The organism is Sphingomonas sp. (genome assembly GCF_042096255.1).
Lineage (GTDB): Bacteria > Pseudomonadota > Alphaproteobacteria > Sphingomonadales > Sphingomonadaceae > Sphingomonas.
This window is the reverse complement of the sequence record NZ_JBELLZ010000015.1, coordinates 1-52,888: the sequence shown is the minus strand read 5'-3', so window position 1 is coordinate 52,888 and position 52,888 is coordinate 1. Positions and strand designations below refer to the sequence as shown.

Sequence of the window (52,888 nt, the reverse complement as noted above, 5' to 3'; positions counted from 1 at the left end):
TTGCCGATCGCCGCCGCCGCCACCGCCTTGCGCGGGATCGGCCGCCCCTCGCTCATGCCGCGCCTGTCAGGTCGAACCGGCGGATGCCCTTCGTCGCCGCCTCGTCCAGCGCCTCGGGATAGCCCGCATCGGCGTAGCGCATCACTCCCAGCGCGGTATCGTTGGTCAGCGACAGTTCCAGCCGCTCGTCGGCCTCCGGCGATCCGTCGGCGATGATCGTCACCCCCGCGCTGGTCATGAATCCGGCATAGCCGCCCCCACCCGAATGGATGGCCACCAGATCGGCCTGGGAGCTTGCCATCGCCAGCGCGTCGAGCAGCGGCCAGTCGGCGATTGCGTCGGAGCCGTCGCGCATCCGCTCGGTCATGATCGTGGGATGCGCCATCGCCCCCGCGTCCAGGTGATCGCGGGTAAACGCCACCGGCCCGGTCAGCAGGCGGTCGCGCACCATCCGGTTCACCGCCAGCGCCAGCCGCGTGCGCTCGCCATGCCCCAGCCACGCGATCCGCGCGGGCAGGCCCTCCACCGGCACATGTTCGCGCGCCAGTGCGATCCAGCGCGCGATGATGGGATTGTCCGCGAAAGCCTCCAGCAGATAGGCGTCGATCCGCGCGATATCGTCGCGCTCACCGGTCAGCGCGATCCAGCGGAACGGGCCGATCCCCCGGCTGAACAACGGGCGCAGGTAGGCCTCGGTGAAGATCGGGATGTCGAAGGCATCGGCCACGCCGCCCGCCTGCGCCTGGCTGCGGATCAGGTTGCCATTGTCGAACACCACCGATCCAGCGCGCTGGAAATCCAGCATCGCCTGCACCTGCGCCGCGATGCTGCGCTGCCCGGCGGCGATCAGCCCGGTGGGGTCGCCCCGTTTCACCCGCGCGCTTTCCGGCGTCTCGCCGATCGGAATATAGCCATAGACCAGGTCGTGCGCGGAGGTCTGATCGGTCACCACATCCGGCACGATCCCGCGCGCACGGATCTGCGGATACACCTCGGCGGCATTGGCGCACAGGCCGATCGAGACCGCGCGCCGTTGCAACCGCGCCTCCTCCGCCATCTCCAGCGCCTCGTCCAGGTCGCGCGCGACCATATCGAGCAGTCCGACCTGCTGCCGTCGGGCTATCCGGCTTGCGTCCACCTCGACGCACAGGATCGTGGCGCCCGCCATCCGCCCCGCAAGCGGCTGCGCGCCGCCCATGCCGCCCAGCCCGGCGGTCAGCACCAGCCGGCCGGAGAGGTCGCCCTCGAAATGCCGCTCTGCGATCCGCATCAGGATCTCGTAGGTGCCCTGGATCACCCCCTGCGAGCCGATATACTGCCAGTCCCCCGCGGTCAGCCCGCCCCAGCAGATCAGCCCCGCCCGCTCCAGCGCGTAGAAGTGCTCCGCCGTCGCCCAGCGGCCCACCATGTTGCAATTGGCCATGATGACCACCGGCGCGCGCCCATGGGTGCGTAGCACACCAATCGGCTTGCCGGATTGGACGACAAGCGTCTCGTCATCTTCCAGCACCTTCAGCGCCGCGACGATCGCATCGTGCGAGGGCCAGTCGCGCGCCGCTTTGCCCAGCGCGGCATAGACCACCAACTGCTCGGACGCCTCGCCCACCGCCAGCACGTTCTCCAGCAGGCGCAGCAGCCCCTCCTGCCGCCAGCCCCTGCAGCGCAGGTCGTTGCCTGAGGGGACGGGGAAGGTGCGCGTCACGCCAGCGCCTCCGCCGCGATCGAGATGCCCAGCGCCTGCTCCACCACCGGATAGACACTGGGATCGCGCACCGAGGAACTGAGTGGTATGCGCGCCTTGGGGATATGGAACACCAGCACCTCCGCCCCCTCCTCGACATGACCGACGCTGACCGGCCGCCCCTCCGGATCCAGCGTGGTGATCACGTCCGGATAGGTGGCCAGGCGCACGTCCGCGCCGTCGTCCACCGCCATATATTCGTTCATCACGTGCAGCACCTTGCCGCCTGCGCCATCGTCCAGCCGGATGGTGCCGATGTCGAATGCCTGCGCGGTGTAGCGCACCTGCTTCTCCGCCACCCTGCCGCGCGCCAGGATGGTGCCGCCGGTGACCCCGCAGATCGCGTCCACCACGCCGCCCGGCGCCGCGCCCAGGATCGCCTCGCCCAGCGCCAGCGCCAGCGAGATGCCGCCCAGCGCTGCATGCTCGCGCACATATTCCGCGCGGATCGGGTTGCGGCAGCTGGCGATGAACCCGCCCGACTGGTCGGCTGCGGCGCGCAGAACGGGCGAGACGCGCGCGGTCGCACCGCGCGTCACCAGCTCGATGTACGCGCCAGAATCGCGATGCCCCCCCGCCGCGGTCTGGATCATCGGCTCGGAACTGCCCGCCAGCCCCAACGACCCCATGTCACCGGTAGGATGAGCGCGCACGTCGCCGACCGCGTCCACCACCGCCATCCCGAGCGTCACCGCCGGCAGCCAGCCGTTGAGCGTGCTGGACATGCCGTTCTGGCCCACGATCAGCCCCGCAAGCGGCATCCCCAGCGCCTCCTGCAGCAGCGCGACCGCGCGGACATAGTCTTCCCCGCGCATCTCCCACTGCGTGGTCCCCGCCGGCGCGCCAATCGCAGCGGCGGTGGCGATCCACGCGTCGTCGGAGAGTTCGTCGATGGAGATCAGTTCAGGCGAGCCGACCGCCATCGCGGCATTGCCGAGCATCCGGCCGTGATCGGCCCAGCCCCCGCCCCCGCAGGCGAACACCGATCCGCCGAGCACCGCGGCCTCGACATCGGCTGGGACCAGCCGGCGCCTCATTGGTAGAGGTTGATCCGCACCGGCTGGTCCAGCCGACCCCCATGCAGCGCCGCCATCTCGTCGAAGCGGCGGCGCACCTCCGCGCTCAACACCGCCTCCTCGGCATAATCGGTGTAGCGCATGTTCGCGATCGCCTGCCCGGCATAATCGTCGAAGCCCGCGAAGGCGCGCGGCTCGGCGAACACCCGCACCCGCTCGCTCGCGAACGCCGGGGTCGCATGGTCCGCCAACGCAGCGAGCGCGTCGGCACGCACCGCGGTTTCGTCGTGGTAGGGTGCCATCACATATTGAGCGGGGCCGTCGGCGATCGGCTCCACCACGCACAGCTGCCCGCCCGGCCTCAGCACCCGCCGCGCCTCGACGAGCGCCCTCGGCATCATCGCGCCGGGGACATGGTGGAGGGAAAACATGAACAATACGACATCTGCAATGCCATCCCCGACCGGCAAGGCATCGGCGCTGCCGACCTGGAGGCGATAGCTGCCCTCGCCGACGGCGATCTCGTCGGTGCCGGGTATGAACGGATCGAAGCCCAGCACGTGCGCGCCCCGCTCGGCCAGCGCCTGCGCCACCTGCCCCTCGCCGCAACCGATATCGATCACCTGCTTGCCGGAGACATCGCCGACGATCTCGAGCATCGCCTCGATCCGCGTCGCCCGGTCCAGTCCGCCATCCGCCGTCATCCGCCTGTCCCCATGGCTGCCCTTTGGGCTCAGCCTATGGAGGCGTGGCGCCCCCGCCAAGCATGCGGCGCTATCGCGGGGCGATCAGGGGCATCGGCAAAACCGCACGACGGGTCAGAGGATGCCAGGCAGGTCCAGCCCCTTCTCGCGCGCGCAGTCCAGCGCGATCGGGTAGCCGGCGTCGGCATGGCGCATCACGCCGGTGGCGGGATCGTTCCACAACACCCGCTCCAGCCGGCGCGCTGCCGCTTCGGTACCGTCGGCGACGATCACCATGCCTGAATGCTGCGAATAGCCCATGCCGACGCCGCCGCCGTGATGCAGCGAGACCCAGGTCGCGCCGCTGGCGGTGTTGAGCAGCGCGTTGAGCAACGGCCAGTCCGAGACCGCATCCGATTCGTCGCGCATCGCCTCGGTCTCGCGATTGGGGCTGGCGACCGATCCGCTGTCGAGATGGTCGCGCCCGATCACGATCGGCGCCTTCAGCTCCCCACGCGCGACCATCTCGTTGAAGGCCAGGCCCAGCCGGTGGCGATCACCCAGGCCCACCCAGCAGATCCGCGCCGGCAGGCTCTGGAAGCGGATCCGCTCGCGCGCCATGTCCAGCCAGCGGTGGAGGTGCGCATCGTCGGGCAGCAGTTCCTTCACCTTGGCATCGGTGCGGTAGATGTCCTCTGGATCGCCCGACAGCGCCGCCCAGCGGAACGGACCGATGCCGCGGCAGAACAGCGGGCGGATGTACGCGGGGACGAAGCCCGGGAAGGCGAAAGCATCGGCCACCCCCTCGTTCTTGGCGACTTGGCGAATGTTGTTGCCGTAATCGACCGTGGGCACCCCGGCCGCCTGGAAATCCAGCATCGCGCGGACGTGCACCGCCATCGATTCCTTGGCAGCGGCGGCGACCGCCTGCGGATCGCGCTCGCGCCGCTCCACCCATTCCGCCACGCTCCAGCCGGCGGGGAGATAGCCGTTGACCGGATCGTGCGCGGAGGTCTGGTCGGTCAGCAGGTCCGGCCGGATGCCGCGCGCGAACATCTCGGGCAGCAGTTCGGCAGCATTGCCCAGCAGACCGACGGATACCGGCGCGCTGGCACGCTCGATGATCGCCAGTGCCTCCTCGATCGTACTGGCCTGATGATCGAGGTATCCGGTGCGCAGCCGCATCTCGATCCGGCTCGGCTGGCATTCGATCGCCAGGCACGAGGCGCCGGCCATCACTGCCGCCAGCGGCTGCGCGCCGCCCATCCCGCCCAACCCCGCGGTCAGCAGCCAGCGCCCGGAAAGGTCGCCGCCGTAATGCTGGCGGCCCATCTCGACGAAGGTCTCGTAGGTGCCCTGCACGATCCCCTGCGTGCCGATGTAGATCCAGCTGCCCGCGGTCATCTGGCCGTACATCGCCAGCCCCTTGCGATCGAGCTCGGCGAAATGCTCCCACGTCGCCCATTGCGGCACCAGGTTCGAGTTGGCGATCAGTACGCGCGGCGCATCCGGATGCGTGCGGAACACGCCGACGGGCTTGCCGGACTGGACCAGCAGCGTCTCGTCCTCGCCCAGCCGGCGCAACGTCTCGACGATCCGGTCGTAGCTTTCCCAGTCGCGCGCCGCGCGGCCGATCCCGCCATAGACGACAAGCTCCTCGGGCCGCTCCGCAACATCGGGGTGCAGATTGTTCATCAGCATCCGCAGCGGCGCCTCGGTCAGCCAGCTCCGCGCCGAAAGCACCGTCCCGGTCGCCGGCCGAATATCGCGGCTGTTGTCGAGGCGTGTCATGCAGGCTCCTGAGATTGTTGGCGTTATCGCCCTTTGAACACTCGGGCGTGGAGGGGGTTGGCGCCGATCCGATAGACCAGCTCGGCCGGGCGCTCGACGTCCCAGATCGCGAGGTCGCAGCTCAGGCCCGGCGCGAGCATGCCCGCCTCGCGCGAAAGGCCGAGCGCGGTGCCGGCGTGGCGCGTCACACCCAGCAGGCATTCCTCCACCGTCATCCGGAACAGCGTCGCCGCCATGTTCATCGTCAGCAGCAGCGAGGTGAGTGGGGAGGTGCCGGGGTTGCAATCGGTGGCCAGCGCGATCGGCACGCCGGCCGCGCGCAGACCTGCGATCGGCGGCAGCTTCGTCTCACGCGTGAAGTAGTAGGCGCCGGGAAGCAGGGTCGCGATCGTTCCCGCGGCCGCCATGGCGGCGATGCCGTCCTCGTCGAGATATTCGAGATGATCGGCCGACAGCGCCCCCGCCTGGGCGGCCAGCCGCGCGCCGTGCAGGTTGGAGAGCTGTTCGGCATGCAGCTTCACTGGCAACCCCAGCCGTCGCGCCGCCGCGAAGACACGCGCAGTCTGGCCGGTCGTGAAGCCGATCCCCTCGCAGAAGGCATCCACCGCATCGATCAGGCCCGCAGCGGCAGCGGCCGGCAGCATCTCGTCGCAGACCAGATCGACATAGCCGTCCGCATCGCCGGCATATTCGGGCGGCAGGGCATGCGCGCCGAGGAAGGTGGTCGCGATCCGCACCGGCCGCGTGTCGCCCAGCGCCCGCGCGGCGCGCAGCATCCGCATCTCCGATTCGACGGAAAGACCGTAGCCGGACTTCACCTCCACCGTGGTCGCGCCCTCGGCGATTAGCGCATCGAGGCGGGGCAGCGCGCTGGAGATCAGCGCCGCCTCGCTCGCCGCGCGCGTGGCGGTAACGGTTGAGGCAATCCCGCCGCCGGCCCGGGCGATCTCCTCATAGGATGCACCCGCCAGCCGCAGCTCGAACTCGTGGGCGCGATCGCCGGCATGGACCAGATGGGTGTGGCAATCGATCAAGCCGGGCGTGATCCAGCGCCCGTCGCACGCGATCACCTCGGCTGCTTCGAACCGAGGTGCGTCGGCCGCGGGACCGGCATGGACGATCCGGCCGCCCGTCGCCGCGATCACGCCATCCTCGACCAAACCGAGCCCGTCGCCCGCCATGGTCGCAAGCCGCGCGTCCTTCCAGAGCCGATCGCATTGCATGCCGCAGCCTCCAGGTACCGAACATTGCACCGAAGCCCGCTTATGTATAGACATTATTGCGGGAGACCTGAGATGGCCGACGCACATGCCGCCTTCCACGCTCGTGAAGCCCTGCTGCCCGAAGGCTGGGCCAGCGACGTGCGGATCGAGGTCGCGGACGGCCGCATCGCCCGTATCGAGACCGGTTCCGACCCGAGGCGGGAAGACGAGCGCCTCGCTATCCTGTTGCCGGGCATGCCCAACCTGCACAGCCACGCGTTCCAGCGGGGCATGGCGGGGCTGGCCGAGACGCGCGGACGGAGCGACGACGATTTCTGGGGTTGGCGTGAGATAATGTACCGCTTTGTCGGGCGCCTCACCCCCGATCATCTCCATGCCATCGCCGCGCTGGCCTATATGGAGATGCTGGAGGCCGGCTTCACCCGTGTCGGCGAGTTCCATTACCTCCACCATGACCGCGACGGCAACGCCTTCGGCGATCCGGCCGAGATGAGCGCCGCGATCGTTGCAGCGGCGGCCGATACCGGCATCGCTCTCACCCATCTGCCGGTCTTCTATGCGCACGCCGGCTTCGGCGGCACCCCGCCGGGCGAGGGGCAACGTCGCTTCGTCCATGATCTGGACGGCTTCGCGAGGCTGCTCGATCGGCTGCCCGATGTGCTCGCCACCCTGCCCGATGCGGTACTCGGCATCGCCCCGCACAGCCTTCGCGCAGTGACGCCGGACGAACTCGCCGCCCTCGTGCCGATGGCCGAGGGCCCGATCCACATCCATATCGCCGAACAAATGCGCGAGGTGGCGGATTGCCTGGCATGGTCCGGCCGGCGCCCGGTCGAATGGCTGCTCGCGACCATGCCTGTCGACCGCCGCTGGTGCTTCGTCCACGCCACCCACATGACCGGCGCGGAGACCGCCGAAATGGCAGCGCGCGGCGTTGTCGCCGGCCTGTGCCCGATCACCGAGGCGAACCTGGGGGACGGCCTGTTCCCCGCGATCGATTTCCTCGTGGCGGGAGGATGCTGGGGGATCGGCTCGGATTCGAATGTCCTGATCAACATGGCGGAGGAACTGCGCCTGTTCGAATATGGCCAGCGCCTGATGACCCGATCGCGCACAATGCTGGCTCCGCCAGGCGCCTCGTGTGGCGCATCCCTGTACCGCGGTGCGCTTGTCGGTGGCGCGCAGGCTTTGGGCGCGCCGGCCGGGCTCGCGATCGACGCCCCCGCGGATTTTGTGACGCTCGATCGCGATCACCCCGCACTCGCCGCGCGCTCGGGCGACGCGCTGCTCGACGGTCTCGTCTTCGCGGCGCGGCAGGGTGCGATCGACAGCATATGGCGCCGGGGCCGACGCGTCGTCGCGGACGGCCGGCACTTCGATCGCGCCTGCATCGTCAACCGTTATCGCCGGACGCTGGCCGAGATCGTCGAATGAAGCCCGCCCCGCTCCACGATCGCATCCGCCGTGACGTCGAGGCACGGATCATGTCCGGCGCATGGGAGGCCGGCCGCCGCCTGCCCACCGAACAGGCGCTGATGGCCGAATATGCCTGCTCGCGCATGACGGTGAACAAGGCGCTTTCCGCGCTGGTCGGCTTTGGCATGATCGAGCGGCGGCGACGCGCGGGCAGCTTCGTTGCGGCGCCAACGGTACATCGCGCGGTGGTTGAGATTCCTGATGTCGCCGCTGAGATCGAGTCGCGCGGGAATTCACACGGGCTAGACCTGCTCCGCCATGTCGAGCGCGAAGCAACTGCGGACGATTGCAGACGCCTTTTGATTGCCGGCGGGCCAGTGCTGGACCTCGCCTGCCTGCACCGCGCGGGCCTGCGGCCGTTTGCGCTGGAACGACGGCTGATCAACTTGACCCTCGTTCCGGCGGCGCGCACCGTGAACTTCGCGCGGGAAAGCCCCGGCCGCTGGCTGCTGGAACACGTGCCTTGGACGGACGCGACGCACCGCATCTCGGCGACGATCGCGGGGCCAGACGCCGCCCTGCTCGGCGTGGCCGCGGAGGCGCCGTGCCTGACGATCGAACGCTGGACGTGGCGCACGCGCGAACGGCTGACCTACGTTCGCCAAACTTATTCGGGGGATCACGCGCTTTTGTCGGTCGGTTGACGGGCATGGCCGGTCCTGTCGAACGACTGTCGAACGACTGCGACCATTTGCTAGCCGATGTTTAGTCCCTGCATCTGGTGGATCGGGTTGATGATGAACCGGTCTGGCTCTGACGCCCAGACTCTGGCGATGTATTCGTAGGGTGTGAGGCCGCTGAGCGTCTTGAGCCGGCGGGCGACGTTATAGGCGGCCATGAAGTCGGCGAGGTGCGGCCGAAGCTGGTCGTGGCTCTCTTAGTGGAAGCGTTTGACCGTGGCTTCCTTGATGGTGCGGTTCATCCGCTCGACCTGGCCGTTGGTCCACGGATGTTTCGGTTTGCTGAGCCGGTGCTCGATGTCGTTCGCCTCACAGATCATGTCGAAGCGCATCTGGCGCGATCAGGCGATGTTGCGGTTGCGAGGCTGCTCGGCAAATTGGATGCCGTAGCACGTTGGGAAGCGCTGGCTCGCCCGCTATGGCCGGTCAGCCGGTATCTAAAGTGAGGTTGTCGAGACAACACTTTGGAGGCCGACCGACCATGACCAAGCTCACCTCTACGCCCGCCGGCGCCGTGCTGGTAGCCATCGAAATGTCCAAGAACCGGCAGGAGGTCCGCATCGAGCGACCGGAAGGCGGCCGGCGCCGGCGGATGACCGTCATGGCGACCAGACAGGACTATGAGGGCTTTGCCGAGCAACTCGCTGGGATCGGGCGCCCCATTATCGTCGGGTTCGAGGCGACGGGTAATTACCATCGCACGCTGGCGCACCGATTGCTGACGGCGGGGATCTATGCCTTCGCCCGTGGCACAACGCCCGCCAATGTGCGTAGTCTAGTCGGCGGGAAAATGAATGAGCCGCTCATCGAGCGGAACTGGCCCGCCATCCTGCGCGTCATAGCAACGATCGCGGCAGGTATCGTCGCCCCCAGCCAGATTCTGCGCAAGTTGGCCTGTTATCCTCGCCAGACGGAGTTCGCCCTACCCCTTCGGGAAGTTGGCCGGGTTGAACGAACCTTGTCCTTAATCGACTGGATTCTCGACGCGGGTTGCAACGCCAGGTCCAGAACGGTCTCAATGAAGGTGAAGCCCACCATGCCCTGAAGCGCGTCATCAGCTTCCATCAGCGTGGTGAAATCCGGGGCCGATCAGGCGAAGGCCAGCATTATCGCATGGCCGGCATGAACTAGCTGGCCGCCATCATCATCTTCTGGAACACGATGAAGCTCGGATATGTCGTCAGCAGCCTGGCCGCTGACGGCGCTGTCGTCCCGCCCGATCTCCTCGCCCATGTCTCGCCGCTGGGATGGAAGCAGACTAACCTGACCGGCGAATGTCGTTGGCCAAAATCCTTAACCGAGAATTTCGCCCCCTCCCGCAAACGCCCCCTTTCTATCCGCTGCGGAATGTGGCTTTTCTAATCAGCGGGAACACGATGTCTGAGAGAGAGCCCCCTATCGATCGTCTGCGCGCGATCATGGCACGGCTGCGCGGTCCGGACGGCTGTGAATGGGATCGAGCACAGAGCTTCGCCTCCATCGCACCCTACACGATTGAGGAAGCCTATGAAGTCGCCGACGCTTGCGCGCGTGGCGACATAGCCGACCTCAAGGACGAACTCGGCGACCTGCTGCTCCAGGTGATCTTCCACAGCCGTATGGCCGAGGAAGCCGGTGCCTTCGCCTTTGACGATGTTGCCACCGCGATCGCCGACAAGATGGAGCGCCGCCACCCCCACATCTTCGGCGACACCATGGAGGGTGGCCATCACTTGTGGGAGCAGATCAAGGCCGAGGAGCGCGCCGCCAAAGCGGATGCGAGCGCCCTCGCCGGGGTCGCGCTCGGCCTGCCCGCGCTGCTGCGCGCCGAGAAGCTCCAGAAGCGCGCAGCCCGCGTCGGCTTCGACTGGCCCGATGCAAGCGGCCCACGGGCCAAGATCGACGAGGAGTTGCGGGAAGTTGAGGATGCTTCCTCAGACATGCTTGAGGAAGAGATCGGCGACCTGCTGTTCTCGGTGGTGAACTGGGCGCGGCACAAAGGCGTCGATTCCGAGGCGGCGCTGCGGGTGGCCAACGACAAGTTCGAGCGACGCTTTCGTGCCATGGAGGCGGCCGATCCGCGCTTCGCCAACCTGTCGCTGGACGAGAAGGAGGCTCTCTGGCGCGCAGCCAAGGCGCATGCCGTGGCCGAGTCCGGATGATCACCACGCTCGCCGTATCGGGCTATCGCTCGCTGCGCGACATCGCCCTCTCGCTTGGCCGGCTCACCATTATCTCGGGCGCCAACGGCAGCGGCAAGTCGAGCCTCTACCGCTCGCTTCGACTGCTAGCGGAGGCGGCACAGGGACGCATGATCGCGTCGCTAGCAGCCGAAGGCGGGCTTGCCTCGACTTTATGGGCCGGGCCGGAAGCGCTCAGCGCACGGATGCGATCCGGAGCAGTGCCGATCCAGGGCACGCAGCGCACGGGCCCGGTCGCGCTGCGGCTCGGCTTCGCCAGCGATGACTACGGCTATGCGGTCGATCTCGGCCTGCCGATTCCGTCCGGCTCCCGCTTCGCCCATGATCCGGAGTTCAAGGTGGAGGCTGCCTGGATCGGTGATCGACCGACCCGCGGATCGCTGATCGCGGAGCGTCGCGGCCCTTTGGTCCGGCTGCGCCGCCGGGAAGACGGCGCGTGGCAGGAATTGCTGCGCACGCTCGCCGGAACCGATAGCATGATGACGCATGCGGCCGGCTCAGCCGACGGTTTCGAGCTCGCCCAGTTGCGTGACCGCATCCGCGGCTGGCGCTTCTACGATGACCTGCGCGCAGATCGAGCGGCGCCCGCCCGGCGACCGCAGGTGGGCACCTTCACCCCTTCCCTCGCCGACGACGGCAGCGACCTTGCCGCAGCGGTGCAGACGATCGTGGAGATCGGCGACGCCGAAGCGCTGGACGAAACGATTGCCGACGCCTTCCCGGGCGCAGGCCTGAGCGTGGCCGACCCGTTCGAGTTGCGGATGCACCAGCATGGCCTGCTGCGCCCGCTGCGTGCCGCCGAACTCTCCGAAGGAACGCTACGCTATATCCTGCTTGCCGCTGCGCTGCTGACTCCCCGTCCGCCCGAGCTGATGGTGCTCAATGAGCCCGAAGCGGGGCTGCACGTCGATCTGATCGCGCCGCTCGGGCGCCTGTTGTGCCGAGCCGTGCGAGACGCACAGATCGTGGTGATCTCGCACTCGGAGGGCCTGATCGATGCACTGGAGGGCCAAGAGGAAGCACGCCACATCCGATTGACCAAGGACCACGGCGAAACGTGTGTCCCACCGGAAAGCCGAACGGATTGGACGTGGCCCAAACGCTGAGCGCCGCTACCTCGGCAGGGCGCCCAGCACCCCGCCCATCGGCATACCCTTCGCACCGGTCGCCATGTCCCCGCGGGCGAGCGCATCGGCGGCGTCCTTCAGGCCGCCCAGCGCCGCGGTGTAGAGCGTGGCGCCGAGGCTGATCCGCGCCACGCCCGCCTCAGCCAGTGCGTCCAGCGGCAGCGCCGGGCTGGCGAGCACGTTGACCGGGCGCGGCGCCACCGCGGCAACCACCGCACAAACGGAGTCAATGTCGCGCAGCCCGGGCGCGTAGAGCACGTCGGCACCTGCCTCGGCAAAAGCGACCAGCCGCGCGATCGCCTCGTCGACCCCGCCGCGACCGTGGAGCAGCAGATCGGTGCGCCCGGTGAGCAGGATACGATCCTGCGCCGCCTTGGCTGCGGCGCGCACCCGGGTGACCGCATGGTCCAACCCGTGGATCGGATCGGCCGCATCCGCGGTCGTGTCCTCGATGCCGAGCCCCGCCAGCCCGCCCGCGATCGCCGCCTCGACGGTGGCGACACAATCCTCGGGGGTCGCGCCGAACCCGTCTTCCAGGTCTCCGTTCACCGGCAAGCCTGACGCCGTGCCGATCAGCGCGCCGTTCGCGATCGCCTCCGCACGGGTGACAGCGCGAACGCCATCCTGTCGACCGAGCGCCCAGGCGATCGCCGCGGAGGATGTGCCCAACGCTTCGAACCCGGCTTGCTTCAGCACGATCGCGGACGCCGCATCCCAGGCGTTGGGCATGATGAACGGGCGGCGTTCCTCGTGCAGCGTGCGGAAACGTCGATATGCCTCGGCCTGGTTCATGTCAGCCTCCGTCCCGAAACCTCGATAGGAGGGTTCACCATCGCGGGGCCGGAGTCCAGTCAGTCGCGCGTCGCGAAGCGTTCGTAGTCCTTCGGTGCCATCCGTACCTCGTACACCGCGCGTGCGCCCTCGATCGCATGGTCCAGCACCTCGCCATGCTGGTGCAGCCAGGCCGCGCCGGCGCCATTGCCCGCGTCCAGCGTGATCGTGTAGCGCTGATGTCCCTCGGTCAGCCGGCCGGCGACGGTGGCAATCAGATTGTCCACCCCTTCTCCACTCAGCGCCGACAGCGCCATGACGTCCTCGCGCCGTGCCGCCTCGGCGAGCAGATCGTCGCGTACCTCGCCGCTTAACAGGTCGAGCTTGTTCCACGCCTCGATCACCGGCGTCCCCTCGCCCACGCCGATGTCGGCGAGGACCTGCTCGACATCGGCCTTCTGCGCGGCGCTGTCGGGATGTGCGACATCGCGGACGTGGATCAGCAGGTCGGCGGAGACCACCTCCTCCAGCGTCGCCTTGAACGCGGCGACCAGCTGTGTCGGCAATTCGGAGACGAAGCCCACCGTGTCGGAGAGAATTGCCTTGTCAATTCCTGGAAGGCTGATCTGGCGCAACGTCGGGTCGAGCGTGGCGAACAGCAGGTCCTCGGCCATCACCGTCGCGCCGGTCAGCCGGTTGAACAGCGTCGACTTGCCCGCATTGGTGTAGCCGACCAGCGCGATCACCGGCCATGGTGCGCGCTGGCGGCGTTCGCGGTGGAGGCCGCGGGTACGCGTGACCTGATCGAGTTCGCGCCTGAGCCGCGCCATGCGGTCGCGGATCAGCCGGCGGTCGGCCTCGATCTGGGTTTCGCCTGGGCCGCCGAGAAAGCCGAAGCCGCCGCGCTGGCGTTCCAAGTGGGTCCAGGAGCGAACCAGCCGGCCGGCCTGATAGTCGAGGTGGGCGAGCTCGACCTGTAGCCGCCCTTCGGCGGTGGCGGCGCGCTCGCCGAAGATCTCCAGAATCAGCCCGGTGCGGTCGATCACCTTGGCTTCCAGCGCAGTCTCCAGATTGCGCTGCTGGATCGGGGTGAGCGCCGCGTCGAACACGAACAGCCCCGCCTCGTCCATCCGGCCGAGCGTGGCGAGTTCCTCGACCTGACCCGATCCGATCAGCGTCGCGGCGCGCGGAGCGCGGACGCGGACGGCGCGGCGGCCGACCACCTCGACGCCGATCGCGGCCGCCAGCCCGGCGGTCTCCTCCAGCCGCGCATCGGGATCGCGCGAGGAGCCGCCGAGATCGGGATAGACCACGATCGCGCGGGCACCCCGGGCGAACTCCTCCTTATCGCGGTCGAAGCCCCCGCTCGCGCCGGAGATGCTCAATCTTCGTCCGTTCCCGCCTGTTCGGCGGCAAGGTCGAGCGGCCGCGCCGGCTGCACCGTGGACACCGCGTGCTTGTACACCAGCTGGCTGGCGCCGTCGCGGTGGAGCAGCATGCAAAACAGGTCGAAGGCGAGGATGTGGCCCTGAAGCATGACGCCGTTGACCAGGAACATCGTCACCATGTCGTCGGACTTGCGCACCGCATTCAGGAAGATGTCCTGGAGCAGCGGCTGCTTCTTGGACGCCTCGGCCGGCATGGCGTTGGAAATGGCGGCGAGATCGATCTGGCCATTTGGCATGATCGTGGAGATCGCGTGCTTGTAGATCAGCTGGCTCTGGCCATCGCGGCGGAGCAGCACGCTGAAGTTGTCGAACCAGGTGACGATGCCCTGGAGCTTCACGCCCTTGACAAGGAACATGGTGACGGGGGTCTTGCCCTTGCGCAGGGCGTTCAGGAACAGGTCCTGGAGGGAGGTCTGCTTGTCGGCCACCTTGGGTGTCCTTTTACTGGCGGGACCGTAGCCCGCAGGTTGCGCCGTTTCCCGGCGTCGGAGAGCACGCTCGAAGCGCCGGGCGGAGGTAGGCCCTCGCGCGGCGGGCGTCTAGTCGTCGCGCGTTTCGGTGATGCCGAGCAGCTTGAGCTTCCGGTGCAGCGCGGACCGCTCCATTCCGATGAAGCTGGCGGTACGGCTGATGTTGCCGGAGAAGCGACGGATCTGGACGCGCAGGTATTCGCGCTCGAACGTCTCGCGCGCCTCGCGTAGCGGCGCCCCCATGATCGCGGTCGCGCCCGCGCCCATGTCCTGATCACCCAGCACCTCGGGCGGCAGCAGGTCGAGGTCGATGCGTCCGATCCGGTCGCCGGGGGCGAGGATGATGGTGCGCTCCACTACGTTGCGCAGTTGGCGGACGTTGCCGGGCCAGTCATAGGATTGCAGCGCCACCATCGCGTCTGGGGCAACCTCCGGCGTCGGTACGCGGCGCTCGCTGGCGTAATGGGCGATGAAATGATCGACCAGTGCGGGGATGTCCTCGCGCCGCTCGGCCAGGGCGGGGATCATGACCGGCACGACGTTCAGCCGGTAGTAGAGGTCCTCGCGGAACCGCCCTTCCGCAATCTCCTCGCGCAGGTCGCGCGAGGTGCCGGAAACGACACGCACGTCGACCTTCACCACGCGGGTGCCGCCGACGCGGGTGAAGCTCTGGTCGGTCAGCACGCGCAGGATCCGCGCCTGGGTGGCGACCGGCATGTCGGCAATCTCGTCGAGGAACAGGGTGCCGCCATGCGCCTGCTCGAGCAGGCCGGTACGGACGAGGTCCCCCCCCTCCTCTACCCCGAACAGTTCCTCCTCAACCCGGTCGGGCGTCATCCGCGCGGCGCTGACGATCACGAACGGCAGCGCCGCCCGCTGCGACCAGGTGTGGAGCAGGCGCGCTGCCACCTCCTTGCCAACCCCGGCCGGCCCGGTGATCAGCACGCGGCTGCCGGTGCCCGCCACGCGCTTCAGGGTCGCGCGCACGCCGTTGATCGCGCCCGAGCTGCCGGTGAGGTCGGTGTCGCGGCCGACGGTAGCGCGCAGCGAGGCGACCTCCTGGCGCAGCCGCTCGGTCTCGGTGGCGCGCTCGACCATGAACAGCAGCCGCTCGGCCTGGAACGGCTTCTCGATGAAGTCCGAGGCGCCCTTTCGAATCGCCGCCACGGCGGTGTCGAGGCTGCCGTGCCCGGAGATCACCAGCACCGGGATTGAGGGATCGCGCCGCTTGATCTCGTCGAGCAGCGACAGGCCGTCGAGCCGTGAGCCCTGGAGCCACACGTCGAGCAGCACCAGGCTGGGCCGCCGAGCGGCGATCGCCTCCAGCGTCGCATCGCTGTCGGCCGCGGCGCGGGTTTCATAGCCCTCGTCCTCCAGCACGCCGGCGACGAGTTCGCGGATGTCGGCTTCGTCGTCGACGACGAGAATGTCGAGCGCCATGTCAGGTCCGTGTCCGGGTAAGCGCGGCGAGACGGTCGCCACCGATGTCTTCGGGTTCGCCGGCGCCATCGAGGGCGGCGAGCATGTGCGTGTCGAATGTCATGGTCACGATCGTTCCGCCCCCTTCCCGGTCGGAAAAGCCGATGGTGCCGGCATGTTCCTCGACAATCTTCTTGACGATGGCGAGGCCCAGTCCGGTGCCGCGCGCGCGCGTCGTCATATAGGGTTCGACGATGCGGTCGCGCTCCACCGGCAGGCCTACGCCGTCGTCCTCGACGCAGATGATGACGCGGCCGGGCGCCTCCTCCAGCGTCATGGTGACCTGGCCATCGCGGCCCGTTGCCTCAATGGCTTCCACCGCATTCTTGACGATGTTGGTGAGCGCCTGGCCGATCTGTCGGCGATCGCACACCAGAGTGGGCGGGGGATCACCGTGGACGAGGTGGAACGAGACGCCGGGATGCGCCACCTCGTGGAGGAACATCGTCTGCCGGGCGACATCGAGCAGCTGCTCCTCGCGGAACATCGGCTTTGGCATGCGCGCAAAGGAGGAGAATTCGTCCACCATGCGTCGCAGGTCGCCGACTTGGCGCACGATGGTGGCGGTGAGTTGCTCGAACACCCCGTCGCCCGGTTCGACTTTCTTGCCGTAGCGACGCTGAAGCCGCTCGGCGGCGAGCTGGATCGGGGTGAGCGGGTTCTTGATTTCGTGTGCGATCCGGCGGGCGACGTCGGACCAGGCGGCGCGGCGCTGGTCGAGCAGTTGCTGGGTGATGTCGTCGAAGGTCAGCACCGGCGCTGCGCCGTCGCGGGTCAGGCGGACCGCAAGGGTCTTGGCCTCGCCCGCCACCGTCATCTGCACAATAGCCTCGCGCGCGCCGCCGGCGACGATCACGTCGAGCTCGGGCGAGATCTCCGCCAGCGGCCGGTCAATCGGGTCGTCGGAGAGGCCCAGCAGCATTTTGGCGGAGCTGTTGATCAGGCGGATGCGCCGGTCCTCCGCCAGCGAGATCACCCCCGCCGAGACGCCCGACATCACCGCCTCGATCAGCGCGCGGCGTTGATCGGCCTGCGCGTTGGCGGTGACCAGCTCGGTATTCTGCGCCTGGAGCCGCTCGGTCATGCGATTGAAGGCGTTGGCGAGGGTACCGACCTCGTCTCGCTCCGGCGTCTCGGGCACGCGCGCGGCAAGGTCCCCGCCCGCCACCCGCCGCGCGGCGCCGACCAGATCGCCCACCGGCCGCACCAGGCGATCCGCCACCGCCAACGCGATCCACACCGCCACGCCGACGATCAGTAGCGACACCAGCAGCAGCGCGGCATTGAACTGGAGCTGGAGCGAGCGGGCGCGTGACAGCAAGGCGCGGTAGTTGGCGAAGGCCGCCTCGGCACGCTCGGTCTGGGAGGTCATTTGCTTCGGATCCGTGACCCGCGCGGCGTAGAGGAACATCCGGTCCGAGCCGGGCAGCTTGGTGACCGTCTGGATCCTGTCTCCGGTCACGGTCACCACGCTACGCTGCCCGCCGCGCAGCCGGGAGAGCGTCTGCGGGGAGACCTGACGGGCAAAATCGACGCCATACGGATTCACGAACGCCAGCGTCTGGAAGCCGACCCGCGGCGAGATCGCGAACAGCGTCGATTCGGACAGGCTGCGGTAATAGGTCTGCTGGAGCAGATATGGTCCAAGTTCCTCGACCGGACGCTCGGAGAGTTCGCTGGCGACATCCTGCGCCATCGTCACCGTCGCCTCTTCCCAGCGCTGGAGCATGAGATTGTAGGAGTTGCGGGTGAGCACGGTGGCGTTCTCGAACACCGCGCGCGCGCGGTCCGAATACCAGAATTGCACGCCGTACTGGAACAGCAGCGAGGCGAAGATGGTGACCAGCAGCACCGGCACCGCCGCCACGGTCGAGAAGATAGCCACCAAGCGGACGTGCAGCCGCCCCTCCCCGCCCAACGGCGAACGCGCGGCACGGCGATGCGCGATGCGGCGCCCCAGCAGAACCATCAGCCCGATGCCTGGCAGCAGATTGGCCACCAGCAGCAGCGCGACGAGTTCGGGCGCGAGCAAGCCCGACGCTCCGCGCGCCGCGATCACGGCATAACTGGTCAGCGCCACCACCGCAGCGAGCCCGAGAACGGCGAACTCCATCAGCGGGGTGACGGTGAAGCGTCGCGCTTGCGCGAGGGGCGATGCGCCGCCGGTCATCAGATCCTTGCTACACGAGAAAGTGTTGCATGGAAAACACAGAATGGCGGCGAAACCGTGGCGCTCGCAACTAACTCAGCCAGCGGGATCGATCCCCAGCACATCCAGGCGCTTGCGCAGGGTGTTGCGGTTGAGCCCCATCGCCCGCGCAGCGCGCAGCTGGTTGCCGCCATGCCGTCGCAGCATGGCCTCGATCAGCGGGCGCTCCACTTCGGCGATCACGCGATCGTAAAGGGAGCCGTCGTCAAGCGCGCGAGGATCCTCGCGGGCGAAGCGCTCGATCCGCGCGCGGATCGCCGCATCGATCGCCACGTCGGGCGTGTCGCTCAGTCGCGGGGCGCTGCCCAAACCGTCGCGGATCTCGGTCGCACCGATCACGGCATCGCGCGACAAGGCGGCGCATCGCCGCATCATGTTCTGGAGTTCGCGAACGTTGCCGGGCCAATCGTGCGCCTCCAGCAGGTCGATCGCCTCGTCATGCAGCGCCTTGTGGGGCAGGCCGTCCTCGGCGGCGCGGTCGAGAAAGTGGCGCGCGAGCATGGCAATGTCCTGCCGCCGTTCGCGCAGGGCAGGCAGCACGATCGGCACGACGTTCAGCCGATAGTAGAGATCCTCGCGGAAAGTGCCGCTCGCCACTGCCTGCTGGAGGTCACGGTTGGTGGCGGCAACGATCCTGACGTCGGCGCGGATCGCGCGCGCGCCGCCGACGGTATTGAACTCGCCCGACTGGAGGACGCGGAGCAGCCGCGTCTGCGCCTCCACGGGCATGTCGCCGATCTCGTCCAGGAAAAGGGTGCCGCCGGCCGCCTGCTCGAACCGTCCGGCGGTGCGCGCGGCGGCGCCGGTGAAGGCGCCGCGCTCATGCCCGAACAGTTCCGCCTCGATCAGCTCGCGTGGGATCGCCGCCATGTTGATCGCGACGAACGGCGCAAGGCGGCGGCGGCCGAGATCGTGGATCGCGCGGGCGACCAGTTCCTTCCCCGTCCCTGATTCGCCCGAGACCAAAACGGTGAGGTCGTTGGAGACGACGCGAGCGATGATTCGATACACCTCCTGCATTGCCGGCGATCGGCCGATCAGGGGCAGCCGCTCCTCCTCCTCACTCGCCTCCACGCACACCGTCGCCGAGCGCGCCAGCACCGCGCGCACCGCATCGGTCAATACGTCCAGATCGAAGGGTTTGGGCAAATATTCATAGGCGCCCACCTCCGTCGCGCGGACCGCGGTGGCGAGCGTGTTGCGCGCGGACAGAACGATAATCGCCGGCGGACCATCTTCAGCGGCGAGCTCGGCCGCATGCTCGATCCCGTCGCCATCGGGCAGGACGACATCGGTGATCAGTACGTCCGGCCGCCGCTTCGCCAGTTCCCGACGCAGCTCGGCCAGGCTGGCGGCGGTGCGCACCGCATAGCCCGCACGCTTCAGCGACTGGCCGACTACGGTACGGATCGCCGCATCGTCGTCGACGACCAGGATGTCAGCGCTCACTGGACCGCCCGCGGCAGCAGGATACGAAACACCGTCTGATGCGGCTCGCCCTCGCGCGAATATTGCACGATGCCGCCCATATCGCGCACCAATTTGTCGACCAAGGCCAGGCCGAGCCCCTTTCCTTCCGGGCGGCTGGAGACGAACGGATCGAACAGGTGTTCGGCGATGTCCTCTGGTGCGCCGGGGCCGCTATCGATCACGCAGATCTCGATCGGAAGGGGCACCCTGCCTCCCCCATGGGCCGCACGCGCGGACATGCCGTGTCGATAAGCGGTGGCGAGCGTGATCCTGCGCTCACCGCGGTCGCCCAGCACTGCCGCCGCATTCTTGAGGAGGTTGATCATCACCTGGAGCAGGGCGTCGCGGTTCGCCAGCGCAGGCGGCAGCGACGGATCGAACCGCTCCTCGAAGAGGATGCCGCGTGCGAACCCGGCGCGGGCGACCTCGCGCGCGTGGGCGAGCAAGGGATAGATGTTCAGCGGCTCCAGCGCGAGGGCGCGGGTATCGGTGAAATCCTCCATCCGATCGATCAGCGCCGCGACGCGATCGACCTCGCTCATGATCAACGCGGTGAGTTCTCCCGCTTCGGCGCCATCGGCGATCAGCTGCGCCGCGCCGCGAATGCCGGAGAGCGGGTTCTTGATCTCGTGCGCCAGCATCGCGGCCGCGCCCACCGCCGAGCGCGCCGCCGCCGCCCGCTCCGCGGTAACGCCCAGCCGGCGCGACGCGGCGGCGTGATGGAGGGTGACGGTGCGCCAGCCAGGATGGTCCACCACCGCCGCTTCGATCAGGTCGACACGCAGGCGGGCGCGGTGCACCTCTATCTCCACGTCGAACGCAGCAAAGGTCCGCTCCTCACGCCGTGCCCCGGCGAGCGGAGGCAGCAGCAGCGCGACGCTCTGTCCCACCATCTGCCGCTCGGATAGATTGAGCATCTGCTCGCATTCGGCATTGGCCTGCGCCACCCGGCCGTCGGGGTCGACCAGCAGCACCGCGACCGGCAGCTGGGCGAGCAGTTCGGCGGCGGGCGGAGCCGCACGCGCCAGCATCACGCCGCCGCGCTCAGCCGATAGGGCGCGTAGAACTCGGCCAGCATGCGCTTGACCACTTCGGCATCAGGCTCCTGGTTCACCTTGTTGCGGAACTCGGCCGAGCCGGTAAGCCCCTTGGTGTACCAGCCGATGTGCTTGCGGGCCATGTTGACGCCCGTGATGGTGCCATAATGGCTGAGCATCGCCTCGTAATGCTCTGCGATGACGTGATATTGCTCGTCGAGCGAAGGGTTGGGCACGTCGCGGCCCTCGCCCAGCCGCGCCATCACCTGGCCGAGCAGCCACGGCCGGCCGTAGGCGCCGCGGCCGATCATCACCCCGTCCGCGCCCGACTGTTCGAGCGCGGTCTCGGCATCCTCGGGCGAGCAGATGTCGCCATTGACCAGCACCGGCACGGTCACCGCCTCCTTGACGCGGCGGACGAAGCTCCAGTCGGCGCTGCCCTTGTACATCTGGTTGCGGGTGCGGCCGTGGACCGTGACCATCCGGCAGCCGAGGTCCTCGGCGATGCGGGCGAGCTCGGGCGCGTTGAGGCTGTCGTGACACCAGCCCATCCGCATCTTCACGGTGACGGGTGCGGTGACCGCCTTGCTCACGCCCTCGATGATCGCAGTGGCGAGCTTGAGGTCGCGCATCAGCGCCGAGCCCGCGTCGCCGTTGGTCACCTTGCGGACCGGACAGCCCATGTTGATGTCGATGATCGCGGCGCCGCGGTCCTCCGCCAGCCGCGCCGCCTCACCCATCTCGTAAGGCGTGCAGCCGACCAACTGCATCGAGACGGGCTCCTCCGAGAGATGCCACGCCGCCTTCTGGATCGACTGGCGCGTCTCACGGATCGCCGCCTGACTGGCGATCATCTCGGTGACGTTGAGGCCCGAGCCGTAGCGGCGGACAAGCGTGCGGAAGGGCATGTCGGTGACGCCGGTCATAGGCGCCAGCACGACGGGCGTGTCGATCCGGACGGAACCGATCTGGATGGGGGTGAGCTGGGACATGTGCCTGAAAAACGGGCAGCGTTTACCCGAGCGACCCTGATGGCGCAAGGCTGGCGCTGCGAGGCGGGCTGCGCTAGCGGGCGGCGCGTGACCCGCACCGCCGCCATCATCGTCGCTGCCGGCCGCGGCGAGCGCTGCGGCGGCGACGTGCCCAAGCAATTCGCTCCTCTAGGTGGACGGCCAATGCTCGACTGGAGCATCGCCGCCTTCACCGGGCACCCGGCCATCGACGAGGTGCTGGTGGTGATCGCGCCGGGCCAAGAGGATCATGTCGCGGGACACCGTTTCGTTTACGGTGGAGCCGAGCGGCGCGACTCGGTTGCGGCCGGGCTCGCGGCGCTAGACGGTTGCGACCGCGTGCTGGTTCACGACGCCGCACGGCCGTTCGTGTCGGCGGCGGTGATCGACCGGTTGCTTGAGACGCTCGACGCCCACGAGGGCGCAGTACCGGCGGTTCAAGTCGCTGACACACTGGTGCGTTGGACCGGGCAGATGGGCGACACGGTGCCTCGCGCTGACCTTTTCCGCGTACAGACTCCACAGGCATTCGTGTACGATGCGTTGGTTGCCGCTCACCGCGCGTGGCCAGCTGGCGTGGAGGCGACCGACGACGCGCAGATGGTACGAGACACTGGTCACGAGGTGGCGCTCGTGCTTGGGGAGGCCATGCTTGAGAAGGTGACCTTCCCCGAGGATTTTGCACGCGCCGAGGCGATGCTGGCGTGGGAGACGCGCTCGGCGAGCGGGTTCGACGTCCACCGGCTCGTCGATGGCGAGGAGTTGTGGCTCGGCGGCGTCCTTGTCCCGCACACGCAGGGGCTGAGCGGCCACAGTGACGCGGACGTGGCCCTCCACGCGATCACCGATGCGGTGCTTGGCACGATCGCGGCCGGGGACATCGGCCAGCACTTCCCGCCCAGCGACCCGCAATGGCGCGGCGCAGCCTCCGATCAGTTCCTCCGTCACGCCATCGGTCTCGTGCAGGCGGCTGGCGGGCAGCTCACCTTCGTGGACGTGACCCTGATCTGCGAGGCGCCCAAGATCGGACCGTATCGCGAGGCGATCCGAGCGCGCATCGCCGACATCTGCGGGCTCGACGCGTCGCGGGTGAGCGTCAAGGCGACCACCACCGAGCGGCTCGGCTTCACCGGCCGTGGCGAAGGCATCGCCGCGCAGGCGACCGCCACCGTGCGGGTATCGGGGTGGCGGCCGTGAAGCGCCTCCTCCCCATCGCCCTGTCCCTCGCGCTGGCGACGCCCGCCACCGCCGCGCCGCCCTGCCTCACCGCACGCGAGGCCGAATCGATCGCGCTGGTCGCGATGCCGGAGATCGTCCGGGTCACCGGCACGATCTGCGCCAACCGGCTGCCCGCCAACAGCCTGATCCGCCGCGGCAACGGCCCGTTCCTCGCCAAATACCAGGCCGCCGCCGATCGCGCCTGGCCCGATGCGCGGATGGCGGTGGCCAAGCTGAGCGACCCGTCGGTCACCCTGCTGCTCGCTTCCGACTTTGCGCGGCCGGTGCTCGTCTCGATGCTCGTCCCACTGCTGGTCGGCCGGATCAACACCGCGGATTGCCCGACGATCGACCGGCTGACCACGCTGCTCGAGCCGCTGCCACCGCGCAACACCGCGGGTATCGTCGTCACCACGCTCCAGTTCCTGCGCGCCGAGAAGGCGAAGGGCAGTCGCGCAGTGGCGGGCGTTCCCGACCTGCCGGTGTGCGCGCGATGAGCAATCTTCCCACCCCCCTGGTCGAGGCCGCGCGCAAGGCGATCGAGGCGAACCGCGCCGCCGGCCGCCGCATCGCCGTAGCGGAAAGCTGCACCGGCGGGCTGGTCAGCGCCGCGCTGACCGAGATCGCCGGCTGTTCGGACGTGTTCGAGGGCGGCTTCGTCACCTATTCGAACGAGGCGAAGCAGGCGATGCTCGCCGTCTCGGACAATGTGCTGGAGACGTTCGGCGCGGTATCGATCGCCACCGCCTGGGCGATGGCGCAGGGGGCGATCGAGCGGTCCGAGGCGGATGTCGCGGTGGCGATCACCGGCATCGCCGGACCGGGCGGCGGATCGGAGAAGAAGCCGGTCGGCACCGTCGTGTTCGCGCGAGCCGAGCGTAGCGGCGATCCGAAAGACGTGATCGCCGACAAGCGGGAGTTCGGCGACCTCGGCCGCAGCGAAGTGCGGCTTCAGGCGGCGCTGTGCGCGCTCGAACTGCTGTTGCCCTCGCCCGCGCCGTAGAGCGCCTTTGCCCGATCCTCGAACGCGCCGATCATCCGGCGCAGCGCCATGCCGAACACCTGGCCGGCGAGCATTTCGAACACCCGGTTCTTGAACTGGAAATCGACCGCAAAATCCACCAGGCACCCGTCCCCGTCCGGCCGGAACCGCCAGTCGTTGCGCAGATATTTGAGCGGCCCCTCGATATAGTCGACGTGGATCTCACTCGGCCGCATCTTGGCGACCCGCGAGGTAAAGGTCTCGCGCAGCCCCTTGAAGCCGACGATCATGTCCGCCAGCGTCTCCTCGGTCCCGTCCTTGCGCACGCGCATCGCGCTGACCCAGGGCAGGAACTCGGGATAGCGCCGCACGTCGGCGACCAGATCGAACATCTGCTCGGCCGTGTACGGCATGCGGCGCGTCTCGGAATGCTTGGGCATCAGCCTGCGCGGGCAGCGAGCTTCGCGTTGCGGGCTTCGCGCAGTTTCGCGAAATCGTCGCCGGCATGGTAGCTCGACCGGGTCAGCGGCGAGCTCGCCACCAGCAGGAATCCCTTGGCGCGAGCGATCGCGGCATAAGCGTCGAACGCCTTGGGCGTGACGAAATCGGCGACCTTGGCGTGCCGCGGCGTCGGCTGGAGATACTGGCCCATGGTCAGGAAATCGATGTCGGCCGAGCGCATGTCGTCCATCACCTGGTGGACCTCCAGCCGCTCCTCGCCCAGCCCAAGCATGATGCCGGACTTGGTGAAGATCGACGGATCGTGGCGCTTCACCTGCTCCAACAGTCGCAGCGAGGCGTAATAGCGCGCACCCGGACGGATCGTCGGGTAAAGCCGCGGCACCGTTTCCAGATTGTGGTTGTACACGTCCGGCCGCGCGGTGACGATCGCTTCCACCGCGCGCTCGTGCTTGTTGCGGAAGTCGGGCGTCAGGATCTCGATCGTGGTCTTGGGCGTATTGCGGCGCAGCGCCTCGATCACCTTGACGAACTGGCTGGCACCGCCGTCGGGCAGGTCGTCGCGGTCGACCGAGGTGATCACGATATGCTCCAACCCCAGTTCCGCCGCCGCGACAGCGACATGCTCGGGCTCCAGCGGATCGACCGGGCGCGGCATGCCGGTCTTGACGTTGCAGAAGGCGCAGGCACGCGTGCAGGTGTCGCCGAGGATCATCACGGTGGCGTGCTTCTTGGTCCAGCATTCGCCGATGTTCGGGCAGGCCGCCTCCTCGCACACCGTCGCGAGGCCCAGCCGCCGCATTAGCCCGCGCGTCTCGGCGACGCCATGGCCGGTCGGCGCCTTCACCCGGATCCAGTCCGGCTTGCGGGGGCGGGGTGCAACCGGCAGCGGGGTCATCTCGTTCATGGCGGCGAGATAGGCCGGAGCCGCCCGACACACAACCTTACGCACAGCTGGGCTGCGGCACGGTATGGCCGCACCGGCATCAAACCCATGAAGAGGATCCGATGAGCAACTTCTCCGACCTGATCGACGGCTATTACAAGTTCCGCGGCACCGAATGGCTTGAGGAGCGCGAGCGCTGGGCCGAGCTGGCGGAGGGCCAGTCGCCCAAGGTGATGATCATCGCCTGCTCCGACAGCCGGGTCGATCCTGCCACCATCTTCGGCTCGCGCCCCGGCGAGGTGTTCGTGGTCCGCAACGTCGCCAACCTCGTGCCCCCGTTCGAGACCGGCGGCGGGCGCCATGGCGTGTCGGCGGCGATCGAGTTCGCGGTGACCAAGCTGAAGGTCGAGGAGATCCTGGTGCTGGGCCATGGCGCCTGCGGCGGCGTCAATGCGGCGCTGACCCAGAGCCTCAAGGAAGCGCAGCCCGGCGAGGGCGGCTTCGTCGCGGCGTGGATCGACCTGCTGGACGACGCGCGCGAGAAGGTGGTCGCCGAGCACGGCACCGGGCCGGAAGGCCAGAAGGCGCTGGAGCAGGAGTGCGTCAAGGTCTCGATCGAGAACCTCAAGACCTTCCCGTTCATCGCCGAGGGGATCGAGGCCGGCACGCTCAAGCTGCACGGCGCGGTGTTCGCGATCGCCGACGGCAAGCTGAAGGTAATGCAGGACAGCGGCGCGTTCGAGGCGGCCTGACCTATCGGGCGGCAGGCGGGCGCTTCAGCGCGCCTGTCGCCCACAAGGCCCACCAGACGATTGCCGGCTGGAGCAGCAGCCGCGGCGCGTGATACCAGAGCGGCAGCCCGGTTCCGCTGCCCAGGTCGTGCATGGCGTGGACGATGTTGGCCGGGAACACGCACACCGCATAAGCGGCGAATGCCCATCCCGCGGTTCGCCGCCACCGTGGCAAAGTCAGCCCGATCACGCCGACCAGCTCGCACAGCCCAGTCGTGATCACCACCGCGCGCGGCTCGGGCACCCAGGCCGGCACGATGCGGACCATCGCATCGGTGAACACCAGATGCGCAACCCCGGCCAGTCCGTAGAACGCCATCAACAGCAGGCGCGCGATCCGCCGTCCCCGCGGCTCAGCGGCGAACAAGCGTCACCTGATGGACGTCGATGCCGCCGCCCGAGAAGCCGCCTTCGCAATACATCAGGTAATAGCGCCACAGCCGCACGAAGCGCGCGTCGAACCCGGCCGGCAGGCGCCCTTCGCGCACCGCCGCCTCGAACCGCTCGCGCCAAAGCCGCAAGGTGCGGGCATAATCCTGGCCGAAGCGATGCTCGTCCCGCCAGTCGAGCCCCGCGCGTTCGGCGAGCGCGGCGAAGCGGTCGCGGGCGATCAGCATGCCCCCGGGAAAGACGTAACGCTGGATGAAGTCGACGTTGCTGGCATAGGCATCGAAGATCGCATCGTCGATCGAGATGAACTGGATCGCCGCACGTCCGCCCGGCCGCAGCATCCGGGCGATGGCGTTGAGATAGTCGGGCCAGAACTCCTGCCCCACCGCTTCGACCATTTCGATGCTGGCCACGGCATCATAGGTGCCGAGGACATGGCGATAGTCGGTCAGCGTGCAGCGGACGTTCGGCAGCGCCAGCGCATCGACATGGCGCTTCTGCTCCTCCGAGAGCGTGATGGTGTGGACATTCGCCCCCGCCGCCGAGGCGGTCGCCGCGAACGAGCCCCAGCCCGAGCCGATCTCCAGCAGGGTACCGCCCAGCTGCACGCCGGTGCGCTCCAGGATCGCCGCCAACTTGCGCCGCTGGGCCGCCTCCAGGCCGTCGTCCGCGCTCTCGAACAGCGCGCTCGAATAGGTCAGGCTCGGGTCGAGCCATTCGGCGTAGAAGGCGTTGCCAAGGTCGTAGTGCGCCGCGATGTTGCGGCGAGCACCGCGTGGATCGTTGCGGCGCAGCGCATGGCCGATCCGCGCGAGCAGCCGGGTCGGGCCCCCTGCCCGCGCGCTGCTGCCCAGGGTGCGGCGGTTGCGCATGAACAGGTCGAACAGCGGCACCGGATCGGGGCTCGCCCAGTCGCCCGCCTCCCAGCCGTCATACCAGCCGATCGACCCTCCGGTGGCGAGCCGAACCAGCGCGCGCCAGCGGTGGATGACGACATGCGCGACCGGCCCGGCAGCGCGCCCGCCCAGCCGACGGTGCGTGCCGTCGGGCAGATCCGCCTCGATCGCCCCCGCCGCCAGCCCTGCGTCGATCCGGTCGAGCAAGCGGTGGAACGGCAGCGCGATGGCCCGCGCCAGCCGATCGTCGCGGGGAGGAAGGGGCCTTGCCGTGTCAGTCATCGCGGCGCCCTTTGCCAAGCGCGGCGCGCCGGGGAAAGCCTCAGCCGCGCGGCATGGTGCGATAGGCGGCCAGCGCCCGCTCGCGCGCCTCCCGATGGCCGATGATCTTGGCGGGATAGTTCCGCGGTCGCCGGCCGTGCGCCTCGGGATCGTGGATCGCCGGATCGGGCACGCCGGCCAGTTCGGGCACCCAGCGGCGGATATAGTCGCCCGCATCGAACTTCTCGGACTGGACCAGCGGCGCCATGATCCGGGTGAACACATTGGCGTTGATCCCGCTGCCCGCCACCCATTGCCAGTTGACGGTATTGTTGCCGTAATCGGCATCGACCAACGTGTCCCAGAACCAGCGCTCGCCCATGCGCCAATCGACCAGCAGGTGCTTCACCAGGAACGAGGCGATGATCATCCGCACGCGGTTGTGCATCCAGCCTGTGGTCCACAGCTGGCGCATGCCGGCATCGACGATCGGATAGCCGGTCCGGCCGCGCTGCCATGCTTGCAGGTCGGCATCGGCGGCCTTGCCCGTCCGCCAAGGGAATGGATCGAAGCGCGCGTGGCCGTTGCGGGTCCCGTACTCGGGCAGTTCGAGGATCACGCCCGAGGTGAAGTCCCGCCACGCCAATTCCTTGCGGAACTTCTCCGCCGCGGGCTCGCCGGCGGTCGCAGCCCAGACCTGGCGCGGGCTCAGTTCGCCGAAGTGGAGATGGGGGGAGAGCCGGGTCGACCCGTCGCGTGCGGGCAGGTTGCGCTCCGTTTCGTAGTCGGCGATCTTGGCGGGAATGGCATCGAGCTGTCGCAGCGCCGCCTTTTCGCCTACCTCCCAGTCGAACCCGGTCGCCCAGTTCGGCCGCGTCGGCAGCAGGGCCCAGTCCTCCAGTCGGTCGCTCTCGGGCCATGCTTCAGGCGCAGCGAGTCGTTCGGGCGCGGGCAGCGGCTCGGGCGGCGGCAGATGGGTGGCCAGCGCCTTCCAGAAGCTGCCGAACACCTTGAACTGCGTCCCCGCTCCTGTCCGGACCCCCTCGACGCGGACGAGGTGATTGCCGTCATGCAGCACCAGTCGGTCGCCCAGCGCCGCCTCGGCGGCCCGCCACCACGGTTCGTAGTGGTGGATGGCGTGCACCTCGGAGGCACCGGTCTCGTCGAGCAGCTTGGCGAGCACCTCGGCGACAGGACCGCGCCGCAGGATCAGCCGGCTGCCGATCGCCCGCAGCGAATCGTCGAGCCGGTCGAGGCTGTGGTGGAGCCACCAGCGCTGCGCCCCACCGATCCGCCACTCGCCCGGCGTCTCGTCATCGAGCACATAGACCGGGATCACTGCGTTGCGCTCGGCAGCGGCGATCAGCGCGGGATGGTCGTGGAGGCGGAGATCCTGGCGGAACCAGAGGAGGACGGGAGCGGGCACGCCAGCCTCAAAGCCTCAGGGGCGGCCGCGTTCCACCGTCAGCGCCCGACCGAGCCGCAGGACCACGTCGACATGCCGCCGCGCGATCGCCATCACGTCGTCACCATAGCCGCCGCCGACGGTGCTCGCCACCGGCACGCCGCGCGCGGCCATGGCGACAAAGGCGTCCCGCCGTGCGAGGCCCGCCTCGGAAACGGCGAGCCGCCCAAGCCGGTCGCCCTCGAACGGGTCCACCCCCGCCTGGTAGAGGATCACGTCAGGCACCGCGCTCGCCAGGAACGGCGGCAGCGTTGCCGCGAGGGCCGCCATATAGTCGTCGTCGCCGATCCCGTCGGCGAGCGGTACGTCGATCGTCGAACGGGCCTTGCGCGCCGGGAAGTTCTTCTCGGCATGGATCGAATAGGTGGCGATCGCCGGATGACCCGCGGTGAGCGCGGCGGTGCCGTCCCCCTGGTGCACGTCCACGTCGACGATCGCGACGCGATGCCCCTCCTCCGCCAGCCGGATGGCGGCGACCGCGAGGTCGTTGAACACGCAATAGCCCGCGCCGGTGTCGGCGAGTGCGTGGTGGCTGCCGCCCGCGGTGTTGGCGGCAAAGCCGTGCGCCAGTGCCAACCGTGCCGCGAGCCAGGTTCCACCCGGTACCACCTGCGCCCGGCGCGCCACCGTCTGCGTCACCGGAAAGCCAATCCGCCGCTCCTTGGGGGACGGCACCGAAGCGGCCAGCACTTCCGCGACGTAACCGGGCTCGTGCGCCGCCTCCAGCCAAGTCGCGGGAGCGGGCTCGGGGCGATGCCAGGCGATCCGATCGCCCTCCGCCAGCAGTAGGTCACGGATCGCGCCGTTCTTGCCCCAGCGATAGGTGGAGCGCGCCGGGGCATCGGCGACATAGTCGGGGTGGTGGACGATGTGGATCACCGCGGTAAGATAGGCTGAAAACGACGAGGAGGGAGAGCATGACCGACACGATCGACCGTCCGGCGACCACCACGGGCCCCTATGTCCGCCCCGACGTGCGCGGCTTCCTCGACTATCTCGCGAGCGTGCCGGGCCCGAAGACGCACGAGCTCGATGCCGCCACCGCGCGGCAGATGTATTATGCGATGAAGGACGTCGCCGACCTGCCCGTCGGCGACCTCGCCGTGATCCGCGACCTGACCATCCCCGGCACCGCCGGCGCAATCAAGGCGCGGCTGTTCGACGTGCGAGAGACGCGCGCACCCGGCCCGATCGTCGTCTTCTACCACGGCGGCGGCTTCGTGATCGGCGATATCGACACGCATGCGAGCTTCACCGCGGAGATGTCGCGCCAGCTCGACCTGCCGGTGGTCTCGATCGACTATCGCCTTGCCCCCGAAGCGCGCTGGCCCGCCGCGCCCGAGGATTGCGAGACCGCGGCGCGCTGGATCGCCGCCAATCCCGGCGAGCTCGGCCGCACCGCCACCAGCCTGGTCCTGTCGGGCGACAGCGCGGGCGGCACGCTGACCATCACCACCGCGATGGCGCTCCGCGACGATCCCGCCGCGCTGCCGGTGATCGTGCAGGCGCCGATCTATCCGGCCGCGGACATGAGCCGCGAATATCCCTCGTTCAACGACTTCGCCGATGGCTATCTGCTCACCCGCGACACGATGATCTGGTTCGCGGACCATTATCAGCCCGACGCCACCCATTTCCGCGGCTCGCCGATGGCGGGCGACCTCGTCGGCCTGCCCCCGGCGGTGATCGTCACCGCCAGCCTCGATCCGATCCGCGACCAGGGCCGCGCCTATGCCGCCGCCTTGGTGCTCGCCGGCGTGCCGGTGACGTTCCGCGAGGCGGTGGGCAACGTCCACGGCTTCATTACGCTGCGCCAGGCGATCCCCTCCTCCGCCGGCGATGTCGCCGCCTATCTCGCGGCGGTGAAGGACGCGATCGTCGAGGCGGAGGGCGCGCGGGTGATGCGTCAGGCCGCGGGCTGAGCTACACGCCCGCGCATGACCGACCTTCCCTACCGGCCCTGCGCGGGCGTGATGCTTCTCAATCGTGACGGCCAGGTGTTCGTGGGCCAGCGGCTCGATTCGACGCTGGAGGCCTGGCAGATGCCGCAAGGCGGGATCGATCCGGGCGAGGCGCCACGCGACACCGCAGTGCGCGAGCTGGGCGAGGAAACCGGCATCGCGCCCGAGCATCTCGAACTGATTGCCGAGGCACCGGTGGAGCTGGTCTATGACCTGCCGGACGAGATGATCGGCAAGGTTTGGGGCGGCAGATATCGCGGCCAACGCCAGCGCTGGTTCCTGTTCCGCTTTACCGGCCAGGACAGCGACGTGAACATCGAGACCGCGCATCCGGAGTTCCGCGCCTGGCGCTGGGCCGACCCGGCGGAGCTGACCACCCTCATCGTCCCATTCAAGCGCCGGCTGTACGAGGAGGTGCTCGACGCCTTCTCGGCTCATCTCGGTAGCGCAACCATCCATCGCTGACCCCCGCCGGCGGACTCCCGTTCACTTTGCTGCAATGCGGAGGGCGGTTAGACCGCCGGCATGCGCTTCGCCGTCCTCCTCGCGCCCGCGCTGGCGCTCGCCTCTCCCGCGCTCGCGCAGGCGACCGATCCCGACACGATTCCGCCCGCGATCCGCGCGATGCTGGACGCCGCGATCGCCAGCGGCAACGATGCCGAGGTGGCGACGATCGTGAAATACGCGCGCGCCGCCGATCCGGCGAGCGGCGATGCGGTGCTGGCGATCGCCACCGCCTGGCGCAATACCCAGGCCAAATCCCGCGAAGTGCGGATCGAACAGGCGGGTACCTTCGATCTGTGGACCGGCAAGGTCGAGTTCGGCGGCTATCTCACCACGGGCAATTCCGACACGTTCGGCCTGACCGGCATCGGTGACGCGACGCGCGAGGGGCTGCGCTGGCGGCACAAGCTCTACGTCCAGGGTGACTATGCCGAGGCTCTGGACGTGAAGACGCGCGAGCACCTGCTCGCCTCGTACAGCCCGAACTACAAGGTCAGCGACCGCCATTACATCTACGGCACCGGCCAGTTCGAGAGCGATCGGTTCCTGGGCTATCTGCAGCGCTACACCACTTCGGTCGGCGGCGGCATCGGTGCGATCCGCACCGCGAAGATGACGCTGAACCTCGAACTCGGCCCCGCCTTCCGCAACACCCGCTTCACCGATGGCCGGGTGGAGAGCAGCCTCGCCTCGCGCGGGCTGATCGATTTCGACTGGAAGCTGACGCCCGCGATCACGCTGACCCAGGATGCGTCGGCCTATCTGGACAGCTACAACAGCACGATCAGCAGCACCACGGCGATCGCCGCCAAGGTGCTTGGGCCGATCTCCGCCCAGCTCTCCTACGCGGTGCAATACGAAGGCCAGCCTCCTGTCGGGCGCAAGACCACCGACACGATCGGCCGCGCCTCGCTCGTCTATGCGTTCTGACCGGACCGGGCTGGCGCGATCGGCCCGATCCGCGCTAACCCCATCCCGATGGATGGCCTGACCACGATCGAGCGCGATGCCATCGCCCATGCCGGCGGGGCACCGATGCTGGCGCGGACGCTGGACTGGTCGGCGGTCAACAGCGGCACCGGCAATCTCGCCGGGCTCGGCGTCATGGCGTCGAAGCTGGCGGACGCCTTCGCCGCGCTGCCGGGCGACCCGTGCCTCGTCGAACCCGCCGCCGCGGAGAAGGTCGGCATCGATGGCCGCGTCTCGGCGATCGAGCACGGCCGGCATCTGCATCTCACCGTGCGCCCCGTCGCGCCGGTGCAGATGCTGTTCACCGGCCACATGGACACGGTCTATCCGGTCGATCACCCGTTCCAGGCGATCACCCAGGGTGACGACGGCACCGTCAACGGCCCGGGAGTCGCGGACATGAAGGGCGGGCTCATGGTGATGCTCGCCGCGCTGGAGGCGGTGGAGGCATCGCCGCTCGCATCGCGGCTTGGCTATGAGGTGGTGATCAACTCCGACGAGGAGACCGGCTCCTTCTCCTCCTCCGCGCTGATCGCCGAGGCGGCGCGCGGCAAGGTTGCCGCGCTCACCTACGAACCCGCCTTGCCCGACGGTACGCTCGCCGGCGCGCGCGGCGGCACCGGCAATTTCTCGATCGTCGTCCGTGGCCGATCGGCGCATGCCGGCCGCAACCCGCATGAGGGGCGCAACGCGATCGTCGCCGCGGCCGAACTGGCGGTGCGTCTGGCGGAAGCGACCGCCCCCGGCCTGTCGGTCAATCCCGCCCGGATCGACGGCGGCGGCCCCAACAATGTCGTGCCAGACCTGGCGGTGCTGCGCGTCAACTTCCGCCCGCAGGACCAGGCGGAGATCGCCCGCGCCCGCAGCCATATCGACGCCTGCGTCGCGGCGGTGGCCAAAGCGCGCGACGTGCGCATCGAGGTGCACGGCAGCTTCAATCGCCCGCCCAAGCCGATCGACGCGGGCGCGGCGCGGCTGTTCGATCTGGTGAAATTGGTGGGCGGAAACCTCGGCCTTGAGATCGGCTGGCGCGCCACCGGCGGCGTCTGCGACGGCAACACCATCGCGGCGTGCGGCGTGCCGGTGATCGACACGATGGGGGTGCGCGGCGGCGCGATCCATTCGGCCGACGAATATCTGATCGTCGATAGCCTCGCCGAGCGCGCGGCGCTGTCGGCAGTGACGATCCTTAGAATCGCGGAAAAGGGGGGCGTGTGACCTTCGTGGTGCGGGCGGCGCGGGACGAGGATCTCGCGCATCTCTACGAGATGGCGAAGCTGACCGGGGGCGGGTTCACCAACCTGCCGCCCGACCGCCGCGCGCTGACCGCCAAGCTCGATCGCAGCCACGCCGCCTTCGCGCGCACCGACGGCGCGATCGAGGACGAGCTGTTCGTGCTGATCCTGGAGAATAGCGAGACCGGCGAGGTGCGCGGCACCTGCCAGATCTTCACTCAGGTCGGCCAGCGCCACCCCTTCTACAGCTATCGCCTGAGCACGCTGACGCAGAGCAGCAAGGAACTCAACCGTACCTTCCGTGCCGAGATGCTGGCGCTGACCACCGATCTCGAAGGCTGCGCCGAGGTGGGCGGGCTGTTCCTCCATCCGGGCGAGCGTGCCGGCGGGCTCGGCCTGCTGCTCGCGCGCAGCCGCTACCTGTTCATCCGCCGCCATCGCACACGTTTTCCCGACCGGATTCTCGCCGAGCTGCGCGGGGTGATCGACGAGGCGGGCGGGTCGCCCTTCTGGGACGGGCTGGCGGGACGCTTCTTCGGCATGAATTTCCAGGATGCGGACCAGTTCAATGCGGTGAACGGCCACCAGTTCATCGCCGATCTGATGCCCAAGCACCCGATCTATACCGCGATGCTGACCGAGAGCGCGCGCGCGGTGATCGGCATGCCGCACCCGAGCGGCCGCGCGGCGATGCGCATGCTGGAGAACGAAGGCTTCGCCTTCGAGAATTACGTCGACATCTTCGATGGCGGCCCGACGATGACCGCGCGCGTCGACAAGGTCCGCTCGATCGCCAATGCCCGCGAGGGCGCGGTGATCGCGGTCGATGGCGATGGCGGCACCGAGGCGCTGGTCGCGACGGGGGAGCTGGCCGACTTCCGCTGCGTGCTGGGCACGGTGCGCGAGGTGGGCGATGACGTCGTCCTCGGCCCCGCCTGCGCGCGCGCGCTGCGGGTCGGCGAAGACGATCGCGTGCTGCACGTCGGACGGCTGTGATGCCCGTCGAGATCAACTTCGACGGGATCGTCGGCCCCAGTCACAATTATGCCGGCCTCAGCCCGGGCAATCTCGCCGCGACGCGCAACGCCGGTGCGGTGTCGCACCCGCGCGCGGCGGCGCTCCAGGGCATCGCCAAGATGCGCGCGAACCTCGCGCTGGGGCTCCCCCAGGGCATCCTGCTGCCCCACCCGCGCCCGGACCATCTCTGGCTGAGCGCATTGGCGACCGACTATGACCGCGCGCCGGAGCATCTGCGCGCGCAATCGCTGTCCGCCTCGGCGATGTGGGCGGCAAACGCGGCGACCGTCAGTCCCGCGGCCGATACTACCGATGGCGTCTGTCACCTCACTGTCGCCAACCTTCTGACGATGCCGCATCGCAGCCATGAGGCGCGGCACACGCTCCGCCAACTGATCCTCGCCTTCGCTGACCCGTCCTTCCTCGTCCACGGTCCCGTTCCCGCACCGTTCGGCGACGAGGGCGCCGCCAATCACATGCGGCTGTGCGCGGAGCATGGCGCGCCTGGCGTCGAGGTGTTCGTCTATGGCGTGCCCGGCGGTGCCTTCCCCGCCCGCCAGCACCGCGAGGCGAGCGAGGCGATCGCGCGCGCGCACCGGCTCGATCCGGCCGGCACCCTGTTCGTCCAGCAATCGCGCGCGGCGATCGATGCGGGCGCCTTCCACAATGACGTGGTCGCAGTGGCGAACGAGCGGGTGCTGTTCGCGCACGAGCAGGCGTTCGAGGATCGTGACGGCTTCTATGCCGATCTGCGCCGGCTGCTGCCCGAGGTGGAGATCGTGGAGGTGCCGGCGGACCGCGTCGGTCTGGCCGATGCGATCGCCTCCTATCTGTTCAACGCGCAGCTGGTGACGGCCAGCGGCGTCCAGACCCTGATCGTCCCCGGCGAGGCGCGCGACAATCCGCGGGTCTGGGCGTGGCTCCAGGAGCATCTCGCCGGCAACGGTCCGATCCGCCGGGTCGAGGTGGTCGATGTGCGCGAGTCGATGGCCAATGGCGGCGGGCCTGCCTGCCTGCGGCTGCGCGTCGTTGCCGATCCGGCGATGGTGGACCCCCGCTTCCTCGTCGATGATGCGCGGCTCGACACGATCGCGGCGGTGGTGCGCGAACACTGGCCCGAGGCGATCGCGGCGGCGGAGATCGGCGACCGTGCCTTGATCGGCCGCATCGAACGGGCGCGCCAGGCCTTGCTCGAAGCCCTCGACCTTGTCGGGTTAATTGACACTTAACCCTCTTCGTAAAGTTGGAAATGGCGGATATCCGCCGTTGGAACGCGGCTTGCTTAACCTTTCGGCATGTGGACCCGTGTTGCTCGTCTGTTCATGATCAAGACCAAGTTCGAGGCGTTTCTTGTGATCTATGGGCTGGGGCTCGGCGCGGTGGAGCGGGGCACGCACTACCTGTCGCTCTATCCCGGCGTGGGCGGCAAGATGCTGTTCGCGCTGTGCCCGCTGGCGGTATTCATGGCGGGCGGGCGCATCCTCGATTCGCTCGAACGCGAGCGGAACGGCTGAAGCGGCTGCGTTAACCGCCTTCTCACACCTTCGCCCTAGGTCCGGCGCGGATATCTGCGCCGGGGCCGATGATCCGCCATTCCCTTCTTGCACTGCTGACCCTCGTCGCCAGCGCCAGCTGCGTGCCCGTGGAGCACCCTGCCCCGCCGCCGCAGCGCAAATTGGTGTCGGACCCGCGCGCGCTGCTCCGCAAGCTGGCGCTCGACGTGCCCGCCGACGTCGCCCAGCTCACCCGCGACCTGCCCAGGAGTAATCTGGACGACACGGCCGACGTGCTCCAGCGCCCCGCCGGCGCCCCTGCCTTCCTCGCCACCGCGCGCAGCGAAGCCGATGCGGCGCGGGCGAGCGACTGCCTCACCTCGGCGATCTACTATGAGGCGCGCTCGGAGCCGGTCGATGGACAGCGCGCGGTGGCGCAGGTGGTGCTCAACCGGGTGCGCGATCGCGCCTTCCCCAACACGGTGTGCGGCGTGGTCTATCAGGGATCGCACCGCCGCACCGGCTGCCAGTTCAGCTTCACCTGCGACGGGTCGCTGTTCCGCCGGCCCCAGCCGTTCGCCTGGGCGCGCGCTCGTGCGGTGGCGGATGCGGCGCTGGCGGGCGGGGTCTATGCACCGGTTGGCTCCGCGACGCACTACCACGCCAATTATGTCATGCCCTGGTGGGCGCCCAGCCTCGCCCGGATCGGCGCGGTCGGTGCGCATGTCTTCTACCGCTGGCGCGGCGCGATGGAGCGAGCGCTGGCGTTCCGGCAGGACTATGCGGGCTGGGAGCCGGAGATCGGCGCGCCGTCGGTCGCCTCATCAGGTGAAGCTCAAGTGGCGAGCGGCGGCGTCTCGATCCACTACGGCAATGCGGAGACCGGCCTCGTCACCGTGCACCGCGACGCGAAGCCTGCCGGAGCCACGCCCGCGCTGGTGATGGCGTCGGGCGTCCGCGTCCATCGCAACGGCGCCCTGCCCGACCACGACGGCCTGGGCGAGGACGCGATCATTTCGGACGAACCGATCTAGAGCGCGCGGCCCATCTCCAGGAACTTGGTGCGCCGCTCGCCCCGCAGCGCGTCCCGGCCCATCGGCGTGAGTTCACCCAGCGCCGCCTCGATCGCATCGCCCAGGTTCGCCACCGCGGCCTCGGGCTCGCGATGCGCCCCTCCCACTGGTTCGGCCACGATCGTGTCGATCACGCCCAGCGCCTTCAGGTCCTGCGCGGTTACCTTCATCGCCTCGGCGGCGTCGGCCGCCTTGTCGGCGGTGCGCCACAGAATGGAGGCGCAGCCCTCGGGCGAGATCACCGAATAGACCGCATGTTCGAACATCAGCACGCGGTTGCCCGCCGCCAGCGCGATCGCGCCACCCGAGCCGCCCTCGCCGACGATCGAGGCGACCATCGGCACGCCCAGCGCCAGGCACGCCTCGGTGGAGCGCGCGATCGCCTCCGCCTGCCCGCGCTCCTCGGCCTCCATGCCGGGGAAGGCGCCCGACGTGTCGACGAGCGTCACCACAGGAAGGCCGAACCGGTCGGCGAGTTCGAGCAGCCGGATCGCCTTGCGATAGCCCTCGGGCTTGCCCATCCCGAAGTTGTGGCGGAGCCGCGTGGCGGTGTCGTCGCCCTTCTCATGCCCCAGCACCATCACGCGGCGGCCGCGGAAGGTGGCGAACCCGCCAAGGATCGCCTGGTCGTCGCCGAACGCGCGATCGCCGGCGAGCGGCACGAACTCGTCGAACAGCCCGGCGACATAATGTTTGAAGTGCGGCCGGGCGGGATGGCGCGCGACCTGGGTCTTCTGCCACGGCGTCAGCTTGGCAAAGGTGTCGCGCAGCAGCTTGTCGGATTTCGCCTGGAGGCGCGCGATCTCCGCGGAAATATCGACGTCGCCGTCGGTCTCGCGCAGCTCGTCGATGCGGCCCTGGAGCTCGGCGATGGGTTTCTCGAAGTCGAGGAAGGTCGGCATCGCGCGGGGGCTAGTCGGCACGCCGCCGCGCGTCAACGAGCGGGTGGCGGGTGTTGACCAGCTCGACCAGCCGGCTGGCGTCGACATGGGTGTAGATTTCGGTGGTGGCGATGTCCGAATGGCCCAGCATCGCCTGGAGCGCACGCAGGTCCGCGCCGCCCTCCAGCAGGTGGGTGGCGAAGGCGTGGCGCAGCACGTGCGGCGAAACCCGCTCGGGCGGCACGCCGGCCTCCGCCGCCAGCGCCTTGACCAGCTGATAGAGCCGGATGCGGCTGAGATGCGCTTTGCCGGAGGGGAACAGCCACGCGCCCTCGGGCAGATGCGCGCGCCACGCCGCCACCGCCGCGCGCGCGCGATCGGAGATTGGCACCAGCCGCTCCTTGTCGCCCTTGCCGCGCAGAATCAGAAAGGGCTGGTCAGGCCGCACCGCCGCCCGCGGTAGCGACACCAGCTCGCTGGCGCGCAGGCCCGAGCCGTAGAGCAGCTCCACCAGCGCGGCGAGGCGCAGGTCCGCGGGGGCGACCGGATCGCGGGAAAGGCGCGCGGCAATGGCGGCGAAGATGCGATCGACCGCATCATGATCGAGCGTCTTGGGCAGCGCACGGCGCGTGCCCGGGCGGGGCAGCGCCGCCGAAGGATCGTCCGCCCGCAGCCCCTCCTCCGCCAGGAAGCCGAAGAACCGCCGCAGCGCCGCCGCCTTGCGCGCGACGGTGCTGGCGGACAGATCGCGCCAGTCGTGCGCGACCGCCCCGATCAGCGCCACGTCCGCCTCGGCCAGCCGCCCGCCCGCGACCGCAGAGGCGAGCATGAGGTCGCTGCGATAGGCCGCGACCGTGTTGCGCGCCGCGCCCGCCTCGGCCGCCATCATCTCCAGGAAGCGGTCGATCAGCGCCGCGTCGCTCATCGCGCGCGTGTGATCGCCTCGACCGCGATCATCCGCGCCTCGCCGGCTAGACCCACCGCGCTCAGCGCGCCGACGATACGATAGAGCGCCTCGGGCGGGATGCCGCGCCAGTCGGGCGCCTGCATGCCGATCGCGGCGAGCAGCAGCACCGTGCCCGGCTGACGCTCGGCGGCGGCGCGGTCGATCGCGCGCGTCCAGGCATTCTCCACGCCGATCCGCACCTCCAGCGATTCGGCGGCGCGCTCGACATCCGAGGACGAGAGGCGACCGAGCCCAGCCAGCCCGGCGAAGAACAGCCGCTGCTTGCGCGCGTCGCCACGATAGCCAGAGACGGCATTGCTGCCGAGCCGCCCGCCGTCCGGATCGGCAAGCGTCAGCATCGCCCAGGCGTCCGATCCATCCGCCACCGTGCCGCGCCAGCGCAGCGCCGTCCGGTCGAGCCCTGCGGAAAGCATCGAGGCGACCAGCCGGTCGGGATCATCATAGTCGCCCGCCACCGGGATGCGTGCTGCAGCGCGTGCGGTGAGGATCAGACGGGCATAGCGCGCCGCCTCGCCCTGCCCGCCATCCCACAGGGTGCGCAGCGCATCGTGCCGGGTGGCGCGATCGGCGCCGACATAAGCGCCGCGCAGGTCGGTCGCGACCGCGGCCAGCGCGGAGGGTGCCTCGTCCAGCCCGTCGAGCGCGCCATACAGGTCCACCAGTGCCGCGCTGGACAGCAGGCCCATCGCCGCCGCTTGCTCGCCCGCTGCCGCGCGCTCAGCCAGCGGCACCGCCGGCGCAAGCGCGCGCCAGCCCGCCACCTGCGGTCCGACCGTGCGGTAGAGCTCGTCCGGCACGGTGACGCCGGTGGCTGTGGCGAGGCCCCAGCGCCAGCTGGTCAGCTGCACCACCGGTTCCCACTCGATCGTCACCGCCTGGCGGCTGTTGATGCCTGCGCCGACCACCTTCTCGGCGAGCTGATAGTCGATCCCGCTCGCCACCCGCCGCCGCCGCGCCGCGGTGAGCAGCTGGCGCGCCTCTCCGGAAGGGCCCGCAAGGCCGGAGCACATCGCCTGCGCCATCACCCAGCCCGGCTCGGCTGAGGCGGCGAGCGCGCCGGGGACCGCCGGGCACAAGCCCGCGGGGTCGCCGGTCGCCAGCATCGCCTGCATCCACAGCTGGCGCAGCTTGGGCGTCATGTTCTCCAGGTCTACCGACTGGACCACGCCGCGCGCGGACACCGATTCGCCCATGCGCAGCAGCAGCCAGGCGCGCTCGGCGGCGAAATCGGCGCCGTTGACCCCGGCGGGCGTGTCGACCGGCGCCACCAGCAGGCGGCGCAGCGCGATCGACAGCCAGCGCGACGGCAGCGGCGCGGCGGTGCGGCGCATCAGACCTTCCAGCCAGCGCCCGTCCGCGCTGCCGAATGCGTCCGTCGGCAGCGCCGCATCGCTCGCCAGCCCGACCCGGTCGAGCGAGCGCCGCGCATAGGCTGGCATCTCATATTCGCGCATCTCGGCAGGATCGATCGGCGAGGGCGAGGCGCTGGGCGTCGGACTGGGCGAGGCCGACGGCGCCGGTGTCGGCGCGCCTGCCGGCACGGCCGGCGCAGAGGCGCCCGGCTGCGTCGTCGGCGCAGGCGCGGGCGCCGGCGCCGGCGCCGGCGTCACCGGATCGTTGAAGCCCGGCGGCAGCAAGGATTCCGGCGCCTGGTCCTGCGCGATCGCGGCAGCGCCGGCGAGCAGCGCGGCGACCGCCGCAAGGGCCTTAGTTCGCAAGGTTGCCGATCTCGACCGGCGTTTCGACGCGGGTCTGCGGCCGCTCCTTGGCCATGCTGCCCAGCACGAAGAGGATGCCGATCACCACGACCACGAGGACGACAAGCGAGACGAGGAGGCGGGACATGGCGGATCCTGGCGTGATACGAACGGGGACCGCGGCAGCTATGGCGGCCGGGGCCCTGCGCTGTATAGCGCCGGAAGAGATGTTGCAAAGCCGCCCTTCCCTACCCGTCGACCGGACGCGCTGGACCGGCCAGCCGATCGTGCTGGTCGGGTTGATGGGGGTGGGCAAGTCCACGGTCGGGCGGCGCCTCGCCGCCAAGCTGTCGCTGCCCTTCGTCGACGCCGACACCGAGATCGAGGATGCGGCGGGCATGACCATCGCCGAAATCTTCGACGCTTATGGCGAGCCCTATTTCCGCGCCGGCGAGCGCCGGGTGATCGCGCGGCTGATGGACGGCAGCCCCAAGGTGATCGCCACCGGCGGCGGCGCCTTCATCAACGACGAGACGCGGCAGACGGTGCTCGAGAACGGTCTCGCTATCTGGCTCGATGCGCCCATCGAGGTGCTGGTCGACCGCGTGCGCCGGCGCGACACCCGTCCGCTGCTGCGCGGGCGCGATCCCGGCGAGGTGCTGCGGGACCTCGCCGCGGCACGCAACCCGATCTACGCGCTCGCGCCGATCCGGGTGGAAAGCAATCATACGCCGCACGACGTGACCGTGCGCGCAATCCTGGAGGCGATCGGCAGGTGACGGTGCTGACGGTGGCGCTCGGTGCGCGCAGCTATGACGTGCGGATCGAGGCGGGGCTGCTCGCGCGCGCCGGCGACGTGGTGGCAGCGCTGGCCAAGGGGCGCCCGGTGCCGATCGTCGCCGACGAGAATGTCGCGCCGCATCTCGCCACCCTCGCCCGGTCGCTCGCCGATGCGGGCGTCGCCAGCGAGGCTTTGGTGCTGCCGGCCGGCGAAGGCACGAAGAGCTGGGCGATGCTGGAGCGGACGGTGGACTGGCTGCTCGCGCAGGGGGTCGAGCGCTCGGACCATGTGATCGCGCTTGGCGGCGGGGTGATCGGCGATCTCGTCGGCTTCGCATGCAGCGTGATGAAGCGCGGGTGCCGCTTCATCCAGGTGCCGACCACGCTCCTCTCGCAGGTCGATTCGTCAGTGGGCGGCAAGACCGGGATCAACGCGCGCGCCGGCAAGAACCTGGTCGGCGCCTTCCACCAGCCCGCCTTGGTGCTGATCGACCCCGACGTGCTCGATACCCTGCCCTTGCGACAGGTCCGCGCCGGCTATGCCGAGGTGGTCAAGTACGGGCTGATCGACGACCTCGACTTCTTCGCCTGGTGCGAGGCGAACGGCGCGGCGCTGCTGGCGGGCGATCCTGCGGCGCGCGAGTACGCGATCGCGCATTCGGTGGCGGCCAAGGCGCGGATCGTGGCGGAGGACGAGTTCGAGACGACGGGCAAGCGCGCTTTGCTCAACCTGGGTCATACCTTCGGCCATGCGCTGGAGGCGGAGGCAGGCTTCTCGGACCGGCTGCTTCACGGCGAAGCGGTTGCGGCGGGGTGCGGGCTGGCGTTCGATTATTCGGCGCAGGCGGGCCTATGCGCCGGCGACGACGCGGCGCGGGTGCGCGCGCATTGGCGGGCGAGCGGCCTGCCGGACGGGCTCGCCGCCTCGGGTGTGGCCGCCTCCCCTGCCCGGCTGGTCGAGCACATGCGCCACGACAAGAAGGCTAGCGGCGGTCGAATCCCGTTCCTGCTCGCGCGCGGCATCGGCCGGACTTATCTTGATCGCGATGTCGACCTGAGTGAGGTCGAACGCTTCCTTGACTCCCAACCGCACTGATGCCCAACGGCGTCCGCAAGCAGGACCTGCCGAGCAAGACCTGCCCGGCGTGCGAGCGCCCGTTCACCTGGCGGAAGAAATGGGCGCGCGACTGGGACGCGGTGGTCTATTGCTCGGACACCTGCCGGAAGAAGCGGTGAAGCGTCTCCATTTCCCTCTCTCTTGATGGGAGAGGGAGGGGCCCGCTCGGCGCAGCCGAGTGGGAGGGTGAGGGTGACGTCACCTCGCGCGCCGCGATCGCTGCTCACCCTCATCCTTCCATCAAGGGAGAAGGGTAAGTCACACATGCAGGTTCCGCGAAGTGACAATCGCCAGAAAAGCCCGAATACAAATTGCTGTCCTACAAGGCGAATCGCCGCTATAGTGACCATTGCTCTTTCCACTGTAGAACGACCGCCACACCGCTTGCCGCGATGCGGCCGACGCATGCTTCACCCAAGCCGCCTCCAGTGCAACAAGACAGCGTCTATGGTGTCAACTTAGTGTCAACTTTCGCCGCTACGCGCGCACGCCCAGCCACGCCAGCCACAGCCAGCCCGCGATCAGCAAAGTCCCTCCGATCGGCGTGATCGCGCCTAGCCAGCGCGGCAGGCCCAGCGCCATCAGGTAGAGCGTCCCCGCGAACACCGCCGCGCCGAGCACGAACAGCCACGCCGGCCCCCGCGCCTCCATCCGCAGCGCCACCAGCGCCGCCACGGCATGAACCAGCTGATACTGCCCGCCCGTCCGAAGCCACTCCTGCGCCGCGCCGCTCGCGCCATGCGCGCCGAACGCCCCCGCGCCCACCGCCATCGCGCCCGAAAGCGCCGCCAGCACCATCAGCACGTTCACCGGTCATTCCCCCATGGCTGCTGCTCAGCCACCAGAGCGCGGGCGGCGCGGATGTCGCCGGCTTCCACCTGGATGCGCAGCCGCTCCTTGTCGCGCGCGCGATACATCTCCTCGGAACGGTCGATCTCCGCTTCGGAGATGCCGAGACCCTGCATCGCCAGCCGCGCCATCTTGACCGCCGATTCGAGGACCTCGCGCACCACGAACTTGGCCGGGCTGCCTTTCAGCCGCACCAGCGCACGCCGGTCGAACGCACGGACGTAGATCGCCGCCTGTGGGAACGCCTCGTGCACGCCTTCCAGCACCTCCGTGGTGATCTGGTCGCCATCGATGCAGAACAGGATCAGCTCCGCCTCGCCTGCACCCGCCTGGCGCAGCAGGTCCAGCCGGGTGCCGTCGCCATAATAGACCTTGGCGCCGAACTCGCCGGCGATGTCGATCATCTCGATGTCGGTGTCGATCAGCGTGACGGGAATGTCCTGGGTCAGCAGCATCTGCCCCACCGTCTGGCCGAAGCGGCCATAGCCGACGATGATCGCATTGGCTCCGTCCGCTCTCGGCCCGTCGCGCTCCTCGGCAACGATCGGCGCCTCGCGGAAGCGGCGGGTCAGCCCCATCAGGAACGGCGTGGTCGCCATCGACAGGGTAATGATCGCGCCGAAGATCGACGCCGCCTCCTGCCCGATCAGCAGCGATCCGGTCGCCTGCGCGAACAGCACGAAGCCGAACTCGCCGCCCTGGCTGAGCAGCACGCCCAAAGCGAGCGCGGCGCGCCAGCCCATGCGGAAGGCGAGCCCGAGCAGGAAGATCACCAAAGTCTTGGTGCCGATCAGCGCCAGCGCCATGGAGACCACGAACAGCGGCCGCTCGGCGATCGCCGACAGGTTGAGCAGCATGCCGATCGACAGGAAGAACAGGCCAAGCAGGATCGATCGGAACGGCTCGACATCCGCCTCCAGCTCGTGCCGGTAGGGTGAATCGGCGAGCATCACGCCCGCGATGAACGCACCCAGCGCGGTGGACAGGCCCACCGCCTCCATCAGCGCGGCGCTTGCAATCACTGTGAACAGCGCGGCGAAGACGAACATCTCGCGCTCGCCAAGATTGCCGATGCCGCGGAACAGCGGCCGGATGACGAAGCGGCCGGCGGCGATCAGCCCGGCAACCGCAGCGACCGTGTAGAGGACCAGCAGCCACCCGCCCGGCCCCGCCTGGTCCGCCGGGTTGCGGCTCATCGCGGCGATGATCGTCACCAGCGGAATGATCGATAGGTCCTGAAACAGCAGGATCGAGAAGGCGCGCTCCCCGAACGGCGTGCGAAGCCGGCCGGAGGATTGCAGCAGCGGCAGGACCTGCGCGGTCGAGGACAGCGCCAGCGGTAGCCCCAGCGCGACCGAAGCGGGGGCCGAGAAGCCGACCGCGAAATGGAGGATCGCGGCAATCGGGATACCGCACAGCACGACCTGGAGCAGGCCGAGCCCAAAGATGTCCTCCTTCAGCCGCCACAGTCGCGACGGGTTCAGTTCCAACCCGACGATGAAGAGGAGGAGCGTGATGCCGAGTTCGGCAATGCCCATCTTCGATTCGGCATCGCCGACCAGTCCCAGCACCTGCGGGCCAACCACCGCGCCGGCGACGAGATAGCCCAGCGTCGCGCCCAGGCCGAGCCGGCGGAAGAGCAGCACGAAGCCGAGGCCCGCGCCGAGCAGGATAAACCCGTCGCGCAACAGCGAACCGGCGTGGCCGGCCTCATGCATGCGCGTGCTGCCGGGCGTCGGCCGCCGCTTCGGCCGCCGCTTCGAAGGCGAGGCGGATCGATGGGTGTCGCGCGGTGAAGTCGAGCGCGGGGGCGAAGACCGCGAGGCCGGGCCAGTCAGGCGCGTCCCCCTCCCGCGCAAGCCAGCGGGTCAGCGCGTCGCGGGTGGCGGCGAGCTCCTCCGGAGTGCGGCCGACGATATGGCTCGCCAGTAGCGAGGCGGAGGCCTGGCCGAGCGCGCAGGCGCGGACCAGCAGGCCGACCTCTTCGACGGTGCCGTCCGACGCCAGCGCCACGTCCACCGTCACGCGGCTGCCGCAGATCGGCGAGCGCTTCTCGGACGAGGCGTGCGGCGCCGCCAGCCGCTCGTGGTGCGGGATGGAGGTGGCGAGACGGAGAATCTCGGCATTGTAGAGCGGTTCGGTCACGTAACGACACTTAGGCGCAAGGTGCGCGAGAGGCGACCCCCTCGCGGCTATCGTGCGCCCTAGCTGGCGTTGCTGGCCGCGGCAGGCTCACGCGGTCCGAACACCGGCTGGCCGCGGCGACGGCGGTCGGCGAAGTCGGCGATCGCCGCCGAGGTGGTGTTGAGCAGCGGATAGGTGCGGCTGCGCGTCAGCCATTCCGGGCGCCGCTGCGGCCCGCCGCGGACCAGATCGAGCACCAGAACCAGCAAGAGGAAGGCGAGGCTCGCCAGGATCAGCCCCTTGAGCGCGCCGAAGCCGAAGCCGAGCCCGCGGTCGACCGGGCCCAGCACTGACTTGCGCGTCCGCGAGCCCACCGCATTGGCCACCATCCGTCCCGCAAAGTAGGTTACGCCGCCCAGCAGCGCGAGCGACAGCACCGCGGCGCCCGATGGGGTGCCGACGATGCCGGTAAGCACACGGGATAATGGCAGGTGACCGAATTTGACGGCAAACACCACCGCCATCCAGGCGAACAGCGCCAGCACCTCATAAACGAAGCCGCGCTTGAGCCCGAGCAGCGCCGCACCGCCGACGAAGAGCAGCACCGAGATATCGAGGGCGGTCAGGTTCATGGGCGGAACGGCTATCCCCGACCCAGCAGATGATCAACCAGCCGCCCCAGATTGGCGAAGCCGGCGAGGCGTAGCCCCTCCCCGCTAGCCATCGCCGCCGGCACCAAAGCGCGCTCGAAGCCGAGCTTGCCGGCTTCCTTCAGCCGCAGCGCGCCGTGCGCGACGGGGCGGACCTCACCGGAGAGCGCGATCTCGCCAAAGGCGACCGCATCGGCCGGCACCGGGCGCTCGGACAAGGCGGAGACCAGCGCGGCGGCGACTGCGAGGTCGGCGGCCGGGTCCTGGACGCGATAGCCGCCCGCGACATTGAGATAGACCTCTGCGGAGGAGAAGCTGAGCCCGCAGCGCGCCTCCAGCACCGCGAGGATCATCGCCAGCCGCCCGCTGTCCCATCCCACCACCGCGCGCCGCGGCGTCGCGCCGCTGGCGAGGCGGACGACCAAAGCCTGGATCTCCACCAGCACCGGGCGGGTGCCCTCCAGCGCCGGAAACACGGTGGTGCCGGTGACGCTATCGTCTCGCTGGGTGAGGAATAGCGCGGACGGGTTGGAGACCTCGGCCAATCCTTCGGTCTGCATGGCGAAGACGCCGATCTCGTCGGTGCCGCCGAAGCGGTTCTTGATCGCGCGCAGGATGCGATATTGATGGCTCCGCTCGCCCTCGAAGGCGAGCACCGTGTCGACCATATGCTCCAGCACGCGCGGGCCGGCGATGGTGCCGTCCTTGGTGACATGGCCGACCAGCACCAAGGCGGTGCCGCGCTCCTTGGCGAAGCGGATCAGCTCCTGCGAGGAGGCGCGGACCTGGCTCACCGTGCCCGGTGCTCCCTCGATCAGGTCCGAATGCATGGTCTGGATCGAATCGATGATCAGCAGCGCGGGCGGGCGGGTGGCGGACAGCGTGGTCAGGATGTCGCGCACCGACGTGGCGGCGGCGAGTTGGACCGGCGCGTTACCGAGGCCGAGGCGGCGGGCACGTAGCCGGACCTGGTCGGCAGCCTCCTCGCCCGAGACATAGGCGACGCCGTGCCCGGCCAGCGCCATCTTGGCGGCGGCCTGGAGCAGCAGCGTGGACTTGCCGATGCCGGGATCGCCGCCGATCAGCGTCGCCGACCCCTCGACGAAGCCGCCGCCCAGCGCCCGGTCCAGCTCAGCTATTCCGGTGGCGAGGCGGGGAGGAAGCTCCACCTCGGCGTCCAGCCCGACGAGCTGGAAGGCGCGTCCGCCGCCCTGGAGGTTGTGCTTGGCCTGGAACGGCGTGACCACCGCAGGCGCCTCTTCCACCAGCGTGTTCCATTCGGTGCAGTCGGTGCACTGCCCCTGCCAGCGGGACGACACCGAGCCGCAGGACTGACAGACGTAGCGCTTCTGGAGCTTTGCCATGCCATCACCCTATCAGAACCGGAACGGGAGGGGAACAGGGAGGCCACACCCTCAGTGACGTTGATGTCCCGTTAACCCTGATCTTGCCTTGCCACACGAAACACTTCGCCAGTTCCGCTCGTTGCCGGGCAGCATTTCAGGAGATGGTCTATGTCCATGCACGAGACTTCGAAGCTCGACGACCTCATCGTCACCACGATCGACAGCGTTCGCGGCTATGAGCAGGCGGCGGAGCATGCCGATGCCGGCACCCATGCCGCCTTCTTCCGCAGCATGGCGGAAGAGCGCCGCGCGGTAGTCGCCGCTTTGCAGGCCGAGGTGACCCGGCTGGGCGGAGCGCCCAATGACTTCGGCTCCCTCGCCGGCACCGTGTTCCGGCGCTGGGAAGATCTGCGCCATGCGCTGGGCGGCGGCGAGAAGGCGATTGCAGAGAGCGTGCGGCGCGGCGAGGATTATCTGAAGGAAGAGTTCGACCGGGTGCTTCGCGACGAGCGCATGTCGCCGGAAACTGCCGCGGTGGTCCGTGACGCCTATGCCTCGGTGCAGCGCGGATATGAGCAGGCGCAGGCGCGGCTGCACGCCGAGCAGGCGGCCTGACCCACGGGTCTGCGCATCCTCAAGCGGGGATGCGCAGACCACGCTGTACCGCCGGCCGGGCAAGACCGCGTTCGAGCCAGGCGGCGACGTTGTGGTGCTGGTCGAAGCCGACCAGCTCGCCGGCGCCATAGAAGTTGACCAGGCCGTTGACCCAGCCGAGCATCGAGACGTCGGCGATCGAATAATCGCCTAGAAACCAGTCGCGACCGTCGAGCGCGCGATCCATGACGCCGAGCAGACGCTTCGCCTCGTCGGCGTAGCGGTCCCGCGGGCGCTTGTCCTCCCAGTCCTTGCCGGCGAACTTCACGAAGAAGCCGAGCTGGCCGAACATCGGGCCGACCCCGCCCATCTGGAACATCACCCATTGCAGCGCATGAAGGCGCTCCACAGGATCGGCGGGGATCAGCTGCCCCGTCTTCTCGGCGAGATAGACGAGGATCGCACCGCTCTCGAACAGTGCCAGCGGCTTGCCGCCGGGGCCATCGGGATCGAGAATCGCGGGGATCTTGCCATTGGGGTTGAGCGACAGGAAGGCGTCCGACTTCTGGTCGTTCTGGCCGAAGTCCACCTTATGGACTTCATATGGCAGGCCGATCTCCTCCAGCATGATCGAGACCTTGACGCCATTGGGCGTCGGCAGGCCGTAATATTGCAGCCGGTCAGGGTGTAGCGGCGGCCATTTGGCGGTGATGGGGAAGTCGCCGAGGTTGGTCATGCTGCTGCCTTCGCCTCCTCCAATGCGGTCTTGACCGCGGCGAGCGCATCGGCGGCCTTGTCGCCATCAGGCCCGCCGCCCTGCGCCATGTCCGGCCGGCCGCCGCCGCCTTGCCCGCCGACCGCGGCGACGGCCTGCTTGACCAGTTCGACCGCGCTGAAGGTGGCGACCAGATCGTCGGTGACGCCGACCGCCACGGTGGCGCGGCCGTCGTTGACGGCGACGAGCGCCGCGATGCCGGAGCCGAGCCGCTTCTTAGCATCGTCAACTGCACCGCGCAGGCCCTTCGACTCGAAGCCTTCGAGCACGCGGCCCTCGAAGGCGACGCCGCCAACCGTCTCGGGACCGGCGGGCGCCGCCCCTGCCCCGCCGCCAAGTGCCAGCGCCTTCTTGACCTCGGCAAGCTCGCGCTCCAGCCGGCGGCGTTCTTCCAGCAGCGAGACGACGCGGGCGGGAACCTCGTCGGGCGTCGCCTTCAGCGCCGCTGCGGCCTCGCGCAGTTTGTCGTCGCGGCCGACCAGATAGGCGCGCGCCGCCTCGCCGGTGAGCGCCTCGACGCGGCGGACGCCACTCGACACCGCGCCCTCGCCCACCACCTTGAACAGGCCGATATCGCCAAGCGCGGAAACGTGCGTGCCGCCGCACAGCTCGATCGAATAGGTACGGCCGCCATCTTCGGTGCCCATGGAGACGACGCGGACCTCATCGCCATACTTTTCGCCGAACAGCGCCATCGCGCCCTCGGCGATCGCCTCGTCCGGGGTCATCAGCCGGGTGGTGACCGCGCCGTTCTGCCGGATCATCGCATTGACCGCCGCCTCGGCATCGGCGAGCTCGGCCGGGCTCATGGCGGTCGGGTGCGAGACGTCGAAGCGCAGCCGCTCGGGGGCGACCAGCGAGCCTTTCTGCGCGACATGCGTGCCGAGCCGCTGGCGCAGCGCCTCGTGCAGCAGGTGGGTGGCGGAGTGGTTGGCGCGAATCGCGGCACGACGCTGGACGTCGATGGCGAGCTTGACCGTGTCGCCGACCTTGATCGCGCCCTTGTCGATCCGGGCATGGTGGACCCAGAGCTTGCCGAGCTGCTTGGAGGTGTCGGTCACCTCGGCAGCGAGCGCGTCGCCGGTGATGGTACCGGCATCGCCGACCTGCCCGCCGCTCTCGCCATAGAAAGGCGTCTGATTGACGATCACGTCAACCTGCTCGCCGGCGGCCGCGCTGTCGACGCGGCGGCCGTCCTTGACCAGCGCCAGAACAACGCCTTCGCCGCTGTCACTGGTATAGCCGGTGAACTCGGTGGCGCCGACTTCCTCGGCGAGGTCGAACCACAGTTCGTCCGAGGCCTTGGCGCCGGAGCCCTTCCAGGCGGCGCGGGCGGCGCGCTTCTGCTCGGCCATGGCGGCATCGAAACCGGCGCGGTCGACCTTGAAATGCTGCGTGCGCAGCGCGTCCTCGGTCAGGTCGTAGGGGAAACCGTAGGTATCGTAGAGGCGGAAGGCGGTCTCGCCCGGCAAGGTGGCGCCCGCGGTCATGCCGGCGGTCGCCTCGTCGAGGAGCTTCAGCCCCTTGTCGAGCGTCTGGCGGAAGCGGGTTTCCTCCTGGCGGAGCGTCGCCTCGATCAGCGGCTGGGCGCGGAGCAGCTCTGGGTAGGCCGCGCCCATCTCGGCGATCAGCGCGGGGACCAGCCGGTGCATCAGCGGCTCCTTGGCGCCGAGCAGATGGGCGTGGCGCATCGCGCGGCGCATGATCCGTCGGAGGACATAGCCGCGGCCCTCATTGGCGGGCAGCACGCCGTCCGCGACGAGGAAGCCGGAGGTGCGCAGGTGATCGGCGATGACGCGGTGCGACGCCTTCATCTCGCCATCGGGCGAGACATGGGTCAGCGCGGCGGAGGCCTCGATCAACGCCCGGAACGTGTCGGTATCGTAGTTATCGTGCTTGCCCTGGAGGACCGCAGCGACCCGCTCCAGCCCCATGCCGGTGTCGATCGACGGGCGCGGCAGGTCGCCGACGATCTGGTCGGCCTCCTGCACGAACTGCATGAAGACGAGATTCCAGATCTCGATGAAACGATCGCCATCCTCATCCGCGCTGCCGGGAGGCCCGCCTGCGATGTGGTCGCCATGGTCGAAGAAGATTTCCGAGCACGGGCCGCAGGGGCCGTCCGAGCCCATCACCCAGAAATTATCCTTGGTGGCGATGCGGATGATACGGTGATCGGGCAGGCCGGCAATCTTCTTCCACAGGTCGAACGCCTGACCGTCGGTGTGATAGACGGTGGCGAGCAGCTTGTCGGCCGGCAGGCCCCACTCCTTGGTCAGCAGGGTCCACGCGTGGGTGATCGCCTGTTCCTTGAAATAATCGCCGAACGAGAAGTTGCCGAGCATCTCGAAGAAGGTGTGATGCCGCGCGGTATAGCCGACATTGTCGAGATCGTTGTGCTTGCCGCCGGCGCGGACGCACTTCTGCGAGGATGTGGCGGTGCTGTACGGGCGCGATTCCAGCCCGGTGAACACGTTCTTGAACGGCACCATCCCGGCGTTGACGAACATCAAGGTCGGATCGTTTTGCGGCACCAGCGGCGCCGAGGGCACGATCGTGTGGCCGTTGGCCCCGAAGTAATCGAGGAAGCTGCGGCGGATGTCGTTCGTCGAGATCATGGCGTGCGACTTAATGGCGTGCGGGGGCGGTGGCTAGCGGGGTTGCGCCACTCGTGCGCACCGGGACGAATTGAGGCGGTTTAGGCGCTGACGCGACTTGATCGGCCGATGCGCCGGAGGGGGGACACGGGCGCGCCACTGACGCGGCAGGAGCTGAGGCGATCTGCTGATCCTGGAACATCATGCGAACGAGTCTAGCACCGGAGCAACGCTGTAGGACAGCGGCACGCGCGTCACTGGACACGCCGCAGTCCTGGCGCCAGACCTGACACCGGAGGTTGCGCGATGAACCCCTTTCCTCACGGTACGGTGCACCAAGCACCCGAGGACCTACAAGCGGCGGTGCGCGCGAGCCCGGACCTGCTGCGGCTGTGGGAGGGGCTGACCCCGCTGGGCCGCAACGAGTTCATCTGCTGGGTGGAGGATGCCAAACAGCCGGCGACGCGGGCCCGCCGGGTCGTTCGCACGGCCGAAGAGCTGATCGAAGGAAAGAAGCGCCCGTGCTGCTGGGCGGGCTGCATCCACCGCACGGACAAGGCGCCGGGCAAATGGCAGCAGGCGGTGCTGGTGGAGGGCCGGCGCAAGCGTGGCGCGTGAGGCGATTGCCCGTATTGATAACTGTTGATAGTTCTGCGCTATGATCAGTGCCGACCTGGGAGCGCCGCTGGAGGCGTTCGTCGCCGAGCTCGTGAAGACGGGCCGCTACAACTCGAAAAGCGAGGTGCTGCGCGAGGGCGTGCGCCTGGTGCAGGATCGTGAGGCGCGACTGGCGGCCGTTTATGAGGCGATCGACCGCGGGATCGCCTCTGCCGAGGCAGGGCGGACGAAGCCAGCAGACGAAGTGTTCGACAGGCTTGAAGCGAAGTATCGCGCGATGGCCGCCGCCACAAAGTGAACGTCCACGACGCACAGGACTACATGGCGGCCCTCTTCCCCAACCCGTCCTAAACCGGAGCGTTCAGCGACGTTGGCGGCGTGCTGAACCATTGCGGCCCGTGCTCCGTCACGTGGAAGCAATCCTCCAGCCGTACGCCGAAGCGGCCGGGGAGGTAGAGGCCGGGCTCGTTCGAGAAGCACAT

At 69.0% G+C, this 52,888-nt stretch carries 52 protein-coding genes and 4 pseudogenes; 24 read left to right on the top strand and 32 right to left on the bottom strand.

All coding sequences use genetic code 11. The features are described from left to right. Nucleotides 1–52: 52 nt before the first annotated feature. The 5 genes from ACFDTH_RS05035 to hutI all read right to left on the bottom strand — a co-directional run bounded on the left by ACFDTH_RS05035 (nt 53) and on the right by hutI (nt 6,454). Nucleotides 53–1,702, bottom strand: a complete 1,650-nt coding sequence (locus ACFDTH_RS05035; RefSeq protein WP_375286411.1) for a urocanate hydratase — start codon at nt 1,700–1,702, stop codon at nt 53–55. After that, the gene (locus ACFDTH_RS05030; RefSeq protein WP_375286410.1) at nt 1,699–2,778 is read right to left on the bottom strand and encodes a DUF917 domain-containing protein; all 1,080 of its coding nucleotides are present in this window, start codon (nt 2,776–2,778) and stop codon (nt 1,699–1,701) included. The genes ACFDTH_RS05035 and ACFDTH_RS05030 overlap by 4 nt, the downstream gene beginning before the upstream one ends. Further along, the gene (locus ACFDTH_RS05025) at nt 2,775–3,461 is read right to left on the bottom strand and encodes a class I SAM-dependent methyltransferase (RefSeq protein ID WP_375286409.1); all 687 of its coding nucleotides are present in this window, start codon (nt 3,459–3,461) and stop codon (nt 2,775–2,777) included. Before ACFDTH_RS05025 ends, ACFDTH_RS05030 begins: the two co-directional genes overlap by 4 nt. A gap of 114 nt (nt 3,462–3,575) precedes the next feature. After that, a complete protein-coding gene (gene hutU / locus ACFDTH_RS05020) occupies nt 3,576–5,231 on the bottom strand; it encodes a urocanate hydratase (protein ID WP_375286408.1) in 1,656 nt (551 codons plus the stop codon). A gap of 23 nt (nt 5,232–5,254) precedes the next feature. Next, on the bottom strand, nt 5,255–6,454 hold the full coding sequence (gene hutI, locus ACFDTH_RS05015) for an imidazolonepropionase (protein WP_375286407.1): 1,200 nt from the start codon (nt 6,452–6,454) through the stop codon (nt 5,255–5,257). Between the two features lie 72 nt (nt 6,455–6,526). Here hutI and ACFDTH_RS05010 point away from each other — a divergent pair, with 72 nt between their 5' ends. Together ACFDTH_RS05010 and ACFDTH_RS05005 are read left to right on the top strand one after the other, a co-directional pair. Then, complete coding sequence (locus ACFDTH_RS05010) at nt 6,527–7,888, top strand: formimidoylglutamate deiminase (protein WP_375286406.1); 1,362 nt, start codon at nt 6,527–6,529, stop codon at nt 7,886–7,888. Beyond that, on the top strand, nt 7,885–8,574 hold the full coding sequence (locus ACFDTH_RS05005) for a UTRA domain-containing protein (protein WP_375286405.1): 690 nt from the start codon (nt 7,885–7,887) through the stop codon (nt 8,572–8,574). Before ACFDTH_RS05010 ends, ACFDTH_RS05005 begins: the two co-directional genes overlap by 4 nt. 50 nt (nt 8,575–8,624) lie before the next feature. Here the strand turns inward: ACFDTH_RS05005 and ACFDTH_RS05000 are convergent. After that, nucleotides 8,625–8,936 (bottom strand): annotated as a pseudogene (locus ACFDTH_RS05000) (integrase core domain-containing protein); the annotation flags it as partial. A 155-nt stretch (nt 8,937–9,091) separates the two neighbouring features. Between ACFDTH_RS05000 and ACFDTH_RS04995 the strand changes: the two are divergent. From ACFDTH_RS04995 to ACFDTH_RS04980, 4 genes and pseudogenes are all read left to right on the top strand, one after another. Beyond that, nucleotides 9,092–9,340: pseudogene (locus tag ACFDTH_RS04995) on the top strand (IS110 family transposase); the annotation flags it as partial. A gap of 27 nt (nt 9,341–9,367) precedes the next feature. Beyond that, nucleotides 9,368–9,900, top strand: a pseudogene (locus ACFDTH_RS04990) (Tn3 family transposase); the annotation flags it as partial. Between the two features lie 86 nt (nt 9,901–9,986). After that, the gene (gene mazG, locus ACFDTH_RS04985) at nt 9,987–10,751 is read left to right on the top strand and encodes a nucleoside triphosphate pyrophosphohydrolase (RefSeq protein ID WP_375286414.1); all 765 of its coding nucleotides are present in this window, start codon (nt 9,987–9,989) and stop codon (nt 10,749–10,751) included. Then, a complete protein-coding gene (locus tag ACFDTH_RS04980) occupies nt 10,748–11,896 on the top strand; it encodes an AAA family ATPase (protein WP_375286404.1) in 1,149 nt (382 codons plus the stop codon). Before mazG ends, ACFDTH_RS04980 begins: the two co-directional genes overlap by 4 nt. Before the next feature lie 6 nt (nt 11,897–11,902). Here the strand turns inward: ACFDTH_RS04980 and ACFDTH_RS04975 are convergent, their stop codons facing one another. The 8 genes and pseudogenes from ACFDTH_RS04975 to dusB all read right to left on the bottom strand — a co-directional run bounded on the left by ACFDTH_RS04975 (nt 11,903) and on the right by dusB (nt 21,793). Further along, the gene (locus tag ACFDTH_RS04975; RefSeq protein WP_375286403.1) at nt 11,903–12,709 is read right to left on the bottom strand and encodes an isocitrate lyase/phosphoenolpyruvate mutase family protein; all 807 of its coding nucleotides are present in this window, start codon (nt 12,707–12,709) and stop codon (nt 11,903–11,905) included. 59 nt (nt 12,710–12,768) lie between these two features. Continuing rightward, on the bottom strand, nt 12,769–14,073 hold the full coding sequence (gene hflX, locus ACFDTH_RS04970) for a GTPase HflX (RefSeq protein ID WP_375286402.1): 1,305 nt from the start codon (nt 14,071–14,073) through the stop codon (nt 12,769–12,771). Beyond that, a pseudogene (gene hfq / locus ACFDTH_RS04965) lies at nt 14,070–14,633 on the bottom strand (RNA chaperone Hfq); the annotation flags it as partial. The pseudogene hfq and the gene hflX, both read right to left, overlap by 4 nt. Before the next feature lie 42 nt (nt 14,634–14,675). Further along, nucleotides 14,676–16,046 (bottom strand): sigma-54-dependent transcriptional regulator, encoded by a 1,371-nt coding sequence (locus ACFDTH_RS04960; protein ID WP_375286401.1) that lies wholly within the window; start codon nt 16,044–16,046, stop codon nt 14,676–14,678. Nucleotide 16,047: 1 nt separating this feature from the next. Beyond that, complete coding sequence (locus tag ACFDTH_RS04955) at nt 16,048–18,255, bottom strand: ATP-binding protein (RefSeq protein WP_375286400.1); 2,208 nt, start codon at nt 18,253–18,255, stop codon at nt 16,048–16,050. A gap of 75 nt (nt 18,256–18,330) precedes the next feature. Further along, nucleotides 18,331–19,743 carry a nitrogen regulation protein NR(I) gene (gene ntrC, locus ACFDTH_RS04950; RefSeq protein ID WP_375286399.1) on the bottom strand — a complete coding sequence of 471 codons (1,413 nt, stop codon included), beginning with the start codon at nt 19,741–19,743 and terminating at the stop codon, nt 18,331–18,333. Continuing rightward, nucleotides 19,740–20,795 carry a nitrogen regulation protein NR(II) gene (locus ACFDTH_RS04945; protein WP_375286398.1) on the bottom strand — a complete coding sequence of 352 codons (1,056 nt, stop codon included), beginning with the start codon at nt 20,793–20,795 and terminating at the stop codon, nt 19,740–19,742. Before ACFDTH_RS04945 ends, ntrC begins: the two co-directional genes overlap by 4 nt. Next, nucleotides 20,795–21,793 carry a tRNA dihydrouridine synthase DusB gene (gene dusB / locus ACFDTH_RS04940; protein ID WP_375286397.1) on the bottom strand — a complete coding sequence of 333 codons (999 nt, stop codon included), beginning with the start codon at nt 21,791–21,793 and terminating at the stop codon, nt 20,795–20,797. The genes ACFDTH_RS04945 and dusB overlap by 1 nt, the downstream gene beginning before the upstream one ends. 87 nt (nt 21,794–21,880) lie before the next feature. On the opposite strand from dusB, the gene ACFDTH_RS04935 reads away from it, so the two are divergent. From ACFDTH_RS04935 to ACFDTH_RS04925, 3 genes are read left to right on the top strand one after another with little or no spacing between them, the layout of a single operon-like run. Beyond that, nucleotides 21,881–23,008: a bifunctional 2-C-methyl-D-erythritol 4-phosphate cytidylyltransferase/2-C-methyl-D-erythritol 2,4-cyclodiphosphate synthase gene (locus tag ACFDTH_RS04935; RefSeq protein WP_375286396.1), complete on the top strand. Its 1,128-nt coding sequence runs from the start codon at nt 21,881–21,883 to the stop codon at nt 23,006–23,008. Further along, nucleotides 23,005–23,526: a hypothetical protein gene (locus ACFDTH_RS04930; RefSeq protein WP_375286395.1), complete on the top strand. Its 522-nt coding sequence runs from the start codon at nt 23,005–23,007 to the stop codon at nt 23,524–23,526. The genes ACFDTH_RS04935 and ACFDTH_RS04930 overlap by 4 nt, the downstream gene beginning before the upstream one ends. Then, nucleotides 23,523–24,032, top strand: coding sequence for a CinA family protein (locus tag ACFDTH_RS04925; RefSeq protein WP_375286394.1), 510 nt, complete (start codon nt 23,523–23,525; stop codon nt 24,030–24,032). The genes ACFDTH_RS04930 and ACFDTH_RS04925 overlap by 4 nt, the downstream gene beginning before the upstream one ends. On the opposite strand, the gene ACFDTH_RS04920 is transcribed toward ACFDTH_RS04925, so the two are convergent. Further along, nucleotides 23,981–24,451 (bottom strand): type II toxin-antitoxin system RatA family toxin, encoded by a 471-nt coding sequence (locus ACFDTH_RS04920; protein ID WP_375286393.1) that lies wholly within the window; start codon nt 24,449–24,451, stop codon nt 23,981–23,983. The two genes, ACFDTH_RS04925 and ACFDTH_RS04920, sit on opposite strands and share 52 nt — an antisense overlap. Next, complete coding sequence (gene lipA, locus ACFDTH_RS04915) at nt 24,451–25,377, bottom strand: lipoyl synthase (protein WP_375286392.1); 927 nt, start codon at nt 25,375–25,377, stop codon at nt 24,451–24,453. Before lipA ends, ACFDTH_RS04920 begins: the two co-directional genes overlap by 1 nt. A gap of 101 nt (nt 25,378–25,478) precedes the next feature. On the opposite strand from lipA, the gene ACFDTH_RS04910 reads away from it, so the two are divergent. Continuing rightward, a complete protein-coding gene (locus ACFDTH_RS04910; protein WP_375286391.1) occupies nt 25,479–26,108 on the top strand; it encodes a carbonic anhydrase in 630 nt (209 codons plus the stop codon). Between the two features lies 1 nt (nt 26,109). On the opposite strand, the gene ACFDTH_RS04905 is transcribed toward ACFDTH_RS04910, so the two are convergent. The 4 genes from ACFDTH_RS04905 to ACFDTH_RS04890 are packed head-to-tail and all read right to left on the bottom strand — an operon-like array spanning nt 26,110 to nt 30,038. Further along, on the bottom strand, nt 26,110–26,514 hold the full coding sequence (locus ACFDTH_RS04905) for a DoxX family protein (RefSeq protein WP_375286390.1): 405 nt from the start codon (nt 26,512–26,514) through the stop codon (nt 26,110–26,112). Beyond that, on the bottom strand, nt 26,501–27,715 hold the full coding sequence (locus ACFDTH_RS04900) for a class I SAM-dependent methyltransferase (RefSeq protein WP_375286389.1): 1,215 nt from the start codon (nt 27,713–27,715) through the stop codon (nt 26,501–26,503). The genes ACFDTH_RS04905 and ACFDTH_RS04900 overlap by 14 nt, the downstream gene beginning before the upstream one ends. 40 nt (nt 27,716–27,755) lie before the next feature. Further along, a complete protein-coding gene (locus ACFDTH_RS04895) occupies nt 27,756–29,120 on the bottom strand; it encodes a cryptochrome/photolyase family protein (RefSeq protein WP_375286388.1) in 1,365 nt (454 codons plus the stop codon). Nucleotides 29,121–29,135: 15 nt separating this feature from the next. Continuing rightward, entirely contained in the window at nt 29,136–30,038 is a 903-nt protein-coding gene (locus ACFDTH_RS04890) for a histone deacetylase (RefSeq protein ID WP_375286386.1), read from the bottom strand. Nucleotides 30,039–30,076: 38 nt separating this feature from the next. Here ACFDTH_RS04890 and ACFDTH_RS04885 point away from each other — a divergent pair, with 38 nt between their 5' ends. The 8 genes from ACFDTH_RS04885 to ACFDTH_RS04850 all read left to right on the top strand — a co-directional run bounded on the left by ACFDTH_RS04885 (nt 30,077) and on the right by ACFDTH_RS04850 (nt 37,372). After that, nucleotides 30,077–31,081, top strand: coding sequence for an alpha/beta hydrolase (locus tag ACFDTH_RS04885; RefSeq protein ID WP_375286385.1), 1,005 nt, complete (start codon nt 30,077–30,079; stop codon nt 31,079–31,081). A gap of 15 nt (nt 31,082–31,096) precedes the next feature. Next, on the top strand, nt 31,097–31,585 hold the full coding sequence (locus tag ACFDTH_RS04880) for an RNA pyrophosphohydrolase (RefSeq protein WP_375286384.1): 489 nt from the start codon (nt 31,097–31,099) through the stop codon (nt 31,583–31,585). 60 nt (nt 31,586–31,645) lie between these two features. Beyond that, on the top strand, nt 31,646–32,554 hold the full coding sequence (locus ACFDTH_RS04875) for a YdiY family protein (protein WP_375286383.1): 909 nt from the start codon (nt 31,646–31,648) through the stop codon (nt 32,552–32,554). A 48-nt stretch (nt 32,555–32,602) separates the two neighbouring features. Continuing rightward, nucleotides 32,603–33,811, top strand: coding sequence for a hydrolase (locus ACFDTH_RS04870; RefSeq protein WP_375286382.1), 1,209 nt, complete (start codon nt 32,603–32,605; stop codon nt 33,809–33,811). Continuing rightward, a complete protein-coding gene (locus tag ACFDTH_RS04865) occupies nt 33,808–34,824 on the top strand; it encodes an arginine N-succinyltransferase (RefSeq protein ID WP_375286381.1) in 1,017 nt (338 codons plus the stop codon). Before ACFDTH_RS04870 ends, ACFDTH_RS04865 begins: the two co-directional genes overlap by 4 nt. After that, on the top strand, nt 34,824–36,074 hold the full coding sequence (locus ACFDTH_RS04860) for an N-succinylarginine dihydrolase (protein ID WP_375286380.1): 1,251 nt from the start codon (nt 34,824–34,826) through the stop codon (nt 36,072–36,074). Before ACFDTH_RS04865 ends, ACFDTH_RS04860 begins: the two co-directional genes overlap by 1 nt. A 66-nt stretch (nt 36,075–36,140) precedes the next feature. Next, entirely contained in the window at nt 36,141–36,359 is a 219-nt protein-coding gene (locus ACFDTH_RS04855) for a hypothetical protein (RefSeq protein WP_375286379.1), read from the top strand. 68 nt (nt 36,360–36,427) lie between these two features. Beyond that, on the top strand, nt 36,428–37,372 hold the full coding sequence (locus ACFDTH_RS04850; RefSeq protein WP_375286378.1) for a cell wall hydrolase: 945 nt from the start codon (nt 36,428–36,430) through the stop codon (nt 37,370–37,372). On the opposite strand, the gene ACFDTH_RS04845 is transcribed toward ACFDTH_RS04850, so the two are convergent. The 4 genes from ACFDTH_RS04845 to ACFDTH_RS04830 are packed head-to-tail and all read right to left on the bottom strand — an operon-like array spanning nt 37,369 to nt 41,104. Then, nucleotides 37,369–38,313, bottom strand: coding sequence for an acetyl-CoA carboxylase carboxyltransferase subunit alpha (locus ACFDTH_RS04845; protein ID WP_375286377.1), 945 nt, complete (start codon nt 38,311–38,313; stop codon nt 37,369–37,371). The genes ACFDTH_RS04850 and ACFDTH_RS04845 overlap by 4 nt on opposite strands. 10 nt (nt 38,314–38,323) lie before the next feature. Continuing rightward, on the bottom strand, nt 38,324–39,217 hold the full coding sequence (locus tag ACFDTH_RS04840; RefSeq protein WP_375286376.1) for a tyrosine recombinase: 894 nt from the start codon (nt 39,215–39,217) through the stop codon (nt 38,324–38,326). After that, a complete protein-coding gene (locus ACFDTH_RS04835; protein ID WP_375286375.1) occupies nt 39,214–40,977 on the bottom strand; it encodes a hypothetical protein in 1,764 nt (587 codons plus the stop codon). Before ACFDTH_RS04835 ends, ACFDTH_RS04840 begins: the two co-directional genes overlap by 4 nt. Continuing rightward, nucleotides 40,967–41,104 (bottom strand): hypothetical protein, encoded by a 138-nt coding sequence (locus ACFDTH_RS04830; protein ID WP_375286374.1) that lies wholly within the window; start codon nt 41,102–41,104, stop codon nt 40,967–40,969. The genes ACFDTH_RS04835 and ACFDTH_RS04830 overlap by 11 nt, the downstream gene beginning before the upstream one ends. 79 nt (nt 41,105–41,183) lie before the next feature. Here ACFDTH_RS04830 and ACFDTH_RS04825 point away from each other — a divergent pair, with 79 nt between their 5' ends. Genes ACFDTH_RS04825 through ACFDTH_RS04815 form a run of 3 tightly spaced genes read left to right on the top strand, consistent with a single transcriptional unit; the run spans nt 41,184 to nt 42,972 of the window. Next, nucleotides 41,184–41,735: a shikimate kinase gene (locus tag ACFDTH_RS04825; RefSeq protein WP_375286373.1), complete on the top strand. Its 552-nt coding sequence runs from the start codon at nt 41,184–41,186 to the stop codon at nt 41,733–41,735. Then, complete coding sequence (gene aroB / locus ACFDTH_RS04820; RefSeq protein ID WP_375286372.1) at nt 41,732–42,832, top strand: 3-dehydroquinate synthase; 1,101 nt, start codon at nt 41,732–41,734, stop codon at nt 42,830–42,832. Before ACFDTH_RS04825 ends, aroB begins: the two co-directional genes overlap by 4 nt. Next, a complete protein-coding gene (locus ACFDTH_RS04815; RefSeq protein ID WP_375286371.1) occupies nt 42,832–42,972 on the top strand; it encodes a DUF2256 domain-containing protein in 141 nt (46 codons plus the stop codon). The genes aroB and ACFDTH_RS04815 overlap by 1 nt, the downstream gene beginning before the upstream one ends. A gap of 358 nt (nt 42,973–43,330) precedes the next feature. On the opposite strand, the gene ACFDTH_RS04810 is transcribed toward ACFDTH_RS04815, so the two are convergent. Genes ACFDTH_RS04810 through radA form a run of 5 tightly spaced genes read right to left on the bottom strand, consistent with a single transcriptional unit; the run spans nt 43,331 to nt 47,840 of the window. Then, entirely contained in the window at nt 43,331–43,651 is a 321-nt protein-coding gene (locus tag ACFDTH_RS04810) for a DUF423 domain-containing protein (RefSeq protein ID WP_375286413.1), read from the bottom strand. An 8-nt stretch (nt 43,652–43,659) separates the two neighbouring features. Beyond that, nucleotides 43,660–45,420: a cation:proton antiporter gene (locus ACFDTH_RS04805; protein WP_375286370.1), complete on the bottom strand. Its 1,761-nt coding sequence runs from the start codon at nt 45,418–45,420 to the stop codon at nt 43,660–43,662. Then, the gene (locus tag ACFDTH_RS04800) at nt 45,413–45,847 is read right to left on the bottom strand and encodes an iron-sulfur cluster assembly scaffold protein (RefSeq protein WP_375286369.1); all 435 of its coding nucleotides are present in this window, start codon (nt 45,845–45,847) and stop codon (nt 45,413–45,415) included. The genes ACFDTH_RS04805 and ACFDTH_RS04800 overlap by 8 nt, the downstream gene beginning before the upstream one ends. Nucleotides 45,848–45,906: 59 nt before the next feature. Next, nucleotides 45,907–46,458, bottom strand: coding sequence for a CvpA family protein (locus ACFDTH_RS04795; RefSeq protein ID WP_375286368.1), 552 nt, complete (start codon nt 46,456–46,458; stop codon nt 45,907–45,909). A gap of 11 nt (nt 46,459–46,469) precedes the next feature. Further along, entirely contained in the window at nt 46,470–47,840 is a 1,371-nt protein-coding gene (gene radA / locus ACFDTH_RS04790) for a DNA repair protein RadA (RefSeq protein ID WP_375286367.1), read from the bottom strand. 156 nt (nt 47,841–47,996) lie between these two features. Between radA and ACFDTH_RS04785 the strand changes: the two genes are divergently transcribed. Further along, a complete protein-coding gene (locus ACFDTH_RS04785; protein WP_375286366.1) occupies nt 47,997–48,437 on the top strand; it encodes a PA2169 family four-helix-bundle protein in 441 nt (146 codons plus the stop codon). Between the two features lie 19 nt (nt 48,438–48,456). Here the strand turns inward: ACFDTH_RS04785 and ACFDTH_RS04780 are convergent, their stop codons facing one another. Next, on the bottom strand, nt 48,457–49,152 hold the full coding sequence (locus ACFDTH_RS04780; protein ID WP_375286365.1) for a glutathione S-transferase family protein: 696 nt from the start codon (nt 49,150–49,152) through the stop codon (nt 48,457–48,459). Continuing rightward, the gene (alaS, locus tag ACFDTH_RS04775; RefSeq protein WP_375286364.1) at nt 49,149–51,809 is read right to left on the bottom strand and encodes an alanine--tRNA ligase; all 2,661 of its coding nucleotides are present in this window, start codon (nt 51,807–51,809) and stop codon (nt 49,149–49,151) included. The genes ACFDTH_RS04780 and alaS overlap by 4 nt, the downstream gene beginning before the upstream one ends. Nucleotides 51,810–52,094: 285 nt before the next feature. Here alaS and ACFDTH_RS04770 point away from each other — a divergent pair, with 285 nt between their 5' ends. Further along, a complete protein-coding gene (locus tag ACFDTH_RS04770; RefSeq protein WP_375286363.1) occupies nt 52,095–52,406 on the top strand; it encodes a YdeI/OmpD-associated family protein in 312 nt (103 codons plus the stop codon). A 40-nt stretch (nt 52,407–52,446) separates the two neighbouring features. After that, nucleotides 52,447–52,704: a type II toxin-antitoxin system ParD family antitoxin gene (locus tag ACFDTH_RS04765; protein WP_375286362.1), complete on the top strand. Its 258-nt coding sequence runs from the start codon at nt 52,447–52,449 to the stop codon at nt 52,702–52,704. A 49-nt stretch (nt 52,705–52,753) separates the two neighbouring features. Here the strand turns inward: ACFDTH_RS04765 and ACFDTH_RS04760 are convergent. Next, nucleotides 52,754–52,888: M24 family metallopeptidase (locus tag ACFDTH_RS04760; RefSeq protein ID WP_375286412.1), on the bottom strand; the 135-nt coding region annotated here is incomplete at its 5' end.

Bases quoted from the DNA above. Each gene is read 5' to 3' on its own strand.
- ACFDTH_RS05030 (WP_375286410.1), bottom strand. From the start codon at position 2,778: ATGAGGCGCCGGCTGGTCCCAGCCGATGTCGAGGCCGCGGTGCTCGGC.
- hutI (WP_375286407.1), bottom strand. From the start codon at position 6,454: ATGCAATGCGATCGGCTCTGGAAGGACGCGCGGCTTGCGACCATGGCG.
- hutU (WP_375286408.1), bottom strand. From the start codon at position 5,231: ATGACACGCCTCGACAACAGCCGCGATATTCGGCCGGCGACCGGGACG.
- ACFDTH_RS04855 (WP_375286379.1), top strand. From the start codon at position 36,141: ATGTGGACCCGTGTTGCTCGTCTGTTCATGATCAAGACCAAGTTCGAG.
- ACFDTH_RS04860 (WP_375286380.1), top strand. From the start codon at position 34,824: ATGCCCGTCGAGATCAACTTCGACGGGATCGTCGGCCCCAGTCACAAT.
- ACFDTH_RS04885 (WP_375286385.1), top strand. From the start codon at position 30,077: ATGACCGACACGATCGACCGTCCGGCGACCACCACGGGCCCCTATGTC.
- ACFDTH_RS04980 (WP_375286404.1), top strand. From the start codon at position 10,748: ATGATCACCACGCTCGCCGTATCGGGCTATCGCTCGCTGCGCGACATC.
- alaS (WP_375286364.1), bottom strand. From the start codon at position 51,809: ATGATCTCGACGAACGACATCCGCCGCAGCTTCCTCGATTACTTCGGG.
- ACFDTH_RS04880 (WP_375286384.1), top strand. From the start codon at position 31,097: ATGACCGACCTTCCCTACCGGCCCTGCGCGGGCGTGATGCTTCTCAAT.
- ACFDTH_RS04795 (WP_375286368.1), bottom strand. From the start codon at position 46,458: ATGAACCTGACCGCCCTCGATATCTCGGTGCTGCTCTTCGTCGGCGGT.
- mazG (WP_375286414.1), top strand. From the start codon at position 9,987: ATGTCTGAGAGAGAGCCCCCTATCGATCGTCTGCGCGCGATCATGGCA.
- ACFDTH_RS04810 (WP_375286413.1), bottom strand. From the start codon at position 43,651: ATGGTGCTGGCGGCGCTTTCGGGCGCGATGGCGGTGGGCGCGGGGGCG.
- radA (WP_375286367.1), bottom strand. From the start codon at position 47,840: ATGGCAAAGCTCCAGAAGCGCTACGTCTGTCAGTCCTGCGGCTCGGTG.
- ACFDTH_RS05005 (WP_375286405.1), top strand. From the start codon at position 7,885: ATGAAGCCCGCCCCGCTCCACGATCGCATCCGCCGTGACGTCGAGGCA.
- ACFDTH_RS04780 (WP_375286365.1), bottom strand. From the start codon at position 49,152: ATGACCAACCTCGGCGACTTCCCCATCACCGCCAAATGGCCGCCGCTA.
- ACFDTH_RS04765 (WP_375286362.1), top strand. From the start codon at position 52,447: ATGATCAGTGCCGACCTGGGAGCGCCGCTGGAGGCGTTCGTCGCCGAG.
- lipA (WP_375286392.1), bottom strand. From the start codon at position 25,377: ATGAACGAGATGACCCCGCTGCCGGTTGCACCCCGCCCCCGCAAGCCG.
- ACFDTH_RS04910 (WP_375286391.1), top strand. From the start codon at position 25,479: ATGAGCAACTTCTCCGACCTGATCGACGGCTATTACAAGTTCCGCGGC.
- ACFDTH_RS04920 (WP_375286393.1), bottom strand. From the start codon at position 24,451: ATGCCCAAGCATTCCGAGACGCGCCGCATGCCGTACACGGCCGAGCAG.
- ACFDTH_RS04785 (WP_375286366.1), top strand. From the start codon at position 47,997: ATGCACGAGACTTCGAAGCTCGACGACCTCATCGTCACCACGATCGAC.
- ACFDTH_RS04875 (WP_375286383.1), top strand. From the start codon at position 31,646: ATGCGCTTCGCCGTCCTCCTCGCGCCCGCGCTGGCGCTCGCCTCTCCC.
- ACFDTH_RS05010 (WP_375286406.1), top strand. From the start codon at position 6,527: ATGGCCGACGCACATGCCGCCTTCCACGCTCGTGAAGCCCTGCTGCCC.
- ACFDTH_RS05025 (WP_375286409.1), bottom strand. From the start codon at position 3,461: ATGACGGCGGATGGCGGACTGGACCGGGCGACGCGGATCGAGGCGATG.
- dusB (WP_375286397.1), bottom strand. From the start codon at position 21,793: ATGTCCCAGCTCACCCCCATCCAGATCGGTTCCGTCCGGATCGACACG.
- ACFDTH_RS04845 (WP_375286377.1), bottom strand. From the start codon at position 38,313: ATGCCGACCTTCCTCGACTTCGAGAAACCCATCGCCGAGCTCCAGGGC.
- ACFDTH_RS04825 (WP_375286373.1), top strand. From the start codon at position 41,184: ATGTTGCAAAGCCGCCCTTCCCTACCCGTCGACCGGACGCGCTGGACC.
- ACFDTH_RS04955 (WP_375286400.1), bottom strand. From the start codon at position 18,255: ATGACCGGCGGCGCATCGCCCCTCGCGCAAGCGCGACGCTTCACCGTC.
- ACFDTH_RS04770 (WP_375286363.1), top strand. From the start codon at position 52,095: ATGAACCCCTTTCCTCACGGTACGGTGCACCAAGCACCCGAGGACCTA.
- ACFDTH_RS04840 (WP_375286376.1), bottom strand. From the start codon at position 39,217: ATGAGCGACGCGGCGCTGATCGACCGCTTCCTGGAGATGATGGCGGCC.
- ACFDTH_RS04805 (WP_375286370.1), bottom strand. From the start codon at position 45,420: ATGCATGAGGCCGGCCACGCCGGTTCGCTGTTGCGCGACGGGTTTATC.
- ACFDTH_RS04945 (WP_375286398.1), bottom strand. From the start codon at position 20,795: ATGCTGGCGCGTGCGGCTCCGCCCGCCGCCGAACTGCTCGCCCAGCTG.
- ACFDTH_RS04815 (WP_375286371.1), top strand. From the start codon at position 42,832: ATGCCCAACGGCGTCCGCAAGCAGGACCTGCCGAGCAAGACCTGCCCG.
- ACFDTH_RS04870 (WP_375286382.1), top strand. From the start codon at position 32,603: ATGGATGGCCTGACCACGATCGAGCGCGATGCCATCGCCCATGCCGGC.
- ACFDTH_RS04925 (WP_375286394.1), top strand. From the start codon at position 23,523: ATGAGCAATCTTCCCACCCCCCTGGTCGAGGCCGCGCGCAAGGCGATC.
- ACFDTH_RS04850 (WP_375286378.1), top strand. From the start codon at position 36,428: ATGATCCGCCATTCCCTTCTTGCACTGCTGACCCTCGTCGCCAGCGCC.
- ACFDTH_RS04830 (WP_375286374.1), bottom strand. From the start codon at position 41,104: ATGTCCCGCCTCCTCGTCTCGCTTGTCGTCCTCGTGGTCGTGGTGATC.
- ACFDTH_RS04900 (WP_375286389.1), bottom strand. From the start codon at position 27,715: ATGACTGACACGGCAAGGCCCCTTCCTCCCCGCGACGATCGGCTGGCG.
- ACFDTH_RS04975 (WP_375286403.1), bottom strand. From the start codon at position 12,709: ATGAACCAGGCCGAGGCATATCGACGTTTCCGCACGCTGCACGAGGAA.
- ACFDTH_RS04960 (WP_375286401.1), bottom strand. From the start codon at position 16,046: ATGGCGCTCGACATTCTCGTCGTCGACGACGAAGCCGACATCCGCGAA.